At 67.8% G+C, this 56,845-nt stretch carries 45 protein-coding genes and 1 pseudogene; 28 read left to right on the top strand and 18 right to left on the bottom strand.

The window, feature by feature from the left end:
* Positions 1 to 76: 76 nt before the first annotated feature.
* Positions 77 to 2,365, bottom strand: a complete 2,289-nt coding sequence (locus P3W75_RS01185; protein WP_276225537.1) for a fatty acid cis/trans isomerase — start codon at positions 2,363 to 2,365, stop codon at positions 77 to 79.
* Positions 2,366 to 2,541: 176 nt separating this feature from the next.
* Here P3W75_RS01185 and metH point away from each other — a divergent pair, with 176 nt between their 5' ends.
* From metH to P3W75_RS01155, 6 genes are all read left to right on the top strand, one after another.
* Positions 2,542 to 6,234, top strand: coding sequence for a methionine synthase (gene metH / locus P3W75_RS01180; protein WP_276225536.1), 3,693 nt, complete (start codon positions 2,542 to 2,544; stop codon positions 6,232 to 6,234).
* A 22-nt stretch (positions 6,235 to 6,256) separates the two neighbouring features.
* Entirely contained in the window at positions 6,257 to 6,607 is a 351-nt protein-coding gene (locus P3W75_RS01175; RefSeq protein WP_276225535.1) for a 50S ribosome-binding protein YggL, read from the top strand.
* Positions 6,608 to 6,870: 263 nt separating this feature from the next.
* The gene (locus tag P3W75_RS01170) at positions 6,871 to 7,518 is read left to right on the top strand and encodes a peptidoglycan-binding domain-containing protein (RefSeq protein ID WP_276225534.1); all 648 of its coding nucleotides are present in this window, start codon (positions 6,871 to 6,873) and stop codon (positions 7,516 to 7,518) included.
* Positions 7,519 to 7,599: 81 nt separating this feature from the next.
* Positions 7,600 to 8,256, top strand: a complete 657-nt coding sequence (locus P3W75_RS01165; RefSeq protein ID WP_276225533.1) for a potassium channel family protein — start codon at positions 7,600 to 7,602, stop codon at positions 8,254 to 8,256.
* 129 nt (positions 8,257 to 8,385) lie between these two features.
* Positions 8,386 to 9,711 carry an MATE family efflux transporter gene (locus P3W75_RS01160; protein ID WP_276225532.1) on the top strand — a complete coding sequence of 442 codons (1,326 nt, stop codon included), beginning with the start codon at positions 8,386 to 8,388 and terminating at the stop codon, positions 9,709 to 9,711.
* A gap of 37 nt (positions 9,712 to 9,748) precedes the next feature.
* Positions 9,749 to 9,967: a DUF2970 domain-containing protein gene (locus P3W75_RS01155; protein ID WP_276225531.1), complete on the top strand. Its 219-nt coding sequence runs from the start codon at positions 9,749 to 9,751 to the stop codon at positions 9,965 to 9,967.
* On the opposite strand, the gene P3W75_RS01150 is transcribed toward P3W75_RS01155, so the two are convergent.
* Positions 9,964 to 11,043, bottom strand: a complete 1,080-nt coding sequence (locus P3W75_RS01150) for an ABC transporter substrate-binding protein (RefSeq protein WP_276225530.1) — start codon at positions 11,041 to 11,043, stop codon at positions 9,964 to 9,966. The genes P3W75_RS01155 and P3W75_RS01150 overlap by 4 nt on opposite strands.
* A gap of 349 nt (positions 11,044 to 11,392) precedes the next feature.
* Between P3W75_RS01150 and P3W75_RS01145 the strand changes: the two genes are divergently transcribed.
* The 3 genes from P3W75_RS01145 to P3W75_RS01135 all read left to right on the top strand — a co-directional run bounded on the left by P3W75_RS01145 (position 11,393) and on the right by P3W75_RS01135 (position 14,368).
* Positions 11,393 to 11,887: a PaaI family thioesterase gene (locus P3W75_RS01145; protein ID WP_276225529.1), complete on the top strand. Its 495-nt coding sequence runs from the start codon at positions 11,393 to 11,395 to the stop codon at positions 11,885 to 11,887.
* Between the two features lie 335 nt (positions 11,888 to 12,222).
* Positions 12,223 to 13,881 (top strand): nitrite/sulfite reductase, encoded by a 1,659-nt coding sequence (locus P3W75_RS01140; protein ID WP_276225528.1) that lies wholly within the window; start codon positions 12,223 to 12,225, stop codon positions 13,879 to 13,881.
* Positions 13,865 to 14,368, top strand: a complete 504-nt coding sequence (locus P3W75_RS01135) for a DUF934 domain-containing protein (protein WP_276225527.1) — start codon at positions 13,865 to 13,867, stop codon at positions 14,366 to 14,368. The genes P3W75_RS01140 and P3W75_RS01135 overlap by 17 nt, the downstream gene beginning before the upstream one ends.
* A 118-nt stretch (positions 14,369 to 14,486) precedes the next feature.
* On the opposite strand, the gene P3W75_RS01130 is transcribed toward P3W75_RS01135, so the two are convergent.
* A complete protein-coding gene (locus P3W75_RS01130) occupies positions 14,487 to 15,065 on the bottom strand; it encodes a TetR/AcrR family transcriptional regulator (protein WP_276225526.1) in 579 nt (192 codons plus the stop codon).
* Positions 15,066 to 15,218: 153 nt separating this feature from the next.
* Here P3W75_RS01130 and P3W75_RS01125 point away from each other — a divergent pair, with 153 nt between their 5' ends.
* A complete protein-coding gene (locus P3W75_RS01125; protein ID WP_276225525.1) occupies positions 15,219 to 15,656 on the top strand; it encodes a hotdog fold domain-containing protein in 438 nt (145 codons plus the stop codon).
* A gap of 33 nt (positions 15,657 to 15,689) precedes the next feature.
* Complete coding sequence (locus P3W75_RS01120; RefSeq protein ID WP_276225524.1) at positions 15,690 to 16,541, top strand: alpha/beta hydrolase family protein; 852 nt, start codon at positions 15,690 to 15,692, stop codon at positions 16,539 to 16,541.
* A gap of 210 nt (positions 16,542 to 16,751) precedes the next feature.
* On the opposite strand, the gene P3W75_RS01115 is transcribed toward P3W75_RS01120, so the two are convergent.
* A complete protein-coding gene (locus P3W75_RS01115) occupies positions 16,752 to 17,744 on the bottom strand; it encodes a YhdH/YhfP family quinone oxidoreductase (protein ID WP_276225523.1) in 993 nt (330 codons plus the stop codon).
* Between the two features lie 56 nt (positions 17,745 to 17,800).
* Complete coding sequence (gene sohB / locus P3W75_RS01110) at positions 17,801 to 18,823, bottom strand: protease SohB (protein ID WP_276225522.1); 1,023 nt, start codon at positions 18,821 to 18,823, stop codon at positions 17,801 to 17,803.
* A 206-nt stretch (positions 18,824 to 19,029) separates the two neighbouring features.
* Between sohB and P3W75_RS01105 the strand changes: the two genes are divergently transcribed.
* The 4 genes from P3W75_RS01105 to P3W75_RS01090 all read left to right on the top strand — a co-directional run bounded on the left by P3W75_RS01105 (position 19,030) and on the right by P3W75_RS01090 (position 22,229).
* Complete coding sequence (locus P3W75_RS01105; protein ID WP_276225521.1) at positions 19,030 to 19,740, top strand: histidine phosphatase family protein; 711 nt, start codon at positions 19,030 to 19,032, stop codon at positions 19,738 to 19,740.
* A 58-nt stretch (positions 19,741 to 19,798) separates the two neighbouring features.
* Positions 19,799 to 20,110: an SCP2 sterol-binding domain-containing protein gene (locus P3W75_RS01100; RefSeq protein WP_009619228.1), complete on the top strand. Its 312-nt coding sequence runs from the start codon at positions 19,799 to 19,801 to the stop codon at positions 20,108 to 20,110.
* Between the two features lie 255 nt (positions 20,111 to 20,365).
* Positions 20,366 to 21,436 carry a phosphotransferase family protein gene (locus P3W75_RS01095; protein WP_276225520.1) on the top strand — a complete coding sequence of 357 codons (1,071 nt, stop codon included), beginning with the start codon at positions 20,366 to 20,368 and terminating at the stop codon, positions 21,434 to 21,436.
* 25 nt (positions 21,437 to 21,461) lie between these two features.
* Positions 21,462 to 22,229 (top strand): SDR family oxidoreductase, encoded by a 768-nt coding sequence (locus P3W75_RS01090; protein ID WP_276225519.1) that lies wholly within the window; start codon positions 21,462 to 21,464, stop codon positions 22,227 to 22,229.
* Positions 22,230 to 22,386: 157 nt separating this feature from the next.
* Here the strand turns inward: P3W75_RS01090 and P3W75_RS01085 are convergent, their stop codons facing one another.
* Positions 22,387 to 23,031 carry a hypothetical protein gene (locus P3W75_RS01085; protein ID WP_276225518.1) on the bottom strand — a complete coding sequence of 215 codons (645 nt, stop codon included), beginning with the start codon at positions 23,029 to 23,031 and terminating at the stop codon, positions 22,387 to 22,389.
* 111 nt (positions 23,032 to 23,142) lie between these two features.
* Between P3W75_RS01085 and P3W75_RS01080 the strand changes: the two genes are divergently transcribed.
* Entirely contained in the window at positions 23,143 to 23,922 is a 780-nt protein-coding gene (locus P3W75_RS01080; protein ID WP_276225517.1) for a TSUP family transporter, read from the top strand.
* 22 nt (positions 23,923 to 23,944) lie between these two features.
* Here the strand turns inward: P3W75_RS01080 and nudC are convergent, their stop codons facing one another.
* From nudC to P3W75_RS01040, 8 genes are all read right to left on the bottom strand, one after another.
* Positions 23,945 to 24,787: an NAD(+) diphosphatase gene (gene nudC / locus P3W75_RS01075; RefSeq protein WP_276225516.1), complete on the bottom strand. Its 843-nt coding sequence runs from the start codon at positions 24,785 to 24,787 to the stop codon at positions 23,945 to 23,947.
* Positions 24,787 to 26,469 (bottom strand): ferrous iron transporter B, encoded by a 1,683-nt coding sequence (locus P3W75_RS01070; protein ID WP_276225515.1) that lies wholly within the window; start codon positions 26,467 to 26,469, stop codon positions 24,787 to 24,789. Before P3W75_RS01070 ends, nudC begins: the two co-directional genes overlap by 1 nt.
* Positions 26,470 to 26,508: 39 nt before the next feature.
* Complete coding sequence (locus P3W75_RS01065) at positions 26,509 to 27,321, bottom strand: crotonase/enoyl-CoA hydratase family protein (protein ID WP_276225514.1); 813 nt, start codon at positions 27,319 to 27,321, stop codon at positions 26,509 to 26,511.
* 138 nt (positions 27,322 to 27,459) lie between these two features.
* Positions 27,460 to 28,812 carry an amino acid permease gene (locus P3W75_RS01060; RefSeq protein WP_276225513.1) on the bottom strand — a complete coding sequence of 451 codons (1,353 nt, stop codon included), beginning with the start codon at positions 28,810 to 28,812 and terminating at the stop codon, positions 27,460 to 27,462.
* A gap of 39 nt (positions 28,813 to 28,851) precedes the next feature.
* A complete protein-coding gene (locus tag P3W75_RS01055; protein WP_276225512.1) occupies positions 28,852 to 31,119 on the bottom strand; it encodes an Orn/Lys/Arg decarboxylase N-terminal domain-containing protein in 2,268 nt (755 codons plus the stop codon).
* A gap of 445 nt (positions 31,120 to 31,564) precedes the next feature.
* Entirely contained in the window at positions 31,565 to 32,308 is a 744-nt protein-coding gene (dnaQ, locus tag P3W75_RS01050; protein WP_276225511.1) for a DNA polymerase III subunit epsilon, read from the bottom strand.
* 86 nt (positions 32,309 to 32,394) lie between these two features.
* Positions 32,395 to 32,841, bottom strand: coding sequence for a ribonuclease HI (rnhA, locus tag P3W75_RS01045; RefSeq protein WP_276225510.1), 447 nt, complete (start codon positions 32,839 to 32,841; stop codon positions 32,395 to 32,397).
* A 62-nt stretch (positions 32,842 to 32,903) separates the two neighbouring features.
* Entirely contained in the window at positions 32,904 to 33,662 is a 759-nt protein-coding gene (locus tag P3W75_RS01040; protein ID WP_276225509.1) for a class I SAM-dependent methyltransferase, read from the bottom strand.
* Positions 33,663 to 33,762: 100 nt separating this feature from the next.
* Here P3W75_RS01040 and gloB point away from each other — a divergent pair, with 100 nt between their 5' ends.
* Both gloB and P3W75_RS01030 read left to right on the top strand, forming a co-directional pair.
* Positions 33,763 to 34,542, top strand: coding sequence for a hydroxyacylglutathione hydrolase (gene gloB, locus P3W75_RS01035; RefSeq protein WP_276225508.1), 780 nt, complete (start codon positions 33,763 to 33,765; stop codon positions 34,540 to 34,542).
* A 79-nt stretch (positions 34,543 to 34,621) separates the two neighbouring features.
* Complete coding sequence (locus P3W75_RS01030) at positions 34,622 to 36,229, top strand: LysM peptidoglycan-binding domain-containing protein (protein WP_276225507.1); 1,608 nt, start codon at positions 34,622 to 34,624, stop codon at positions 36,227 to 36,229.
* Between the two features lie 10 nt (positions 36,230 to 36,239).
* Here the strand turns inward: P3W75_RS01030 and P3W75_RS01025 are convergent, their stop codons facing one another.
* On the bottom strand, positions 36,240 to 37,676 hold the full coding sequence (locus P3W75_RS01025) for an HDOD domain-containing protein (protein ID WP_276225506.1): 1,437 nt from the start codon (positions 37,674 to 37,676) through the stop codon (positions 36,240 to 36,242).
* A gap of 340 nt (positions 37,677 to 38,016) precedes the next feature.
* On the opposite strand from P3W75_RS01025, the gene P3W75_RS01020 reads away from it, so the two are divergent.
* Genes P3W75_RS01020 through fabI form a run of 5 tightly spaced genes read left to right on the top strand, consistent with a single transcriptional unit; the run spans position 38,017 to position 44,387 of the window.
* On the top strand, positions 38,017 to 39,837 hold the full coding sequence (locus P3W75_RS01020; RefSeq protein ID WP_276225505.1) for an extracellular solute-binding protein: 1,821 nt from the start codon (positions 38,017 to 38,019) through the stop codon (positions 39,835 to 39,837).
* Positions 39,837 to 40,922: a microcin C ABC transporter permease YejB gene (locus P3W75_RS01015; RefSeq protein ID WP_276225504.1), complete on the top strand. Its 1,086-nt coding sequence runs from the start codon at positions 39,837 to 39,839 to the stop codon at positions 40,920 to 40,922. The genes P3W75_RS01020 and P3W75_RS01015 overlap by 1 nt, the downstream gene beginning before the upstream one ends.
* A 4-nt stretch (positions 40,923 to 40,926) precedes the next feature.
* Entirely contained in the window at positions 40,927 to 41,946 is a 1,020-nt protein-coding gene (locus P3W75_RS01010; RefSeq protein ID WP_276225503.1) for an ABC transporter permease, read from the top strand.
* Position 41,947: 1 nt separating this feature from the next.
* Positions 41,948 to 43,573, top strand: a complete 1,626-nt coding sequence (locus P3W75_RS01005) for an ABC transporter ATP-binding protein (protein WP_276225502.1) — start codon at positions 41,948 to 41,950, stop codon at positions 43,571 to 43,573.
* A 16-nt stretch (positions 43,574 to 43,589) separates the two neighbouring features.
* Positions 43,590 to 44,387, top strand: a complete 798-nt coding sequence (gene fabI, locus P3W75_RS01000) for an enoyl-ACP reductase FabI (RefSeq protein WP_276225501.1) — start codon at positions 43,590 to 43,592, stop codon at positions 44,385 to 44,387.
* Between the two features lie 197 nt (positions 44,388 to 44,584).
* On the opposite strand, the pseudogene P3W75_RS00995 reads toward fabI, so the two are convergent.
* Positions 44,585 to 46,326 (bottom strand): annotated as a pseudogene (locus P3W75_RS00995) (DEAD/DEAH box helicase).
* 303 nt (positions 46,327 to 46,629) lie between these two features.
* Here P3W75_RS00995 and P3W75_RS00990 point away from each other — a divergent pair.
* From P3W75_RS00990 to P3W75_RS00980, 3 genes are all read left to right on the top strand, one after another.
* Positions 46,630 to 47,421, top strand: coding sequence for a crotonase/enoyl-CoA hydratase family protein (locus P3W75_RS00990; RefSeq protein WP_276225500.1), 792 nt, complete (start codon positions 46,630 to 46,632; stop codon positions 47,419 to 47,421).
* A gap of 280 nt (positions 47,422 to 47,701) precedes the next feature.
* The gene (locus tag P3W75_RS00985) at positions 47,702 to 49,174 is read left to right on the top strand and encodes a collagen-like triple helix repeat-containing protein (protein WP_276225499.1); all 1,473 of its coding nucleotides are present in this window, start codon (positions 47,702 to 47,704) and stop codon (positions 49,172 to 49,174) included.
* Positions 49,175 to 49,257: 83 nt separating this feature from the next.
* Entirely contained in the window at positions 49,258 to 50,919 is a 1,662-nt protein-coding gene (locus P3W75_RS00980) for a ShlB/FhaC/HecB family hemolysin secretion/activation protein (protein ID WP_276225498.1), read from the top strand.
* 3 nt (positions 50,920 to 50,922) lie between these two features.
* On the opposite strand, the gene P3W75_RS00975 is transcribed toward P3W75_RS00980, so the two are convergent.
* On the bottom strand, positions 50,923 to 51,669 hold the full coding sequence (locus tag P3W75_RS00975) for a spermidine synthase (RefSeq protein ID WP_276225497.1): 747 nt from the start codon (positions 51,667 to 51,669) through the stop codon (positions 50,923 to 50,925).
* A 224-nt stretch (positions 51,670 to 51,893) separates the two neighbouring features.
* Here P3W75_RS00975 and P3W75_RS00970 point away from each other — a divergent pair, with 224 nt between their 5' ends.
* Complete coding sequence (locus tag P3W75_RS00970) at positions 51,894 to 53,240, top strand: class II 3-deoxy-7-phosphoheptulonate synthase (protein ID WP_276225496.1); 1,347 nt, start codon at positions 51,894 to 51,896, stop codon at positions 53,238 to 53,240.
* A gap of 36 nt (positions 53,241 to 53,276) precedes the next feature.
* On the opposite strand, the gene P3W75_RS00965 is transcribed toward P3W75_RS00970, so the two are convergent.
* Positions 53,277 to 53,753, bottom strand: coding sequence for a DUF1289 domain-containing protein (locus P3W75_RS00965; protein ID WP_276225495.1), 477 nt, complete (start codon positions 53,751 to 53,753; stop codon positions 53,277 to 53,279).
* A 391-nt stretch (positions 53,754 to 54,144) separates the two neighbouring features.
* Between P3W75_RS00965 and acnB the strand changes: the two genes are divergently transcribed.
* On the top strand, positions 54,145 to 56,754 hold the full coding sequence (gene acnB / locus P3W75_RS00960) for a bifunctional aconitate hydratase 2/2-methylisocitrate dehydratase (RefSeq protein WP_276225494.1): 2,610 nt from the start codon (positions 54,145 to 54,147) through the stop codon (positions 56,752 to 56,754).
* Positions 56,755 to 56,845: the final 91 nt, after the last annotated feature.

The following is a 56,845-nucleotide window of genomic DNA, read 5'->3' as shown; positions in this document are numbered from 1 at the left end:
GGTGCTGGGCGCACCCCGCAAGCCTCGGGGCGCCGGACCTGCCTACGCGCAACCCATCCTACGGAACCATTCTGCGTCAGAGGTTCTCGTAGCGGTTCATGTCGAGAATGCCCGCCTCCACCGGCTCGGTCTCGCGCAGGTAGGCGTCGAGGTCGTGGAAGTAGAACCAGAACTGCGGGTGGCTGCGGCGGATGCCCCAGCGCTCGACCACGCGGTCGAAGTCCGAGGGGCTCTGCACCTTCTCCAGCGCGCCGACGAAGTCGCCGGCCTCCTCCGCCTTCAGGTCGAACATGAAGTTCGGATAGCTGGAGAGCACGCCGGGGTAGATGGTCAGGGTGTCCAGCCCCGGCTGGTAGCGCAGCGATTCGCCGAGCATGAAGGCCACGTTGCTGTGCGCGCGGTTGCGCAGCACGGTGTAGATCTCGCGTTTGCCGTCGGCCAGCTCGACGCGCAGGATGGTGGCCTCGGGGAACTGCTCGATCACCTTGAGCCCCGCCGCCGGGCGGCTGACCAGGCGGCTGAAGGCCTGCTCGGCGTCCTGCAGCGGGCGCGCCACCTGGCGACGGTAGCAGGCGCCGTCCTGGCACAGGTTGATCGGGTCGGGCCGCGCGTTGAGCCCGGCGTAGCGGCTCAGCAACTGGCTGGCGAAGGCGCTCTTGGCGCCATGCTCGGGCAGGCCGAGGCCGCTGGGCGCGTCGTTGTCGAGGTTCTGGTAGTCCAGCCACATCTTCAGCTTGCCGCTGTTCTGGTACCAGTCGTCGAGCAGCTTGGGCCGCGCCGCCACCGGCATCAGGCGGAGGAAGTTCTGCTCGGCGCCGTTGCGGATCAGGTCGAAGTACAGGCGCGTCTGTGCCTGGTGCGAAACGTTGCCATAGACGTCGAAGTTCACCACCAGCTGGTAGTAGGTGCGTTCCAGCAGCGGGTAGTCCAGCCACCACAGGGTCTGCGGCACGCCGCCGATCAGGCCCTTGCGCACCGAGGCGCTGTCGTACTGGCGGAAGATGCTCAGCAGCGCGTTGTCGTTGCCGCTCCAGATGTCCGCCCAGGTCGGCGCCGGCGCGTCCTCGTAGGCTTCCAGGCGCAGTTCCTCGTACTGGTTGCGCTTGTCGCGGTAGCTGGTCCACTGCTGCAGCATCTGGCCCATGTCGTCGATCTGCCCGGGCAGGCCGAGCAACGGCGTGACCTTGGCGCGATAGGCCGGGTCGGTGAGGTAGAGGTCGTGGGCCGGGTCCTGGAACAGCGCCCAGAAGTTGTCGCGGATCACGTCGGTGGCGATCTGCCCGCGGCACACCGGGCCGCGGATGAAGGTGCGGACGAAGTACTCGGCGTTGTCCAGCATGAACTGGTAGCGCGCCTGCGCCGGGATCGCGGCGAAGGTCTCGAACGGGTTGGCGCGGTGCTGCAGGCCGTAGCCGGGCACCTTGTCGGCCTGCCAGGCAGTGCCGAAGAACTGCTCGCGGGTGCGTTCGAGCTTGGCCGGGCTGAGCGGATAGGTGATGTGGGTCTTGTGCACGATCACCCCCTGGATCGGCCACAGGCGGTAGTAGAACTCCGCGCCGGGGTCGTCGTTGGGGCGCCGCGTGGCGATCGGGTCGATCGGCCGGCCGCTCGGCGTACGCGAGCGCACCAGCTGGAAGAAGTGCCCCGCCGCGCCCTTGTCCTGGAAGTACAGGTGGGCGAGGAACAGGTGCTCGTAGAGCCAGCGCGACACCAGGGTCTCGCGCGCACCGCGCTGGTTCAGGAAGTTCTCCCACTCGGTGACCTGCCGCGCCTCGGCGGCGCTGGGCTGCCAGGCCTGCTCGTCGACCGGCGCGCCCTGCGCCAGCCACTGCTTCAGGGTGGCGTATTGCGTGTCGCTCAGGCCGGTGACGGCGAAGGGCATGCCGCTGCGCGGGTTCTTGGCGACGAAGTCGTCGATGCTGTCCGGCGTCGGGCACTGGTTGGCGCGGTTGATCGACAGGTCCAGGCCTTCGGGAATCTTCGCGTTGGGCACCAGCGGGTGCGCGTGGCCGAGGTCGAGCATGCGCGCCATCAGCGCCGCCTGGCCGCCGCGGGCGTCGAGCACCGACCAGAAGTCCTTGCGCCGCCAGGCGTCGGCGCCGTGGGCGTCGAGGAACAGCCGGGTGGTTTCCTGGGCCTTGGTGCGCGTGCCGTCGTACACCGGCAGCTTGTTGGCGCCGCGCTGGGCGCCCTCGGCGGCGCTCAGGTTGAGCTGGCACGGCGAGTCGTAGCAGGCGTGGCAGGCCACGCACTTCTCGGTGAAGATCGGCTGGATGTCCTTGCTGTAGGAAATGCCCGCCGCCTGGGCAACAGCGGAAAGCAGCATGAACGCAATGGTCAACGCAAAGGATGCGCGCAAGGACATTTAGGACTCCATACCTCGTGAATAGCCGGATTCTAGCGGTTCCGAGGGGCTTTGCGGCCAACCGAAGGCCGGATCAACATGAATCGCGCTCATGTAAAAGCCCGACCAGCTCAAATCCCCTGCAGGTTTGCTATTATCAGCGACCCTTTGTCACGCCCTTTTCCAGGTAGCTCCCAATGTCCGATCGTGCCGCCCGCCAGCAAGCCCTGCAGAAAGCCCTGAAGGATCGCATCCTGATCCTCGACGGCGGCATGGGCACCATGATCCAGAGCTACAAGCTGCAGGAAGAGGACTACCGTGGCGCGCGCTTCGCCGACTGGCCGAGCGACGTCAAGGGCAACAACGACCTGCTGCTGCTCAGCCGCCCGGACGTCATCCAGGCCATCGAGAAGGCCTACCTGGACGCCGGCGCCGACATCCTCGAGACCAACACCTTCAACGCCACCCAGGTGTCCCAGGCCGACTACGGCATGGAAGCGCTGGTCTACGAGCTGAACGTCGAGGGCGCGCGCCTGGCCCGCGAAGTGGCCGACGCCAAGACCGCCGAGACCCCGGACAAGCCGCGCTTCGTCGCCGGCGTGCTCGGCCCGACCAGCCGCACCTGCTCGATCTCCCCGGACGTCAACGACCCCGGTTTCCGCAACGTCACCTTCGACGAACTGGTGGAGAACTACAGCGAGGCCACCCGTGGCCTGATCGAGGGCGGCGCCGACCTGATCCTGATCGAGACCATCTTCGACACCCTCAACGCCAAGGCGGCGATCTTCGCCGTGCAGGGCGTCTACGAGGAACTCGGCTTCGAACTGCCGATCATGATCTCCGGAACCATCACCGACGCCTCCGGGCGCACCCTGTCCGGGCAGACCACCGAGGCCTTCTGGAACTCGGTGAGCCACGCCCGGCCGATTTCCGTGGGCCTGAACTGCGCCCTCGGCGCCAAGGAACTGCGCCCGTACCTGGAAGAGCTGGCGACCAAGGCCGACACCCACGTCTCGGCGCACCCCAACGCCGGCCTGCCGAACGCCTTCGGCGAATACGACGAGACCCCGGCGCAGATGGCCGAAGTGGTCGAGGAATTCGCCGCGTCGGGCTTCCTGAACATCATCGGCGGCTGCTGCGGCACCACGCCCGGGCACATCGAGGCGATCGCCAAGGCGGTGGCCAAGTACCCGCCGCGCGCCATCCCGGAGATTCCCAAGGCCTGCCGCCTGTCCGGCCTGGAGCCCTTCACCATCGACCGCAGCTCGCTGTTCGTGAACGTCGGCGAGCGCACCAACATCACCGGTTCGGCGAAGTTCGCCCGGCTGATCCGCGAGGAGAACTACGCCGAGGCCCTGGAAGTGGCCCAGCAGCAGGTCGAAGCCGGCGCCCAGGTGATCGACATCAACATGGACGAGGGCATGCTCGACTCCAAGGCGGCGATGGTGAAGTTCCTCAACCTGATCGCCTCCGAGCCGGACATCTCGCGCGTGCCGATCATGATCGACTCCTCCAAGTGGGAAGTGATCGAGGCCGGCCTGAAGTGCATCCAGGGCAAGGGCATCGTCAACTCCATCTCCATGAAGGAAGGCGTCGAGCAGTTCAAGCACCATGCCCGCCTGTGCAAACGCTACGGCGCCGCCGTGGTGGTGATGGCCTTCGACGAGACCGGCCAGGCCGACACCCAGGCGCGCAAGGAAGAAATCTGCCAGCGCTCCTACGACATCCTGGTCAACGAAGTCGGCTTCCCGCCGGAAGACATCATCTTCGACCCGAACATCTTCGCGGTGGCCACCGGCATCGAGGAACACAACAACTACGCGGTCGACTTCATCAACGCCTGCGCCTACATCCGCGACAACCTGCCCCACGCGCTGAGCTCGGGCGGGGTGTCCAACGTGTCCTTCTCGTTCCGCGGCAACAACCCGGTGCGCGAGGCCATCCACTCGGTGTTCCTCTACTACGCGATCCGCAACGGCCTGAGCATGGGCATCGTCAACGCCGGCCAGCTGGAAATCTACGACGAGATTCCCAAGGAGCTGCGCGACAAGGTCGAGGACGTGGTGCTCAACCGCAGCCCGGACGCCACCGAGGCGCTGCTGGCTATCGCGGACAACTACAAGGGCGGTGGCGCGACCAAGGAAGTCGAAGACGAGGAATGGCGCAGCCATAGCGTCGAGAAGCGCCTGGAGCACGCCCTGGTCAAGGGCATCACCACCTGGATCGTCGAAGACACCGAGGAGTGCCGGCAGAAGTGCGCGCGGCCGATCGAGGTCATCGAAGGCCCGCTGATGAACGGCATGAACGTGGTCGGCGACCTGTTCGGCGCCGGCAAGATGTTCCTCCCGCAGGTGGTCAAGTCCGCCCGCGTGATGAAGCAGGCGGTGGCCCACCTGATCCCCTTCATCGAAGCGGAAAAAGGCGACAAGCCCGAGGCCAAGGGCAAGATCCTCATGGCCACGGTGAAGGGCGACGTGCACGACATCGGCAAGAACATCGTCGGCGTGGTGCTGGGCTGCAACGGCTACGACATCGTCGACCTCGGCGTGATGGTGCCGGCGGAGAAGATCCTGCAGACCGCCCGCGAGCAGAAGTGCGACATCATCGGCCTGTCCGGCCTGATCACCCCGTCGCTGGACGAGATGGTCCACGTCGCCAAGGAAATGCAGCGGCAGAACTTCCACCTGCCGTTGCTGATCGGCGGCGCCACCACCTCCAAGGCGCACACCGCGGTGAAGATCGACCCGCAGTACAGCAACGACGCCGTGGTCTACGTCACCGACGCCTCGCGCGCGGTGGGCGTGGCCACCACCCTGCTGTCGAAGGAAATGAAGCCCGAGTACGCCCGCAAGCTGCGCGAGGAGTACGCCGAGGTCCGCGAGCGCACCGCCAACCGCAGCGCGCGCACCGAGCGCCTGAGCTATGAAGCGGCGATCGCCGCCAAGCCGCAGTTCGACTGGGCCGGCTACCAGCCGCCGGTGCCCTCCTTCACCGGCGTCAAGGTGCTGGAAGACATCGACCTGAACGTACTCGCCGAGTACATCGACTGGACGCCGTTCTTCATCTCCTGGGACCTGGCCGGCAAGTACCCGCGCATCCTCAGCGACGAAGTGGTCGGCGAAGCGGCCACCACCCTGTTCAACGACGCCCAGGCGATGCTGCGCAAGCTGATCGACGAAAAACTGATCAAGTCCCGCGCAGTCTTGGGCTTCTGGCCGGCCAACCAGGTCAACCACGACGACCTGGAGGTCTACGCCGAGGACGGCCACAAGCTGGCCACCCTGCACCATCTGCGCCAGCAGACCATCAAGCCCGACGGCAAGCCGAACTTCAGCCTGGCCGACTTCGTCGCGCCCAAGGACAGCGGCGTGAAAGACTACGTCGGCGGCTTCATCACCACCGCCGGCATCGGCGCCGAGGAAGTGGCCAAGGCCTACGAGGCCAAGGGCGACGACTACAACGCGATCATGGTCAAGGCCCTCGCCGACCGCCTCGCCGAAGCCTGCGCCGAGTGGCTGCACGAACGCGTGCGCAAGGAATACTGGGGCTACCAGCCGGACGAGCACCTGGACAACGAGGCGCTGATCAAGGAGCAGTACGTCGGCATCCGCCCGGCGCCCGGCTACCCGGCCTGCCCCGACCACACCGAGAAAGGCACGCTGTTCCAGCTGCTGGACGCCGAAGGCGCCTCCGGCGTGACCCTCACCGAACACTACGCGATGTTCCCGGCCGCTGCCGTCAGCGGCTGGTACTTCGCCCACCCGCAGGCGCAGTACTTCGCCGTTGGCAAGGTCGACAAGGACCAGATCGACCGCTACAGCGCGCGCAAGGGCCAGGACGTGGCGGTCAGCGAACGCTGGCTGTCGCCGAACCTGGGCTACGACGCCTGATCCGCCTTTCCAGGAGCGAAAGATGAAATACCTCACCCCCGAACAGATGGAAAAACCGCGCAACCGCCGCCTGCGCAAGAAACTGCGCCTGGCCGAGTTCAAGGAACTGGGCTTCAGCCTGGAAGTGAACTACAGCGGCGACCTGGATGACGTGCTCGACCAGTGGATCGCCTTCGTCGAATCCCAGGGCTGGCTGTTCGTCGGCGGCGCCACCGAAGACGGCGAGTTCACCGGCTACCTGTGCCTGAACGCCGTCGGCAGCCTCGACGAAGCCGACCGCGAGACCGTCCGCCAGTGGCTGCAGAGCCAGGCCTGGTGCAAATCGTCCGAGCTCGGCGAGCTCAGCGACTGCTGGCACGGCCTGCTGGACTGATCTGGCCCCGCCTCGGAAAAAGCCCGCGAAAGCGGGCTTTTTCGTTTCCGCCGCCCATCAATCAGCGAACGGATGTCAGACCGCTCATTTCCTTTGCAAATAGAACAGCTCCTCTTCGCCGTTTCGCCTCCGTCCATCGGGCTCGCCCAGCAATGCCACATCGCCACTACTAGCGTTCAGCTGCCATCGCCGATGGCTCCCGACAACGCTTGTAGTCGCATGAAGCGCTGCATCCACGAGGTTAAAACTGCAAGGAGCGAGAAATGGCTTTCGTACTCAAGCTGGGCATGAAAAACGCTTCCGTAAAGGTGCTGCAGGAAGCTCTGATCAACAGCGCCGACCTACCGGCAACGACCAACGGCCAAAGCAATGCAGACGGCATTTTCGGCAAGATCACCGAAGACGCCGTGAAGCGCTTCCAGCATAAGCATGGCCTGGTGGAAGACGGCTTGGTCGGGCCGCGCACCGCCGCCGCCCTGGAAATCCCGGCGCCGCAACCCGCTGCGGTGCCAGCCGCGAAGCCGGACCACGTGCTGACCGAGGCGCAGCTGAGAAAGCTGGCGGAAATCGTCGACGGGGCGATTCCCACCGGGATCGTCGACATCTTCGACGACTTCGCCATCAAGTGGCTGGTCGAACGTCTGGACGCGGTGCTCGCCGAACTGCTGCCGCCCAAGATCCTGCAATACGTCCAGGAGATCAGCCGGGGCGTGGAAAGCGGCGATTACGCCAACCTCAAGAAGCGCCTGGTGGAGGCCATCAACAAGCGTGTCGACGTGCCCTTGCTGAGTGAAGCGGTCGAGGCGCGCATCATCGCCTTCGTCATCGACTTCATCACCGACGCCCTGACCACCGGCCACAACTTCGACTCGGCCCTGGCCAGCAGCGCGAAGAAGACCTTCGCCGGCTGACGCCCTTTACCCCAGGCGGCCACCGCCTGGGGTTTCTCCCCCGCCTATAGTTCCAGCATCGCCCCTCGCCCCGAGCGCCCCATGCCCGCCCTCGCCCACCTCAAGCGCCACCCTTCCGCCGTCCTGCTGCTGGTGCAACTGCTCGGCGTGCTGCTCTACCCGTGGATGGAATCCACCGCGCTGGGCCGCGCGCTGTTCGGCGCCTTCGGCCTGCTGGTGCTCGGCCTGGCGCTGCGGGTGGTCAAGCGCAGCCCGGTGCAGACCTGGATCGCCGCCGTGCTGGCGCTGCTGGTGCTGGCCCTGAGCGCCCTCGACCTGTGGCTGGCGAGCCGCGCCCTGGAGCTGCTGATCCCGGTACTGGAGGCTGCCTTCTACTTCTACGCCACGCTCAGCCTGATCGCCTACATGAGCGCCGACCAGCGCGCCACCACCGACGAGCTGTACGCCGCCGGCGCCACCTTCACCCTGCTCGCCTGGGCCTTCGCGCACCTCTACAACTTCTGCCAGCAGCTGGCTCCCGGCAGCTTCAGCGCGGCCGTCGACGCCGAGGCCGTGCGCAGCTGGACCGAGCTGCTGTTCCTCAGTTTCACCACCCTCTCCGGCGTCGGCCTGGGCGACATAGTGCCGCTGACCCCGGTGGCCCGCTCGCTGGTGATGATCGAGGAATTCGCCGGAGTGATGTACCTCGCGCTGGTGGTTTCGCGCCTGATCGCAATGACCGTCAACAACCGCCGCTGAGCCTGGCCGGCGACGACCGCGCGGGCAGCGACGGCGCCGTTACGCTAGGCTTCTCCCCAGGGGCGCAGCGACCGGCCGGCTGCCGCCACCGACCAACAATCGCCGGATCAACCTGCTGTCAGAGACGCCATGCTAGAGCGCCAGCGCCTTCACAACATCCTCAGCCTGGGGCTGCCGATCATCGGCGGCATGCTCAGCCAGAGCCTGCTCAACCTGGTGGACGCCGCCATGGTCGGCCACCTCGGCGAGAAGTCCCTGGCCGGTGTGGGCATCGGCAGCTACGCCAACTTCGTCGCGATATCTCTGGTCATGGGCCTCGGTGCCGGGGTCCAGGCGCTGGTGGCGCGACGCCGCGGCGAGGGTCGCGACAGTGACCTGGCCGGCCCGCTGAACTGCGGCCTGCTGGTTTCGCTGGGCCTGGCCCTGCCGATCAGCCTGGTCTGCCTGCTGTTCGCCGAACCCATCGTCCGCCTGCTGTCCCACGACCCCGAGGTGCTGGCCATCGGCGTGCCCTACTTCGAGTGGCGCGCGCTCTCGGTGCTGGCGGTGGGCCTGAACTTCTCGTTCCGTGGCTACTGGAACGGCACCCGCCGCTCGGGCATGTACATGCGCACTCTGGTGGTCATGCACCTGGCCAACGCCGCCATCAGCTACAGCCTGATCCATGGTCTGTTCGGCCTGCCGAACATGGGCGCGGTGGGCAGCGGCCTGGGCACCACCCTGGCGCTCTACCTGGGCTCGGCGATCTACGCCTGGATCACCTGGCGCGACGCCCGCGGCCACGGCTTCCTCGCCCGCCTGCCGAGCGAACGGGAAATCCGCGTGATGCTGCGCCTGTCGCTGCCCAACTCGCTGCAGCAGTTCTTCTTCGCCGCCGGCATCACCCTGCTGTTCTGGATCATCGCCCAGGTCGGCACCCGCGAGCTGGCGGTGGCCCACGTGCTGATCAACCTGGCGCTGTTCCTGATCCTGCCGGGCATCGGCCTGGGCATGGCAGCCACCACCCTGGTCAGCCAGTGCATGGGCGAGCGCGATTTCGACAGCGCGCATCGCTGGGGCTGGGACGTGGTCAAGGTCGCCGCCTGCGGCCTGGCGCTGCTCGGCACGCCGTTCTGGATGTTCCCCGAGGCGATCCTGCGGTTGTTCGTCAGCGACCCGACGCTGATCGAACTGGGCCGCGTGCCGCTGACCCTCACCGGGCTGGGCATGGTGATCGACGCCACCGCCCTGGTGCTGACCCAGGCGCTGCTCGGCGCCGGCGCCACGCGCACGGTGATGGCGGTCAGCCTGGGCAACCAGTGGCTGTTCTTCCTGCCCCTGGCCTACCTGGTCGGCCCGGGGCTGGGCGGCGGCCTGCTGGCGATCTGGAGCATGCAGATCCTCCAGCGCGGCCTGGCCTCGGCGATCTTCGCGGTGATGTGGCAGAAACGCCAGTGGACGCAGATAGAACTCTGACCCGGGCTATGCTTGCCGGGAACCCCAGGAGGCTTCCATGAACGACGATTCGCAGAACCGCCCGCCGAGCTTCTGGCAGATGCTGCAAAGCGTGCTGGCCGCGGCCTTCGGCGTGCAGAGCGGGAAGAACCGCGCGCGCGACTTCACCTACGGCAAGCCCAGCCACTTCATCTTCCTCGGCATCGCCTTCACCCTGGTCTTCGTCCTCGTGCTCTATGCCCTGGTGCGCCTGATCCTGCACCTGGCCGGCGTCTAGTCCAGCAGCGGCTGCAGCGAGAAGCGGTAGGTCTTCTGCCGTGGATGCAGGGCCAGGCTGAAATCGCGGAAGTCCAGGCCGTAGCCGGGGCGCGCCAGGTGCTCGCGCAGACGCTCGGCGCGCTGGCGGTCCAGGCGCACGAACAGCGGCAGCTCGCGGTCCTTGCCGCCGTGGGCGGCGAAATCGACGCCGGCGGCGTAGTCGTAGAGCATCACCATCGCCCAGCCGCCGACCGTGAAGTGCCCGCTCATGGCCACGCTGATGCTGCCATCGGCCACCGCCGAGAGCAGCTCCGGGGAATTGTTCAGGCCGCTGAACAGGATGTCGCGCCCCGGCACCCGGCCCAGCTCACGCGCCGCCTGCATGGCGCCGAAGGCCATCTCGTCGTTGGCCGACCAGACCAGGGTCACCTGCGGATAGCGGCGCAGCAGCTGGCGCGCCTGTTCGTAGGCGCGCTCGCGGCTCCAGCCGCCGTACACCACCTGCAGCAACCGCGCGCGCGGGAAGTCGGCCAGGGCCTGGCGCATGCCCTCCTCGCGCTGCTCCGCCACGGGCGCCTGGGCGAGCCCGGAGAAGGCCAGCAGCTCCAGGTCGCGCCCGGCGTCCTTGCCAGCCTGCATCAGGTCGTGGGACATGGCGAAGCCGGCCTGCTCCTCATTCGCCACCAGGGTGCCGATCCAGTTGCGGTAGCGTTCGCGGCTCCCCCCGGTGATGCGCTGCTGGCCGGCGGTCAGGCCGTTGTTCACGGCGAACAGGCGCACCCCGGTGTTGGCGTACAGGCGCAGCAGTTCCGGGCCGATGTAGCCCTCGTTGGTGAACACCAGGAAGTCCGGTAGCTGGCCGCTGTGCAGCAGCTCGCGAGCCTGCTGCAGCGAGCGCTGTGGATCGCGCTCGGCGTAGAGCACGCGCAGCGGCATGCCCAGGTCGTCGGCGGCGGCCTGCATGAATTGCGCATAGCTGACCCAGTAGGGCTCGTCGGCCCGTCCCGGATTGAGGAACACCACCGACGCCGCCTGGCTGGCGAACGACAGCAGCAGACCGACGACCAGTACCCAGGACTTGCACGAAAAACTCACGAAACCACACCCCGCCAGCGAAAAGCCGGCGAAGTATAGCCATTTGCCTTCATTGCGGTCGCCCCGCCCCAGACGGGCGGAACGGGATTCACTGATGGCTGACCCAGAACACCGCCGTGGCCACCACCAGAAGGATCAGAATCAGCGCCGCGCGGGCGTCGATCACGCTGTCACGGTTCTCGTTGCGGGACTCTTCGCTCATGGCTCCCCCTTCTTATTGCTGTTTTCGGTAGACCCACCAGCAGTTAAGACCAGAGCGGCCGCAGCGACAAGGCGCGCACCCTTCATGGCGACGGTGAAAGCGGATAGGCTGGGCGGGCCTCCCCGCACACCAGAACAAGGCAGCACCATGCACACCCTTTCCCTGCAAGATCGCGCCGCCCCCGAAGGCATCTGCTACGGCTGCGGCGGCAGCAACCCCCACGGCCTGCACATCAAGAGCCGCTGGCACGAGGACGGCGTCCACGTGATGGCCGAGCACCTGCCCGAGGCCAAGTACACCGGCTGGCCGGAACTGGTCTACGGTGGCCTGATCGCCATGCTGGTGGACTGCCACTCGAACTGGACGGCGATGGCCTACCACTACCGCGCCGAAGGCCGCGAGCCGGGCAGCCTGCCGCGCCTGGACTGCGTCACCGGCCAGCTCGGGATCAAGTTCATCAAGCCGACCCCGATGGGTGTACCGCTGGTCCTCAAGGCCCACGTGGAAGGCGAGCTGGGGCGCAAGAGCCGGATCATCTGCGAGGTGTACGCCGGCGACGTGCTGACCGCCATCGGCGACTCGATTTTCGTCCGCGTCGACACCGCCCAGCTGGGAGCCCAGGCCCACGGCCGCGAAGGCTGAGAACCTGTCTACGATCTGCTGTGCGTCGGCATAACTGCGTTAAAAACAGGCGAGTGATGCTCATTTAGCGGACTAAACTCCGCTCCCTCGCCTGTTTTTTCCTTGTTCTGCTCTAGCTCGCGAGATCGTAAACAGGCTCTGGACCCGGCGGCGACACGCGCGGTTCGCACGGCGGGCCGCGCTTATATCGGAAAGTTCTCGCCATATACTCAAACTTCACTTTTACGCATATTCCCTAACTGGTATCGTGCGCGGCACTCCGCGTGGAGCGCGTTGCCGTGCGCGCCCGGAAGCGCAGTACGCCCGAGCGCTATAGCCTGACAGCAGGATTTTTCATGTACGTATATGACGAATACGATCAAAGGATCGTAGAGGATCGCGTCGAGCAGTTCCGCGATCAGACCCGCCGCTACCTGGCGGGCGAACTGACCGGCGAGGAATTCCGCCCGCTGCGTCTGCAGAACGGCCTGTACATCCAGCGTTACGCGCCCATGCTGCGCGTCGCCGTGCCCTACGGCCTGCTCTCCGCCAAGCAGGTGCGCAAGCTGGCGCAGATCGCCCGCGACTACGACAAGGGCTACGCGCACATCAGCACCCGCCAGAACGTCCAGTACAACTGGCCGGAACTGGAAGACGTGCCGGAAATCCTCGCCGAACTGGCCACCGTGCAGATGCACGCGATCCAGACCAGCGGCAACTGCATCCGCAACACCACCACCGACCAGTTCGCCGGCGTCGCCCGCGACGAGCTGGTGGACCCGCGCCCGTGGTGCGAGGTCATCCGCCAGTGGTCGACCTTCCACCCCGAGTTCGCCCACCTGCCGCGCAAGTTCAAGATCGCCGTCAACGGCGCCGTGAGCGACCGCGCCGCCATCGAGGTGCACGACATCGGCCTGGAAGCGGTGAGCAACGACGCCGGCGAGCTGGGCTTCCGCGTCTCGGTCGGCGGCGGCCTGGGCCGTACCCCGATCGTCGGCAGCTTCATCAATGAATTCCTGCCGTGGCAGCACCTGCTGTCGTACCTCGACGCCATCCTGCGCGTGTACAACCGCTACGGCCGTCGCGACAACAAGTACAAGGCGCGCATCAAGATCCTGGTCAAGGCGCTGACCCCGGAAGTCTTCGCCGAGAAGGTGAACGCCGAGTGGGCCCACCTGAAGGACGGTCCGAGCACCCTGACCGATGCCGAAGTGCAGCGCATCGCCGCGCATTTCGTCGACCCGGCCTACCGCGCCCTGGAAGACCAGGATGCCGCCCTCGCCCGGCTCGACGCCGAGAACCCCGGCTTCGCTCGCTGGCGCCAGCGCAACACCTTCGCCCACAAGAAGCCCGGCTACGTCGCCGTGACCCTGTCGCTCAAGCCCACCGGCGTGGCGCCGGGCGACGTCACCGACAAGCAGCTGGACGCCATCGCCGACCTGGCCGATCGCTACAGCTTCGGTGAAGTGCGCAACAGCCATAACCAGAACGTCATCCTCGCCGATGTCGAGCAGGCGCAGCTGTTCACCCTCTGGGGCGAACTGCGCGAGCAGGGCTTCGCCACCCCCAACGTGGGCCTGCTGACCGACATCATCTGCTGCCCCGGCGGCGACTTCTGCTCCCTGGCCAACGCCAAGTCGATCCCGGTGGCCGAAGCCATCCAGCGCCGCTTCGACGACCTCGACTACCTGTTCGACATCGGCGACCTGGACCTCAACATCTCCGGCTGCATGAACGCCTGCGGCCACCACCACGTGGGCCACATCGGCATCCTCGGGGTGGACAAGAAGGGCGAGGAGTTCTACCAGGTTTCCCTCGGCGGCAGCGCCAGCCGTGACGCCAGCCTCGCGCAGATCCTCGGCCCGTCGTTCGCCCAGGAGCAGATGGCCGACGTGATCGAGAAGCTGATCAAGGTCTATGTCGAGAACCGCACCGAGGAAGAGCGCTTCCTGGACACCTACCGCCGCATCGGCATCGACCCGTTCAAGGAGCGCGTATATGCAGCGAATCATTAAGCACCGCGAAGTGGTCGACGACCGCTGGCACCTGCTGCCCAAGGACGCCACCCTGGAAAGCGTGCCGAACAGCGACGACGTGATCATCCCGCTGGCGCTGTGGCTGGAACACGGCCCGGCCCTGCGCGGTCGCGACGGCGGCCTGGGCGTGTGGCTGGACGCCGACGAGGGCCCGGAAGCCATCGCCGACGACCTGGCCAGCTTCCAGGTGATCGCCGTGAACTTCCCGGCCTTCACCGACGGCCGTGGTTTCAGCACCGCGCGCCTGCTGCGTGAACGCTTCGGCTACAAGGGCGAAGTCCGCGCCATCGGCGACGTGCTGCGCGACCAGCTGTTCTTCATGCAGAGCTGCGGCTTCGACGCCTACGCCATCCGCGCCGACCGCGACCCGCAGGCCGCGCTGGCCGGGCTGGACGACTTCAGCGAGGTCTACCAGACCTCGGTGACCCAGCCGCAACCGCTGTTCCGCCGCCGCCAGCAGGCCTGACGGCCGCTTCGGCGATACGAAAAGCCCCGCCTCGGCGGGGCTTTTTCGTTGGCGCGGCCGAAGCCGCCCGTGACCGTAGGAGCGCGCCATGCGCGCGAATCGCGGGCATGGCCGGCTCCTACGCCCTCACGCTCTCCCAGGCCACCTGCGCCAGCAGGTCGCGGCAATCCACCAGCTCCACCCGCGTGCGCCCGGCCAGCCAGTTGCGCACGTAGTCGTGGGTCGGCCCGATCACCACCGAATTGAACAGCTCCACCGGCAACTGGCGGAACGCCCCAGCCTCGCGATGCACCGCGAGCAGCGCGGCGATGCGCCGGCCCTGCTGGCGGTTGGCCTCGCGCAGCTGATCGCCCATCTCCCCCGCCTCGACCCGGCCCCGGTTGTGCAGGATGAAGCGCGCCCAGTCAGGGTGCGCAGCCACCCAGTCGATGTAGCTGGTGACGAACAGCTTCACCGTGGCCTCGGCACTCATCCCCTCCTCCAGCCCGGCGTCGAGCAGCGCCGCGTACTGGCCGAGGCCCTCCAGGTAGAGCGCGCCGATGATCCGCTCGCGGTTGCCGAAGTGGTGGTAGAGGCTGCCGATGCTGGCCCCCGAACGGTCGCGGATCATCTCGATGGTGGTGGCGTCCACCCCGGACTCGCTGAAGCAGGCCAGCGCGGCCTGGAGGATGTCGTCTTTGCGGGAAGCTCGTGCCATGGGGTTCCTTGCGCAGAGCGCATCTGGAATGTGTGCGGAGCGCATCTTGAAGGTGCGCGGAGCGCTTCTAGAATATTTTTCTAGAATTAATTTCTAGTCTTCGTATACTGCCCTGGCGCGCATCCTCCTTCAATCCGAATCCACGGAGTCGTCATGAGTCAGATGATGCAGATGTACCGCCAGGCCGGCCCCGCGCAGTTCAGCGCTATGATCGGCCAGGTCGCCCCCTATTTCGCCAGCATCGCGCCGAGCTTCGTCGAGCTGCGTCCGGGCTACGCCGAGGTGACCTTCGCCAAGCGCCGCGAGGTGCTCAATCATATAGGCACCGTGCACGCCATTGCGCTGTGCAATGCCGCCGAACTGGCCGCCGGGACCATGACCGACGTATCCATCCCCGCCGGGCGCCGCTGGATTCCCCGCGGCATGAGCGTGGAATACCTGGCCAAGGCCGACGGCGACGTGCGCGCGGTGGCCGACGGCAGCGCGGTCGACTGGGACGCCACCGGCGACCTCAAGGTGCCGGTGCTGGCCTACGTCGGCGACAAGCCGGTGTTCCGCGCCGAGATCACCATGTACGTCAGCCAGGGCTGACCCTCCACCGAACGGACCTCGGAGCGAACCGCCATGCTCACACCGCAAGCGCGCGAAATCGACAACGGCCAGGGCCAGCGCCTGGCCAGCCACTGGTACCAGCCGCCGGGCGAGACACGCGGCGCGGCGCTGATCGTGCCGGCCATGGGCGTCGAGCAACGTTTCTACAGCGCCTTCGCCAACTGGCTGGCCGAGCGCGGCTACCTGGTCGTCACCTTCGACTACCAGGGCATGGGCCAGTCGCGCAGCGGCCCGCTGCGCGAGGTCAAAGCCAACGTGGTCGACTGGGGCCGCCACGACTGCAGCGCCATGCTCGCCGCCGTCGCCGAAGCCTGCGGCGACAAGCCGCTGTACTGGATCGGCCATAGCCTGGGTGGGCAGATCCTGCCCTTCGTCGCCGGCCGCGCGCGCATCACCCGCGCCTTCAGCATCGCCAGCGGCAGCGGCTACTGGCGCGACAACAGCGCCGGCCTGCGCGGCCGCGCCTGGCTGCTCTGGCACCTCATCGCGCCGGTGGTGACGCCGCTGGCGGGCTACTTCCCCGGGCGCCGCCTGGGCATCGTCGGCGACCTGCCGCGCGGGGTGATCGAACAGTGGCGGCGCTGGTGCCTGCACCCGCAGTACGCACTGGGCGAAGGCGAGCAGATGCGCATCCGCTACTCGGCGGTGCACACGCCCATCGTTTCGCTGTCGTTCACCGATGACGAGATGATGTCCCAGCGCAGCACCGAGGCGCTGCTGGGCTTCTACCAGAGCGCGCCCAAGGTCAGCCGGCGGATCGCCCCGGAGCAGCTGGGGGTGAAGCGCATCGGCCACTTCGGCTTCTTCCGGCCGCAGTTCGCCGAATCGCTGTGGGAGGGCTACCTGCTGCCGGAGCTGGGCTGAACGCCCGGTCCCGGCATAGTGCAGCTCGCTTGAAGCAGGAATGCCGTTTCTCACAACGGACATTCCAGTGCGCTCTACGGTCAATCTGGAACACCGTAGGGCGCATAACGCCCAAGGCGTTATCCGCCATCGTTCACGGGCTCCGGTGCATCGGTCAACGGCGGATAACCGCGAACGGTTATCCGCCCTACGTTCTGCAGGAGCTGGACTTCAGTCGAGGTTGACCAGCAGCCGGCCGACCAGCTTGCCGGCGAGGATCTGGTGGATGGCGGTGGGCAGGTCGTCCAGGCGAATCTCGCGCACCAGCTCCTCCAGGCGCGGCAGCTTCCACTGCAGCGAGAGCTTGTCCCACATCGACGCCTTGACCACCAGCGGCAGCTCCACCGAGTCCACGCCCAGCAGGTTGACCCCGCGCAGGATGAACGGCAGCACCGTGGCCTTGAACGCGGCGCCGGCGGTCAGCCCGCAGCAGGCCACGCTACCGCCGTACTGCAGCGACTTGACCACGTTGAACAGGATGTCACCGCCGACCGTGTCCACCGCGCCGGCCCACTGCTCCTTGAGCAGCGGCTTGTCGACGCCGTCGGCGACGGTGGCGCGGTCGATGATCTGCCGCGCGCCCAGGCCGTTGAGGAACTCGGCCTGCTCCAGCTTGCCGGTGGAGGCCGCCACGCTGTAGCCCAACTGCGCCAGCAACAGCACCGCGATGCTGCCCACGCCACCGCTGGCGCCGGTGACCAGCACCGGGCCGGAGGCCGGGGTCAGGCCGGCCTGCTCCAGCTTGTCGATGCACAGCGCGGCGGTCAGGCCGGCGGTGCCGAGGATCATCGCCTCGCGCAGGCTCAGGCCCTGCGGGCGCTTGATCACCCAGGCCGCCGGCACGCGGATGTACTGGCCGAAGCCGCCGCAGGTGTTCATGCCCAGGTCGTAGCCGGTGAGGATCACCTCGTCGCCGGCGGCGAACTCGGGTACCGAGGACTCCTCCACCACGCCCGCCGCGTCGATGCCGGGGGTGTGCGGATATTTGCGGGTCACGCCACGGTTGCCGCTGGCCGACAACGCGTCCTTGTAGTTCAGCGACGAATACCGCACCCGGATCAGCACCTCGCCGGCCGGCAACTGGCTGGTGTCGCGCTCGACCACCTGCTGCTCGAATACGCCGTGCGGGGTTTCGGTGACCCAGAGGGCCTTGAATGCACTCATCACGCTCTCCTTAGTTTCAACCCTTGCGCGCGGGCGCCGTGGCGCCCGCCCTGAATTCATTGCCAGTAACGGCTGCGTCCCAGGCGCTCCCACCAGCTCAGCAGCACGCGGTCGATCACCGCGCTGGCACCGACGCCCAGGCGTTCCTGGACGCTCTTCTTCTGCACGTACTGCAGATGATAGAGGTCCGCTTCGCGGGCGCGCTCGGCCAGGTACTCGTCGCTGGTCTTCAGCTCGTCCACCAGCTTGCGCCCCAGCGCCGCCTGGCCCAGCCAGACCTCGCCGGTGGCGATCTCGTCGATGGCCAGCTTCGGCCGGTAGTGGGCGACGAAGCCCTTGAACAGCTCGTGGGTGGACTCCAGGTCCTCCTGGAACTTTTCGCGGCCCTTCTCGGTGTTCTCGCCGAACACGGTCAGGGTGCGCTTGAACTCACCGGCGGTGAGCACCTCGAAATCGATGTCGTGCTTCTTCAGCAGGCGATGCACGTTGGGCAGCTGCGCCACCACGCCGATGGAACCGAGGATGGCGAAGGGCGCGGAGAGAATGCGCTCGCCGATGCAGGCCATCATGTAGCCGCCGCTGGCGGCGACCTTGTCGACGCACACCGTCAGCGGCACCCCGGCCTGGCGGATGCGCGCCAGCTGCGAGGCGGCCAGGCCGTAGCTGTGGACCATGCCGCCGCCGCTTTCCAGGCGCAGCACCACTTCGTCCTTCGGCGTGGCCAGGCTGAGCAGCGCGGTGATCTCGTTGCGCAGGTGCTCGGTGGCGGAGGCCTTGATGTCGCCGTCGAAGTCGAGGACGTAGACGCGGTTCTTCTGGCCGCCGGCCTTCTTCGCCTGCTTGGCGGCCTTCTGCTCGGACTTGCGCAGGGCCTTGAGCTTGTCCTTGTCCAGCACGCTGCCCTGCAGGCGCTCGCGCAGGTCCTTGTAGAAGTCGTTGAGCTTGCGCACTTCCAGGTGCCCGCCGGCGCGCCGGCCACGGCCGCGCAGGGCGGCTACCACCACCAGCACGACCAGCACCGCCACCAGCACGGTGAAGGTCCTGGCCAGAAAACCCGCGTAGTCCAGAAGAAACTCCACACATCCCCCTCATCAACCTTGCCCCGCCCGCCGACCGGGCCGGGGAATCCCGCAAGCATACCCAGCCCGCCGGGCCGCAGCCAGCGCCGGAGAGCGCCTTCATCACGCCCGGGAATGCCATTCAAACAAGCGTATGTTTTTTCGTTGACAGTCCGGGGCCTTCCCCCTACCCTCGCCGAAACCTTCACCCCTGCCGAGGTTCGTGCGTGGGCAGCATCTATCTGATTCGACATGGCCAGGCTTCGTTCGGTGCCGACGACTACGACGTGCTCTCGCCCACCGGCGTGCGCCAGGCGCAGATCCTCGGCGAACACCTGGCCGGCCTGGGCCTGCGCCTGGACCGCTGCCTCGCCGGCGACCTGCAGCGCCAGCGCCACACCGCCAACGAGGCCCTGGGCCGCATGCGCGAAGCCGGCCTGGATGTGCCGGAGCTGGAGATCGACGCGGCCTTCAACGAGTTCGAGGCCGACGCGGTGATCCGCGCCCACCTCGACGACCTGCTGCAGCACGAACCCCAGGCCCTGCACATCCTGCGCAACGCCGCGCAGCACCGCGGCGAGTTCCAGCGCCTGTTCTCCTACGTGATCGCCCGCTGGGTTTCCGGCGAGCACCACAAGGACGGCCTGGTCAGCTGGCAGGAATTCCTCGACACCGTGCACGACGGCCTGCAGCGCCTGCTGCGCCAGGCCAGCGGCAAGGACAACATCGCCGTGTTCACCTCCGGCGGCACCATCACCGCGGTGCTCCAGCAGATCGTCGGGATGCCGGCGCTCAAGGCCTTCGAGCTGAACTGGCAGATCGTCAACACTTCGCTGAACCGCCTGAAGTTCCGCGGCGACGAAGTGTCCCTGGCTTCCTTCAACAGTCACGTGCATCTGGAACTGTTGAAGGCGCCGGAGCTCATCACCTACCGCTGAGCCCGGCCCATTGCGCCCCACCGGGGCGCGCGAGAAAACCTAGAAAAGGGATAGAACCATGAGCGTTGCTGACATCGTCTCCACCATGAAGAGCAAATTCAACGCTGGCGCCGCCGCCGGCCTGGACCTGGTCTTCCAGTTCAACATCGAAGACGGCGACAACCACTACCTGGTGGTCAAGGACGGCACCTGCGAAGTCGTACAGGGCGACGCGCCGAACCCCAACGTCACCCTGATCATGGACAGCGAGACCCTGAAGGGCATCACCAGCGGCGAAACCGACGGCATGCAGGCCTTCATGGCCGGCAAGCTGCGCGCCGAAGGCGACATGATGCTGGCCATGAAGCTCGGCGAACTGTTCCCGGTCTGATCCCGGAACGCCGCCAGCCCTACGAAAAACCGGAGTCCTGGGCTCCGGTTTTTTTTCGCCCGCGCCGCCCCCGAAGGGGCGAATCAGGCAGCCTGATCGAGGTCCAACACGCTCGCCAATAACGCGCCCCAGCGCTTGTGGGGGCCCCGGACGAGCATTAGATTAGCCAATTATCTCGGGACACCATCATTGCCGCGCATGATGGAGCCTGGATGCCGCTGCCTCGGCAACCACCGACTACAAAAAGGGATAAGCATGTCGCTGACTGACCAGTCCACCCGCATCCGCCAAGGCGAAGAACTCGACGCCGCGGTTATCGATCCCTACCTGAAGGCGCACATTCCCGGCCTGCAGGGCGAGCCGAAGATCAGCCAGTTCCCTGGCGGCGCCTCCAACCTGACCTACCTGCTGGAATACCCCAGCCACGAGCTGGTGCTGCGTCGCCCGCCGTTCGGCCACAAGGCCAAGTCGGCCCACGACATGGGGCGCGAGTACCGCATCCTCAACCAGCTCAACGCCGGCTTCCCGTACTGCCCGAAAGCCTACGTGCACTGCACCGACGAGTCGGTGATCGGCGCCGAGTTCTACGTGATGGAGCGGGTCAACGGCATCATCCTGCGCGCCGACCTGCCGCCGGAGCTCACGCTCGACGAGCAGCAGGCCAACCAGCTGTGCAAGAACTTCGTCGACCGCATGGTCGAGCTGCACAACGTCGACTACAACGCCTGCGGCCTCGGCGACCTCGGCCGCCCCGAAGGCTACGTGCAGCGCCAGATCGCCGGCTGGAGCGACCGCTACGAGAAGGCCATCACTCCCGACGCGCCGAGCTGGGAAGCGGTCAAGACCTGGCTGCGCGACAAGATGCCGGCCGACCACCACAAGCCGGGCATCGTCCACAACGACTACCGCTTCGACAACGTCATCCTCGACCCCAAGGACCCGATGCGCATCATCGGCGTGCTGGACTGGGAGCTGACCACCATCGGCGACCCGCTGATGGACCTGGGCAACACCCTCGCCTACTGGATCGAAGCCGGCGACCCGGCCCCGGTGCAACTCATGCGCCGCCAGCCGAGCCACCTGCCGGGCATGCTGAGCCGCCAGCAGTTCGCCGACTACTACGCCGAGCGCGCCGGCCTGCCGCCGATCGACAACCTCGATTTCTACTACACCTACGGCCTGTTCCGCCTGGCCGGCATCGTGCAGCAGATCTACTACCGCTTCTTCCACGGTCAGACCCAGGACAAACGCTTCGCCCAGTTCATTCACATGAACAAGCTGCTGGAGCAGATGAGCCTGCAGGTCATCGCCAAGTCCCGCCTGTAACGACGATCACAACAAGGGGAACCCCATGTCCAAGACCAACCTGTTCGACCTCGACGGCAAGATCGCCTTCGTCTCCGGCGCCAGCCGCGGTATCGGCGAAGCCATCGCCAAGCTGCTGGCCCAGCAGGGCGCCCACGTGATCGTCTCGAGCCGCAAGATCGAAGGCTGCCAGGCCGTCGCCGACGCGATCATCGCCGAGGGTGGCAAAGCCACCGCCATCGCCTGCCACATCGGCGAGATGGAGCAGATCCAGAGCGTCTTCGCGCAGATCCGCGAGCAGTTCGGCCGCCTGGACATCCTGGTCAACAACGCCGCCACCAACCCGCAGTTCTGCAACGTGCTGGACACCGACCTGTCGGCCTTCCAGAAGACCGTCGACGTGAACATCCGCGGCTACTACTTCATGTCCATCGAAGGCGGCAAGCTGATGAAGCAGAACGGCGGCGGCAGCATCATCAACGTCGCCTCGATCAACGGCGTGAGCCCCGGCGAGTTCCAGGGCATCTACTCGGTGACCAAGGCCGCGGTGATCAGCATGACCAAGGTCTTCGCCAAGGAATGCGCGCAGTTCGGCATCCGCTGCAACGCCCTGCTGCCGGGCCTGACCGACACCAAGTTCGCCTCGGCGCTGGTGAAGAACGACGCCATCCTCAACACCGCCCTGCAGCGCATCCCGCTCAAGCGCGTGGCCGACCCGAGCGAGATGGCCGGCACCGTGCTGTACCTCGCCAGCGACGCGTCCAGCTACACCACTGGCGTAGCGCTGAACGTGGACGGCGGCTTCCTCGCCTGATCGCGACGCCGCAATGAAAAAGGGAGCCTTCGGGCTCCCTTTTTCATTGGGCATCCGATTGATGCCCGCCTTTGTGTAGGAGCGAGGCCGCAGGTTAGCTGTGCCCCTTCCCCGTCACTCCCGCGAACGCGGGAGCCCAGTGTCTTTCTGGCTCCGGCTAGCGCCAATCGCGCAGCGCCTGCTGCGCCGCGGCGTTCACCGCCTCGGCCTCGAGGCCGGCGGGACCGTAGCGCACGGCGTACACCGCCTGGTCGGCCATCGGCAGGAAGGTCACCCGCGCCGCCAGCGGGCGGAAGGTCAGCAGGTCGTGGGGGCCGTCGCGCAGCCAGCGCCAGAGGTCGAAGCCGAACGCGTCGCCGGCCAGCGCCTGCTTGCTCGCCTGGTCCCGCTGCTCGACCGCCAGGTAGCGGCCGCCGAGGCTCTGCAGGCGATAGCCGGGGTCCAGCCCGATCAGCGCCGCCAGGCCGCGCCACTGCATGACGCGCACATCCAGCTGCCAGAGGTCGCCGCCCAGCTCGACGCGGCGCTCGAGGTTGCCCTCGAGGATCTTCACCTCGTAGCGCTGGGGCGCCAGCCGATGGAAGCTCAGGGTCGCCAGCGGCCGCTCGGCGGGCAACGCGTCGTAACTGCGCAGGTCCCAGGCGGCCAGGGCCACCAGGGCGGCGAAGGCGACCACGGCCAGGCCGGCGCAGCCGCGCAGCCAGCCGAGGAACCAGTGGCGGTCGAAGAGGATGCGCGCGGCGACCAGCAGCGCCAACAGGGCGACCAGGGCGAACGTCCAGGCCAGGCCGTCGTACTGCATTGAATCAGTTCCTTGCGGGTAGAATTGCGGCATTATGCGCAGCCGTCGACGCGACGGCCAGCCGTGACGTCGCCGCCTTGAACCCAGGTCCCAGTTTCCATGCCCTTCTCCATGCCCCTTGAGCTCGCGGTCGACCCGTTGACCCTGCTGATCCTCGCCGTGGTCGCCTTCCTGGCCGGCTTCATCGACGCCATCGCCGGCGGCGGCGGCCTGCTGACCATCCCCGCCCTGCTCACCGCCGGCGTACCGCCACACCTGGCGCTGGGCACCAACAAGCTCAGCTCGACCTTCGGCTCGGCCACCGCCAGCTTCACCTTCTACCGGCGCAAGCTGTTCCACCCGGCGAAGTGGCGCAACGCCCTGGTCGCCACCGCCATAGGCGCCGCCGTCGGCGCCTGGGCCGCGCACCTGCTGCCGGCGGAGTGGTTGAACCGCATGCTGCCGGTGGTGGTGTTTTCCTGCGGGATCTACATGCTGTTCGGCGGCACGCCCAAGGCGCCGCTGGACGCCGACGCGCCGGTCGGGCGCAAGCGCCAGTGGCCGCAAGGCCTGGGCCTGGGTTTCTACGACGGCGTGGCCGGCCCTGGCACCGGCGCCTTCTGGACCGTCAGCAGCCTGCTGATGTACCCGCTGGACCTGGTGCGCGCCAGCGGCGTGGCGCGGACCATGAACTTCGTCAGCAACATAGTGGCGCTGGCGGTGTTCATCGCCTCCGGCCAGGTGGTCTGGCTGCTCGGGCTGTGCATGGGCAGTTCACTGATGGTCGGCGCCTACCTGGGCGCGCGCACCGCCATTGGCGGCGGGGCGAAATTCATTCGCCCGGTGTTCATCCTGGTGGTGCTCGCGCTGACCGCGCGCCTGGCCTGGCAGCACTGGTTCAGCGCGGTCTGAGGCGGGAAGGCCCCGCCGGGGGTCAGACGCCGCCGCCCGGCAGGATCGGCTCGGGGCGCCCGGTACGGCGCGCCAGCCAGGTGTCGATCAGGTAGCGGGCGATGGAGCGCCCGGCCGGCAGGCGCGGCAGCGATTCGAAGTGGAACCACTGGGCGTCCTCGATCTCGTCCGGCTGCGGGACGATCTCGCCGCTGACGTACTCGGCGTGGAAGCCGAGCATCAGTGAATGCGGGAACGGCCAGTTCTGGCTGCCCAGATAGCGGATATTGCCGATCTCCAGCCCGACTTCCTCGCGCACCTCGCGGGCCACGCAATGCTCCACCGACTCGCCCGGCTCGACGAAGCCGGCCAGGGTGCTGTACATGCCCGGCACGAAGCGCGGCGAGCGCGCCAGCAGCAACTCGTCGCCACGGGTCACCAGCACGATCATGCTCGGCGAGAGCAACGGGTAGCGCTGGATTTCGCAGGCGTCGCAGCGCACCGCGCGCTCGCCCGGCACCAGCCGGGTGGGCTGGCCGCAGCCGCCGCAGAAGCGGTGTTCGTGGGCCCAGGTGCCGACCTGGCTGGCGAAGCCGAGCATGGCGAACTGGTCGTCCTCGGCCTCCAGCATGGCGTGGCGCAGGCCGACCCAATGGCAGCCGTCCAGCGGCGCCGGGGCGTCCAGCTCCAGCAGGTAGACGGCGTCACCGTCGAAATGACCGATGCCCTGTTCGGCGATCACCGGCAGGTCCTGGCGCTTCAGCCAGTCGCGGGGGAACAGCAGGCCGTTGGCGTCGCCAAGGAACTGCTGGCGGTAGTGGGCCAAGGCCCAGCCACCCTTCTCCGCCGGATCGCCCCAGGCCGACTGCCAACGTCCGGTACGCATCAGGCGGCCACTTCCAGGCCGAGGGCGCGGACGCTCTCGCTGGCGACATCCAGCACATCGGGCTGGCCTTCGGGACGCAGCACGGCGCCTCCCTCCAGGTAGTATTCAAGGCCGGTCAGGGCATCGGCCAGGGTTTCCAGCATCTGCTCGGACGGCATCTGCGTGGTCTCGATCATCTGCCGCTGGATGTAGTCGGCGCAAGCCCCGACCAGCCCGGCGGCACGTTCCTGGCCGAGGAACCAGAGCCCGCCGCGCACCGCCTGCAGGCTGCCGGGGACGTTGGCCAGGTGCAGCTTGTCGCCGTTGGATTCCAGGTAAGCGGTGATCGCCCGCTTGGCCAGCGCCAGGCCACCCTGGGCCTCGTCGATGACCACGATGCGCGCTTCGGCCAGCTGGTGCACGGCGAAGGAATCGGCGGCCGGCTCGCCATCGTCGGTGTTGGCCGCGCGGCTCAGGCGCTCGCCGCGCTCCAGGCTGCCGACCTGGCTTTCCACGTACAGCAGCGCGTCGGCCAGGGCGTTCAGCGACGCCGGGGATTCCACCGCGCCACGGGCGACCCAGCCGCCCACGGCGGTGACCTGGGTCTGCAGGGCGATGGCGGCGGTATTCAGGCCGACCATGCCGAGGGTCTTGCCGAGCCGGCCGAGGTGGCCGTGGAGGATGCCCAGGGCGTCGGCCTGGGACACGCCGCGCTCGATCAGGTCGAGCTGGTCCTTGACCGTGGTCAGCTCCTCGCGAATCGCCGTCGACAGCGAGCGCATCACCGCCTGGCCGGGGCCCGACAGGCGCTGCGACTCGTCTTCCAGCAACTGGTCGGTGAACGGCAGCGAGGCCAGGCCGAACACCTCGCGCAGCTCGCTGGCGCGCGGCCCGCGGCTGTCCGCCAGGGCGGTCAGGTAGAGCAGCTCCTTGAGCAGCTGGCGCGGCGCTTCGTAGCCGGGGTTGGCGAGCAGCGGTTTGAGCTCGCGATCCAGGCGGGCGAACAGCTGCTTGCGGGTCTTGCGCGGCAGCATCTGCGCGTCCACCAGCGCTTCCAGGGCGCCAGCGCCGACCCAGCACAGGCGGCTGCGCGGGCTGTAGCCGAGCAGCGCGTCGAGGCGCGCCAGGGCGCGGCCCATCAGTTTCAGGCCGGGGTACAGGTCGCGCTCGCGCATCAGCGCCAGCAGGCCCACCTGGTACATCTGGCGCAGGCGGCGGATTTCGTGGGCCGGGTCGGGCACCACCAGCGCCGCCTGGGTCACCGGCGGGCGCGGCAGGTCCAGGCGCGCGCTGAAGAAGAAGCTCTCCGGCAGCATCGGTTGGCCGGCGGCCAGGCGCACGTCGTTGATCGCCGGCAGCAGCAGCTCGGGGATTTCCTGGCGGTGCGTCTCGAGGTTCTCGAGGTAGCGGCGCAGCACGTAGAGCGCATTGCCCAGCGCGGCCAGTTGGCCATCGCGTTCCTCACCGACGCCGGTGGGGATGTCGGTGGCCAGGTCCAGGGCTTCCTGGGCCAGCAGCTCGGCGCCGGCCAGTTCGATCAGCTTGAGGGTGCCGCGAATCTGCGTCAGGCACTCGACCGCGTGTTGCAGAAGGCTGCCGTTCTGGCGCTCGGCGATGAACTGCTCGAGGTTCTGCTCGGCCTGCTCCATGGTGGCGAACAGCTCGTCGCGCACCAGACTGAGGGAGGTGGCTCCAGTAACCATCGGGCTAGTGCGCCTCCTGCGCGGAGTAAGGGAAAGGCATCAGTCGGCGAACTCCGGCTGCTGCTTGCTCATGTGCGCGGCCATGGCCTTCTGCAGGTCGGCCGATTGCAGCATGGCGGCGTTCCAGGTGGCGATGTACTCCAGGCCGTCCTCGACGCTGTGGTCGCGAGCGTAGCGGATCATCTCCTTGGTGCCGCGAATGGCGATCGGCGACTTGCCGGCGATCTGCCGGGCCAGGTCGAGGACGCCGTCGAGCAGCGCCGCGTTGTCGGCGTAGCTGCGGTTGACCAGGCCGATGCGCACCGCTTCGGCGGCGTCGACCATGCGCCCGGTGTAGGCCAGCTCGCGCATGATGCCGTCGCCGATCAGCCGCGGCAGGCGCTGCAGGGTGCCGACGTCGGCGGCCATGCCCATGTCGATTTCCTTGATGGAGAACTGCGCGTCTTCGCTGCAGTAGCGCATGTCGCAGGCCGAGATCAGGTCGATGGCGCCGCCCAGGCAGTAGCCCTGCACGGCGGCGATCACCGGCTTGCTGCAGGCGTCGATGGCGTTGAACGAGGCCTGCAGTTCGAGAATCTTGCGGCGCAGCGCGCGGGCGTTGCGGCCGACGTCCTTGCCCAGCTGGCTGCCGGCCTGGGCCAGCAGCATCAGGTCGATGCCAGCGGAGAAGTGCTTGCCGGCGCCGGAAATCACCACCACGCGGACTTCGTCGTTGTCATCGGCCCACTGGAAGATTTCGACGATTTCGCGCCAGAAGTCCGCGTTCATCGCGTTGACTTTTTCCGGGCGGTTGATGATGACGTGGGCGACTTTATCGGCCAGTTCGACGCGGAATGCTTTGTACTCGGTCACGGAGGAAATCCTCGGAAATGCCCTGCTCTGCCGGGCGCGGCAGTTCTTATAGTGATGACGCGCCACTATAACAAGGCAGGAACAAAAGTCGATGTCGGTCACTGTGACGCACGGCACGCTCCCACCGTGCGCGACGGCCTAGTCGATCTGCGCGACCTTCAGACCCTGCTGACGGTTGCGCCACTGGCGCCAGGTGTACATCGGGATGCCCGCCATGAACACCAGGAAGCCCCAGAATATCGCCTGTTCTCCGGTGCCGTAGAGCGCCCACAGCGAGTAGAGGAAGCCCAGCGCGCCGACCGCCAGCAACTGCGGCCGCGAGCGTGGCGAGAACTCCTCGGTGCGCACCGCCAGCAGCTGCAGCAGGGCCGCGGTGCAGAAGGCGTAGGGCACCACGCCGGTCATGGTGCCGAGCAGGATGATGACGTTGAACACCTCCACCAGGTCGCCCTGCCCGTCCACCAGCACCAGCGCCGTCACCAGCAGGCCCGAGGCCCACAGGCCATTGGCCGGCGCGCCATGCTTGTTGAGCTTGCCGAGGGACTCCGGGAACAGCCCGTCGCGCGCCGGCGCCACCGGGATCTGCCCCTGCAGCAGGACCCAGCCGTTGAGCGCGCCCAGGCAGGCGACCACCGCGCCGCCGGCCACCAGGTAGTAGCCCCACTCGCCGAGCAGGATGCGCGCGGCGTCGGCGAACGGCGAGGTCGACTTGGCCAGCACTTCCGGCGGCATCAGGCCCTGCACCGAGGTGATCGAAAGGATGTACACCGCCGCCGCCGTGAGGGTGCCGAACAGCGTGGCGCGCGGGATGGTGCGCTTGGGATCGCGCACGTCGTCGGCCGGCACCGTCGCCGACTCCAGGCCGATGAACGACCACAGGGTCAGCGCCGCGGTGGTGGCGATGGCCTGGGCGTAGCCCATGTTGGGCAGTTGCTCGCGGGCGGGAATGGCCAGGTATTCAGGGTTGAAATGCAGCCAGCCGAGGAAGCCCACCAACAGCAGCGGGATCAGCTTGAGCGCGGTGAGCAGGTTCTGCACCAGGGCGAAGGCGGCGATGCCGCGCAGGTTGATCAGGGTGCACAGCCAGATGCAGCCGATGGCGGTGGCGACCATCAGTATCGGGTCGGCCAGCGCCGGGATGAACACCCGCAGGTAGCCCACCAGAGTCACGGCGATGGCGGCGTTGCCGATCCACGCGGCTTTCCAGTAGGTCCAGGCGCACAGGTAGCCGGCGAAACTGCCGAAGCCGTCGCGGGTGTAGGCGTAGGGGCCGCCGGCGCCGGGGTTGAGCCGCGCCAGGCGGGCGAAGGTGAAGGCCAACAGCACCGCGCCGGTGCTCGACACCGCCCAGCCGAGCAGGCTCAGGCCACCGAAGGCGGCGAGGCTGGAGGGCAGCAGGAAGACCCCCGAGCCGACCATGTTGCCCACCACCAGGGCGGTACAGCTCCAGAACCCCATGCTGCCCTTCTTGGCAGCCACTCCCCCGCTCATTCTCACTCCTTAGGTCGCGTCTGCGCGTGGCTGACGGACTCAGCTGTCGGCATTTTCCACGATGCACTCCACTGTATAGCAGCGCCGGCCCTCCACGTCCTGCACCTGCAACCCGTGGACATCCGAATCGAAGCCGGGGAAGTCGCGTTCGAAGGTCTGCGCGAAGCCCAGGTAGTCGAGGATCGAACGGGTCGCCTCGGTGAAGCGCTCGCCCGGCATGATCAGCGGGATGCCCGGTGGGTAAGGCACCAGCATGACCGCGGCGACGCGCCCTTGCAGGTGCTCGATGGGCACCGCCTCGACCTCGCCGCGCACCAGTTGCGCGTAGGCGTCGGCCGGGCGCAGCGCCAGTTCCGGCAGGGTGGTGTACATGCGCCGCATGGCCTTTGCGGTGGCGTGCTGGCGGTAGCAGCCGTGCAACTGGTCGCAGAGGTCGCGCAGGCCCATGCCGGCGTAACGCGCCGGGCCGGCCTGGAGCACGCTGGGCAGCGCCTCGGCCAGGGGCGCGTTGCTGTCGTAGCTGCGCTTGAACTCCAGCAGCTCGGTGACCAGGGTGCTCCACTTGCCCTTGGTCACACCCATCGAGAACAGCACCAGGAACGAGTAGAGGCCGGTCTTCTCCACCACCAGCCCGCGCTCCCAGAGGAAGCGGCTGACCACCGCCGCCGGGATGCCATGCTCTTCGAGGCGCCCGGCGGCGTTCAGCCCCGGGGTGGCCAGGGTGACCTTGATCGGGTCGAGCAGCACGTAGTCGTCTTCCACCTCGCCGAAGCCGTGCCACTCGGCGTTCGGCGCCAGCAGCCAGTCGCGGGTGCGCACCTCGTCGGTGCCCTCCACGCCCGGCGGCTGCCACACGCAGAACCACCAGTCGCCGGCCACCAGGTTCTGCTGCACGTTGGCCAGGGCGCGGCGGAAGCTCAGGGCCTCGTCGAAGGTTTCCTGGATCAGCGAACGCCCGGCCGGGCCCTCCATCATCGCCGAGGCCACATCCAGCGAGGCGATGATGCCGTACTGCGGCGACGTGGAGATGTGCATCATGAAGGCTTCGTTGAAGCGCGCGCGGTCCAGGCGCCGCTTGCCGCCGTCCTGCACGTGGATCATCGAGGCCTGGCTGAAGGCCGCCAGCATCTTGTGCGTGGAATGCGTGGTGAACACCAGCGGGCCGTCCTCGCCACGGCTGGTGGCCATGCCGTAGCGGCGGTCGTAGAACTCGTGGAAGGCTGCGTAGGCGTACCAGGCCTCGTCGAAGTGCAGCACCTCGACGCTGCCGTCGAGGGCCTGCTTGATCAGCTCGGCGTTGTAGCACAGGCCGTCGTAGGTGGAGTTGGTCACCACCGCCAGCCGCACCTTCGGCGCGCGGCCCCGGGCCAGCGGGTTGGCGGCGATCTTCGCGGCGATCGACTCGCGGCTGAACTCGCTCAGCGGGATCGGCCCGATGATGCCCAGCTCGTTGCGTTCCGGGCACAGGTAGAGCGGGATGGCGCCGGTCATGATGATCGCGTGCAGCACCGACTTGTGGCAGTTGCGGTCGACCAGCACCAGGTCGTCGCGGCAGACCATCGAGTGCCAGACGATCTTGTTCGCCGTCGAGGTGCCGTTGATCACGAAGAACGTATGGTCCGCACCGAAGTTGCGCGCCGCGCGCGCCTCGGCCTCGGCCAGCGGCCCGGTGTGGTCGAGCAGCGAGCCCAGTTCGGGCACCGAGACCGACAGGTCCGAGCGCAGCGTGTTCTCCCCGAAGAACTGGTGGAAGGCCTGCCCCACCGGGCTCTTGCGGTAGGCCACGCCACCGCCGTGGCCGGGCGTGTGCCAGGAATAGTTGGACTGTGCGGTGTGCTCCACCAGGGCGCGGAAGAACGGTGGCAGCAGGCCCTCCAGGTACTTCCGCGCGGCGCGCGAGACCTGGCGGGCGAGGAACGGCACGGTGTCCTCGAACAGGTAGAGCAGACCGCGCAGTTGGTGCAGGTCGCCCATGGACTCGGCCGGCGCGTTCTCGATGGTCATCTGTTCGCCGAGGGCGAAGATCGGCAGCTGCGGCGCGCGCACCCGCGCCACGCGGATCAGCTCGACCACGTCCTGGAGTAGACGCTGGTTATCCCCAGCCCCCTCGGCGGCGACCAGGATGCAGGCCAGCCCGTGGTGGGTCGAGGCGACGATGCGGCCTTCGGTGGAGCTGGCGGTGGAGAGGATGCTGAAGCCGTCCTGCTCGAGCTCCCGGGCGATACCACGGACGCGGTCGCCGGCGACGGTGTCGGCCTTGATGTCGCGGTGGACGATGAGGATGGGGAATTTCAGGTCTTTGTACATTGTGAGCCCCGAATGCTGACGGAGGCTTTCCGTCGATCCCATCCAGAGTATGGACTCACAATTCGTGGGGGAATATGCCCGGCTGCAAGCTGTACGAAAAGGTCGCACGGCTGACAGGACGGGAGTTTCCAGCCCCAATATGTAGGAGCGCGCCATGCACGCGATCGCGGGCATGGCCCGCTCCTACGGGGAATACCTGCGCGCGATGGCGGGCGATTCCCGCCGTCAGTCCCGTAGGGCGCATAACCGTTCGCGGTTATCCGCCGATGAGCCTGGCGCGGAGACCGACGGCGGATAACGCCTGGGGCGTTATGCGCCCTACGACAGTCATTCCCACTCCATTCCCATTTAGGAGCGAGCTTGCTCGCGAATGGCGTTTCCCGGCGGCGTCGGCGTATCGGGTTAACGCCATGCTCGCGATGGCGGGCGATGCCCGCCAACAGGCTTATTCCTGGGTAGCGGGGGCTTCCAGCTGCGCCCACAGCGACGGGCCGCCGGCGGATTTCTCCACCGCGGCGAGGCGCGCGACGTGGGCCGCCAGCTCTTCGTCGCTGGCGCGGATCACCCGGGTCAGCCCGCGCCCAGCCGCCAGGCGGCGGATGGCGCTGGCCTGGACGCGGCCGCTGCCGTCGCCATCGGCGCCCTGGCCGGCCAGCGACAGGCTGGTCTGGCCACCGGTCATCGCCAGGTAGACGTCGGCGAGAATCTCGGCGTCGAGCAGTGCGCCGTGCAGGTCGCGGCCGGAGTTGTCCACGCCGTAGCGCTTGCACAGGGCGTCGAGGTTGTTGCGCTGCCCCGGATGGCGTTCGCGAGCCATCATCAGGGTGTCGAGCACCGAGCAGTAGTCGCCGACCTCGGCGCGCTCGCTCTGCCCAAGCAGGGCGAACTCGTTGTTGATGAAGCCGATGTCGAACGCCGCGTTGTGGATGATCAACTGGGCGCCGCTGATGAACTCGAAGAACTCGTCGGCCACTTCGCGGAAGCGCGGCTTGTCCTTCAGGAAGTCGGCGGTGATGCCGTGGACGGCGATGGCGCCTTCGTCGATCTCGCGATCGGGCTGCAGGTAGACGTGGAAGTGGCGACCGGTCAGGCGCCGGCCCTCCAGCTCGACGCAGCCGATCTCGATGATCCGGTGACCATCGCTGACCGGCATGCCGGTGGTTTCGGTGTCCAGTACGACGCTGCGCATGTTCAGAACCTTGTTGCGGTAACCAGGGGGACGCCCGTGGGCATCCATTTCACTGTTCGGGGTAAGGGTGACTCAGCCGGCGAAGATCAGCGCGACAGCTCGGCGACGCCGCGGTTGGCGAGCATGTCGGCGCGCTCGTTGCCGGGGTGGCCGGTGTGCCCGCGCACCCACTGCCACTCGACATTATGCCGGTTGACCTGCTCGTCCAGCGCCTGCCACAGGTCGGCGTTCTTCACCGGCTGCTTGGCGGCGGTCTTCCAGCCACGCTTCTTCCAGTTCGGCAGCCACTCCTTGATGCCCTTCATCACGTACTCGGAATCGGTGACCAGGCGGATGTCGCAATGCCGCTTGAGCGCCGCCAGGGCCTGGATGGCCGCCATCAGCTCCATGCGGTTGTTGGTGGTCTCCGGGTCGCCGCCCCAGAGCTCGCGTTCGGCGCCCTTGTAGAACAGCACCGCGCCCCAGCCGCCACGGCCGGGATTGCCCTTGCAGGCGCCGTCGGTATAGATGACGACCGTCTCTTCTTCGCTCATATCACCTTCAGTACGGCCCCGCGCGTCCCGGCCCGGGTAAGGAAGGACGGCGGAGGCTGTCGCTAGACTTCGGAATCGCGCCGGCTGACCTTGGCCACCGGCAGCGGCACCAGTTGGCCGCGCGCCTCGCGGCGGGCCTGGCGCAGGGGGCGCAGGCCGACCACCAGCTTGCGCGCCACCAGCAGGTAGAAGCCGGCGCCGGAACCCTTGAGGCCGCGGCCCCAGTGCTCCATGCGCGCCAGGCGCGTCTGCCAGACCGCCGAGGCGAGCGGCGGACGATAGCACCCGAAGCGACGTTTCTCCAGCGCGAAGCCCAGCAGGTTGAGCCAGTCGCAGACCCGTCCGGGGGAAATGCAGCGCGCCCGGCGCAGGCCGTCGCGAGCGAAGTAGTGGCGCAGGCCCCAGGCGCTGCGCGGGTTGACCCCGATCACCAGCAGGTGGCCACCGGGGCGCACGCTGCGCGCCGCTTCGCGCAGCAGGCGGTGCGGCGACAGGCAGAAGTCCAGGCCGTGCTGCAGCAGCACCACGTCGGCGGCATGCTCGCCCAACGGCCAGGCGCATTCGTCACAGGCGATCTCCACTCCCGGCAGCGGCGGCCCCAGGCGCACGCCGCGCTGGATGTTGCCGGTGCTTTCCGGCAATTCGGCGCGCGGGCCGTAGTGCACCAGGTAGCCGCCGAAGTAACGCTGCAGCTCGTCAGTGAGCAGGCGCTGTTCCTCGGCGAGCATCATTCCGCCCACCGGCCCGGCCAGCCATTCGCGCGCCTCGGCGATCAACTCCAGCCAGTCGGCGTCGGCCTGGGCGAAGGGTTCTCGTTCCATTTCTGCACCCCCTGCACGGGTTGGCGGCGCCCGCAACGAACACGGGACGGCGTAATCGAACTACTATGCGCCAACCTACCCCGCTTAGCGACATCCGGCCATGATACAGATCGACGCCCTTCCCGCCTTTTCCGACAACTACATCTGGCTGTTGCAGGATGTGACCACGCAGCGCTGCGCCGTGGTCGACCCGGGCGACGCCGCGCCCGTGGAAGCCTGGCTGGCCGCCCATCCGGGCTGGCAACTGGCCGACATCCTGGTCACCCACCACCACCAGGACCACGTCGGCGGCGTCGCGCGCCTGAAGGAAGCCACCGGTGCCCGCGTGCTCGGCCCGGCCGGCGAGCGCATTCCGGCCATCGACCAGGCGCTGCAGGATGGCGAGCGCGTCGAGGTGCTCGGGCTCGGCTTCGAGGTGTTCCACGTGCCCGGCCACACCCTCGGGCACATCGCCTACTACCACGCGGACGCGCAGGCCCCGCTGCTGTTCTGCGGCGACACCCTGTTCGCCGGCGGCTGCGGGCGCCTGTTCGAAGGCACCCCGGCGCAGATGCACGCGTCGCTCGAGCGTCTCGCCGCGCTGCCGGGCCCCACGCGGGTGTACTGCACCCACGAGTACACCCTGAGCAACCTGCGCTTCGCCCGTGCGGTCGAGCCGGACAACGCCGAGCTGGCCGCGCGCTTCGCCGAGGTCAGTGCCTGGCGTGAGCAGGGCCGCATCAGTCTGCCGTCGACCATCGCCCTGGAACGCGCCACCAACCCCTTCTTGCGCTCGTCGGAAACTTCCGTGAAAAAAGTCGCCGACGAGCGGAATGGCGAGCCGATTCGCAGTCCCGAAGGGGTTTTTGCGGTGATTCGGCAATGGAAGGACAAATTCTGAGGTCTGGCGAAATCTTGACCAACCCCCGGCAGGTTTCTAGAATCCCGGAAATTTTTGCCCCGGACACAGTCAACCGCCAATGCCGCCAAAGACCAGTAAGACCAGCGATCTAGACGCATTGGCTCGTGCCATACGAGTCTCCATTCTGCTTGGCGCCGGCGCCCTCGCCGGCTGCCAGACCAGCCAGCACGGCCCCGCCGACCAGGACGTGACCTACCGCCCCGCCTCGCGCGCGGTGGACGTGCAGTTCACCCCGGCCTACACCGACAGCGATATCTGGCAGCGCATGCGCCACGGCTTCCAGCTGCAGGCCGGCGCCACCGATACCAACCCGCGCATCGAACGCCAGCGCCTGTGGTACGTCAGCAATCAGGCCTTCATCGAGCAGGCCTCCGAGCGCGGCAGCCCCTACATGCACTATGTGGTGGAGCGCCTGGAAGAGCGCCAGATGCCGCTGGAGCTGGCGCTGCTGCCGATGATCGAGAGCGCCTACAACCCGTTCGCGGTGTCCCGTTCGCAGGCCGTGGGCCTGTGGCAGTTCATCCCGACCACCGGCACCCACTTCAACCTGCGCCAGACCAGCTGGTACGACGGCCGCCGCGACATCAAGGCCTCGACCAACGCCGCGCTGACCTACCTGAACCGCCTGCACGACATGTTCAACGGCGACTGGCTGCTCGCCCTGGCCGCCTACAACGCCGGCGAAGGCACGGTCAGCCGGGCCATCGAGCGCAACCAGAAACTCGGCCTGCCGACCGACTACTGGAACCTGCCGCTGCCCCAGGAAACCCAGGAATACGTACCCAAGCTGCTGGCCCTGTCGCAGCTGGTGATGTCACCGGAAGCCTACGGCATCAGCCTCAACCCGATCGCCAACGAGTCCTACTTCACCGCGGTGAAGATCAAGCCGGGCCTCGACCTGTCGCGCGTCGCCGCGCTGGCCGAGCTGGACGAGGACGAGCTGTACCAGCTGAACCCGGCGTTCACCCGCCGCGTGGCCCTCGACGGCCCGCAGCAGGTGCTGGTGCCCAAAGCCAAGGTCGCCGCGCTCAAGGCCGGCCTGGCCTCGCTGGGCCCGCAGGACATGGTCAGCTGGAAGCAGTACAAGGTGCGTCGCGGCGACAGCCTGCGCAGCATCGCCGCCCAGCACGGCATCAGCGTCGCCGAACTCAAGAGCAGCAACCGCATCAGTGGCAACCGCCTGCGCAATGGCCAGTCCCTGATGATCCCGGGCAAGGGTGGCCGCCTGGCCGCGCCGGAAGACACCCGCCAGTTGGCCAAGGCCGACGCGCCCAAGGCGCCGAGCCTGACCAACGCCACCCGCAGCTACAAGGTCCGGAACGGCGACAACCTCTGGCAGATCGCCCGCACCACCGGCACCAGCGTCGACGACATCAAACGCTGGAACGGCCTCGACAGCCACGGCGTCAAGCCCGGCCAGGTCCTCAAGTTGCAGGGCGCCACCCAACTGGCGGCGCGCGGCAGCGTCAGCGGCAAGACCAAGCAGCAGCTACAGCAGGACGCGGCGACCTACTACAAGGTCAAGCAAGGCGACTCCATGTACCTGATCGCCAAGCGCTTCAACGTCGAGATGCAGCACATCAAGCGCTGGAACCCGCGCAGCAGCGCCCATGCGCTCAAGCCGGGGCAGACCCTGACTCTCTATCTCGACACCGCCAGCCGCTGATCGCAGGCCCTCAGCGCTGGCTGAGGGCCTGCAGGCAACGCCCCACCGCCTGGGTGAAATGCTGGAAGGACACGAACTGCTCGCGCCGTAGCGCCCTGCCCGAGGGGCGGCTGTCGGCGTAGAGCACGCCCAGCGGGCGCTTGCCGGCCAGCAGCGGGGCCACGAAGCACATCCCCGGCCCCAGGTGCCGGCGCAGTTCGGGGGTGATCAGGTCGTTCAGCTGATAGCTGGCCGGAACCCCCATCCACAGGCATTCGCGACCACGGATCACGTAGTCGAACAGGTGCGCCTGGCTGCCCTCTCCCACCGCCAGCTCGAAACCCGCCAGCCAGGGCGCGCTGCCCTCGCCCACCGCGCGACGCACGCGGTAGCGGCTCTGCTTGTCGGCGAGCACCGCGACCATCACCCGCTCCAGCCCCGCGCCCCGATGCAGGCCCTCGACCAGGCTGTCCAGCGCCGCCTCGATATCCGTGGGTGTCCCGCCCAGCTGCTGCAGGCAGCGGCTCATCAGCGCCAGGTCGGGCTGCAGCAGCGCCGCGCGGCGGCGCTCCTGCTGCAGGCGCACCTGCTGCGGGTCGGTCTGCGGAATCAGGTGGCACAGGCGGCTGGCGCCGAAGGTGGCGGCGACCTTCACCGCTTCCTCGGCGCTGGCCAGCAGCAACGGCAACACTTCCTCGCGGGGCAGCTGGGTGAAGCTGGCGACCTGGCCGATCAGCGCCTCCATCTCGTCGCAATCCCAACCGCCCAGGGCGGCCTCGCTGATCCGCACGCCCAGGCTCACGGCGCGCGCCGCCGGGTCCTTCTGCGCGCTCGCGGCCGGCGCCTGGCCGACGTGCTCGCCCAGCCCCCAGCTGCGCGCCAGGCCCAGGGTCAACTGGCGGAAACCCACGCCCAGCACCTGCCGCGCGGCGGCCTCGGCCTCCTGCCCCGGCTGTTGCAGCAGCGCCGACAGCTCATCGGCCGCATCCCCGCCGGCGCCCCAGAAGGCCAGTTCGCCGACGTTGTACAGCAGCGCCGCGATGAACACTTCCTCCTGCTGCCGGGACAACACGAAGCCAGCCAGGTTGCGCGCCTGCACCGCGGCGTGGAAGGCCCGCGCCAGCAGCTCCAGCAGTTGTTCGCGCGGTGCCTTGCCGAGCAGTTGGTCGATCAGGCTGACCGACAGGCCGATCAGCCGCACGTTGTCGAAGCCGATCAGCACGATGGCCCGGGAAATGGTGCGGATGCTTTCCTGCGACGGGTTGTAGTAGACGCTGTTGGCCACCCGCAGCACCTGGGAGGTCAGGCTGGCGTCGCGCAGCAGCACGTCGGCCAGCTGCCGGACGGACGATTGCTGCTGCTCGCCGGCGAGCTGCTGCAGGTCCTGCACCACCGCCGCCAGCGCGGGCAGTTCGGCCTCGCCGAGGCGTGCGACCCAGTATTCCAGACCCCGTTTGCCCTCGACCAAGGCTCAACCCTCGACGTGCCGTCAGAACGGTGCCATCGCAGTAATGGCACTTTGCCTTTTGAGCATATCCTTTTTCCTGTAGATACAAGCTGTTACTGTAGAAATCTCCCGCCGAACGGCATGCCTCGCCGCCGAACGGGAAACCTTCGCCGTCGCCTGCCTGTCAGAACTGCGCGTAGCCGCCACCTTGCGCAGGATGGACCGGACCCAGTACAAACAACGCCAGCCCGAATCGACCCGACGACCGCATGATGCCCAGAACCCCGCTCCCGACGTCCGAATCCAGCCAATGGCCATTCCCTTCCGCCAACGGCGACGCGACGGCGCGGGGGATCCGAGCATGAAGCCTGGCTTCCTCGCCGCCCTGCTGCTGTCGTTCAGCGCCGCCACGCTGGCCGCCCCGCAACATGCGATCACCCTCTACGACGAGGCGCCGAAGTACCCGGCCAACTACCGCCACTTCGACTTCGTCAACGCCGACGCCCCCAAGGGCGGCACCCTGCGGCTCTCCGACTACGGCGGTTTCGACAGCCTCAACCCGTTCATTCCCAAGGGCAACCCGGCCTCACAGATCAACCTGATCTACGACACCCTGACCTTCCACGCCCTGGACGAACCCTTCACCGAATACGGCCTGCTCGCCGAGAAGATCGAGAAGGACCCGGAGCAGCGCTTCGTGCGCTTCTATCTGCGGCCCCAGGCGCGCTTCAACGACGGCACCCCGGTCACCGCCGAGGACGTGGTGTTCACCTTCGAGACCCTGATGAAGCAGGGCGACCCGATGTACCGCAACTACTACGCGGACGTCGACAAGGTGGTGGCCGAGGACAAGCTGCGCGTGCGCTTCGACTTCAAGCGCGCGGGCAACCGCGAGCTGCCGCTGATCCTCGGCCAGTTGGCGATCCTGCCCAAGCACTACTGGGCCAGCCGCGACTTCTCCCGCACCGGCCTGGAACCGCCGCTGGGCAGCGGCCCCTATCGCATCGCCAAGGTCGACGCCGGCCGCTCGATCCGCTACGAGCGGGTCAAGGACTACTGGGGCAAGGACCTGGCGGTGAACCGCGGCTTCAACAACTTCGACGCCGTGGTGGTGGACTCCTACCGCGACCTGACTGTCGCCCTGGAAGCCTTCAAGGCCGGGCAGTTCGACTTCAACGAAGAGCGCATCGCGAAGAACTGGGCCACCGCCTATGACTCGCCGGCGGTGCGCGACGGCCGCATCGTTCGCCAGGAGCTGCACAACGACAACCCCTGGGGCATGCAGGGCTTCGCCTTCAACATCCGCCGCCCGGTGTTCCAGGACGTGCGCGTGCGCGAGGCGATCAGCCTGCTGTTCGACTTCGAGTGGACCAACAAGCAGCTGTTCTTCGGCTCCTACAAGCGCGACACCAGCTACTTCGAGAACTCCGAGATGGCCGCGCACCAGTTGCCCGACGCCGACGAGCTGAAGATTCTCGAACCGCTGCGCGACAAGCTGCCGCCGCAGGTCTTCGACAGCGTCTACCAGCCGCCGGTGAGCGACGGCAGCGGGATCATCCGCGAGCAGAAGCGCAAGGCCTACAAGCTGCTGCTCGACGCCGGCTACAAGATCGTCGACGACCGCATGGTCGGCCCCGACGGCAAGCCGCTGAGCTTCGAGTTCATGCTCGCCCAGGCCGACTTCCTGCGCGTGCTGCTGCCGTTCAAGCGCAACCTCTCGGAGCTGGGCATCGACCTGCAGATCCGCCTGGTGGACGTGTCCCAGTACATCAACCGCCTGCGCTCGCGGGACTTCGACATGATGGTCGCCAGCTGGCCGCAGTCCAACTCGCCGGGCAACGAACAGCGCGAATTCTGGCACTCCAGCAGCGCCGACAAGCCCGGCAGCCGCAACTTCATCGGCCTGCGCGACGCGGGCATCGACGCCCTGGTGGAAGGCCTGATCGCCGCCGACTCGCGGGATTCCCTGGTGCGCCACGCCCGCGCCCTCGACCGCGCGCTGCAGTGGGGCCACTACGTGGTGCCGAACTGGTACCTCGACACCTGGCGCCTGGCCTACTGGAACCGCATCGCCCACCCCGAGAAGCTGCCGCCCTATAGCTACGCCCTGATGACCTGGTGGCAGGCCCGCGACAAGGCCGAGCCGACCCAGACCAGCACCCAGGCGCCGGAGACTCCCTGATGCTCGCGTACATCCTGCGCCGCCTGCTGCTGATCGTGCCGACCCTGTTCGGCATCCTGCTGATCAACTTCATCATCATCCAGGCCGCCCCCGGTGGGCCGGTCGACCAGATGATCGCCAAGCTCGAAGGCGTCAACGCGGCCGCCGGCGGCGCCACCGGGCGCATCGCAGGCTCGGGCGGCGAACTGGCCTCCTCCGGCGGCTCGCACTATCGCGGCGGCCAGGGCCTGGACCCGGAGCTGGTGAAGGAAATCGAGCGCATGTACGGCTTCGACAAGCCGGCCCCCGAGCGCTTCTGGATCATGCTGAAGAACTACCTGCACCTGGACTTCGGCACCAGCTTCTTCCGCGACGCCAAGGTCACCGACCTGATCGTCGAGAAACTCCCGGTGTCGATCTCCCTGGGCCTGTGGAGCACCCTGATCATGTACCTGGTGTCGATCCCGCTGGGCATCGCCAAGGCGGTGCGCAACGGCAGCCAGTTCGACATCTGGACCAGCTCGGCGATCATCGTCGGCTACGCCATCCCGGCCTTCCTGTTCGCCATCCTGCTGGTGGTGCTGTTCGCCGGCGGCAGCTACTGGGACTGGTTCCCGCTACGCGGGCTGACTTCCAACGACTTCGACCAGCTCAGCGCCTGGGGCAAGGTCAAGGACTACTTCTGGCACCTGGCCCTGCCGATCACCGCGCTGGTCATCGGCAACTTCGCCACCATCACCCTGCTGACCAAGAACAGCTTCCTCGACGAGATCGGCAAGCAGTACGTGGTCACCGCCCGCGCCAAGGGCCTGACCGAACGCCAGGTGCTCTACGGCCACGTGTTCCGCAACGCCATGCTGCTGATCATCGCCGGCCTGCCCTCGGCGCTGCTGGGGGTGTTCTTCACCGGCTCGCTGCTGATCGAGGTGATCTTCTCGCTCGACGGCCTCGGCCTGCTCAGCTTCGAGTCGGCGCTGAACCGCGACTACCCGGTGGTGTTCGGCACCCTGTTCATCTTCACGCTGTTCGGCCTGGTCATGAAGCTGGTCAGCGACGTCCTCTATACCCTCGTCGATCCGCGCATCGACTTCGAGAACCGGGAGTGATCCGATGCGCCTGTCCCCGATGAACCAGCGCCGCTGGGCGCGCTTCAAGGCCAACAAGCGCGGCTGGTGGTCGCTGTGGCTGTTCCTGGTGCTGTTCGTGCTCAGCCTGGGCGCCGAGCTGATCGCCAACGACAAGCCGCTGGCGGTGCGCTATGACGGCCAGTGGTACTTCCCGGTGCTCAAGCGCTACCCGGAAACCGTGTTCGGCGGCGAGTTCCCCCTGGAGGGCAACTACAAGGCGCCGTACATGCGCCAGCAGTTCGCCGAGAAGAACGCCTGGGTGCTCTGGCCGCCGATCACCTACAGCTACGACACCATCAACTACGACCTGCGCGTGCCGGTGCCCTCGGCGCCGACCCGGGAGAACCTGCTGGGCACCGACGACCAGGCCCGCGACGTGTTCGCCCGGGTCATCTACGGCTTCCGCGTCTCGGTGCTGTTCGCCCTGGTGCTGACCGTGCTGAGTTCGCTGATCGGCGTGCTGGTTGGCGCCCTGCAGGGCTTCTACGGCGGCTGGGTCGACCTGTTCGGCCAGCGCTTCCTGGAAATCTGGTCGGGCCTGCCGGTGCTCTACCTGCTGATCATCCTCGCCAGCTTCGTGCAGCCGAATTTCTGGTGGCTGCTGGGCATCATGCTGCTGTTCTCCTGGATGAGCCTGGTGGACGTGGTGCGCGCCGAGTTCCTCCGCGGGCGCAACCTGGAATACGTGCGCGCCGCCCGCGCGCTGGGCATGAAGAACGGCAAGATCATGTTCCGCCACATCCTGCCCAACGCGATGATCTCGACCCTGACCTTCATGCCGTTCATCCTCACCGGCGCCATCGCCACCCTGACCTCCCTGGACTTCCTCGGCTTCGGCCTGCCGGCCGGCTCGCCGTCCCTCGGCGAACTGGTCGCCCAGGGCAAGTCCAACCTGCAGGCGCCGTGGCTGGGGATCAGCGCCTTCGCCGTGCTGGCGCTGATGCTCAGCCTGCTGGTGTTCATCGGCGAAGCCGCCCGCGACGCCTTCGACCCGAGGAAGTGAGATGAGCCACAACGCCAGCGACAACCTCGTCGAAGTCCGCGACCTCTCGGTGGACTTCGCCTGCGGCGACGAATGCGTCCACGCGGTGGACAAGGTCAGCTTCGACATCCGCCGTGGCGAGACCCTCGCCCTGGTCGGCGAGAGCGGCTCGGGCAAGTCGGTGACCGCCCACTCGATCCTGCGCCTGCTGCCCTACCCCAGCGCCAGCCACCCCAGCGGCAGCGTGCACTACGCCGGCCTCGACCTGCTGAAAGCGCCGGAGCGCAAGCTGCGCGGCATCCGCGGCAACCGCATCGCCATGGTCTTCCAGGAGCCGATGACCTCGCTGAACCCGCTGCACACCGTGGAGAAGCAGATCGGCGAAGTGCTCGCCCTGCACAAGGGCCTGCAAGGCCAGGCGGCGCAAGCGCGCATCCTCGAACTGCTCGACCTGGTGGGCATCCCCGACCCGGCCACGCGCCTGAAGTCGTACCCTCACGAGCTGTCCGGCGGCCAGCGCCAGCGGGTGATGATCGCCATGGCCCTGGCCAACGAGCCGGAACTGCTGATCGCCGACGAACCGACCACCGCGCTCGACGTCACCGTGCAGCTGAAGATCCTCGACCTGCTGCGCGACCTGCAGGCGCGCCTGGGCATGGCCCTGCTGCTGATCACCCACGACCTCAACCTGGTGCGGCGCATCGCCCACCGGGTGTGCGTGATGCAGAAGGGCCGGATCGTCGAGCAGGCCGACTGCGAGCAACTGTTCCACGCCCCGCAGCACCCCTACACCCGCGAACTGCTCGACGCCGAGCCCAGCGGCGCGCCGGCGGCCAACCCGCCCGGCGAGGAACTGCTGCGGGTCGACGACCTGCGCGTGTGGTTCCCGATCAAGAAAGGTGTGTTCCGCCGCACCGTCGACCACATCAAGGCGGTGGACGGCATCGACTTCAGCCTGCCGCGCGGGCAGACCCTGGGCATTGTCGGCGAGAGCGGCTCGGGCAAGTCCACCCTCGGCCTGGCCATCCTGCGGCTGATCGAAAGCCGCGGCGGCATCCGCTTCGAAGGCAACGCCCTGGACACCATGAACCAGGCCCTGGTACGCCCGCTGCGGCGCGAGATGCAGGTGGTGTTCCAGGACCCCTACGGCAGCCTCAGCCCGCGCCTGTCGGTGGCCGAGATCGTCGGCGAGGGCCTGGAGATCCACGGCCTGTGCGACGAGAAGCAGCGGGAGCTGCGGATCATCGAGGCGCTGCGCGAAGTCGGCCTCGACCCCGAGACCCGCCACCGCTACCCCCACGAATTCTCCGGCGGCCAGCGCCAGCGCATCGCCATCGCTCGCGCCCTGGTGCTGAAGCCGGCGCTGATCCTGCTCGACGAACCGACCTCGGCGCTGGACCGCTCGGTGCAGCGCCAGGTGGTGGAGCTGCTGCGCCACCTGCAGGCCAAGTACAACCTGACCTACCTGTTCATCAGCCACGACCTGGCGGTGGTCAGGGCGCTCAGCCACCAGTTGATGGTGATCCGCCAGGGCAAGGTGGTGGAACAGGGCGCGGCCGACGACATCTTCGCCGCCCCCGGCCACCCCTACACGCAACAGCTGCTGGAAGCCGCCTTCATGGTCCCGGCGGCCACCCGCGAAGCCTGACGGGAGACGCTGCACCATGGGTTTTCTCACCGGCAAGCGCGCGCTGATCGTCGGCGTCGCCAGCAAGCTGTCCATCGCCTCGGGCATCGCCGCGGCGATGCACCGCGAAGGCGCCGAACTGGCCTTCACCTACCAGAGCGAAAAACTCCGCGAGCGGGTCGAGGCGTTCGCCGCCGGCTGGGGCTCCCGCGCCGAGCTGTGCTTCCCCTGCGACGTCGGCCGCGACGAGGACATCGACGCGGTGTTCCACGCCCTGGGCGAGCACTGGGACGGCCTGGACATCATCGTCCATTCGGTGGGCTTCGCCCCGAGCGACCAGCTCGACGGCGACTTCACCACGGTCACCCACCGCGACGGCTTCCGCATCGCCCACGACATCAGTGCCTACAGCTTCGTGGCCCTGGCCAAGGCCGGCCGCGAGCTGATGCAGGGCCGCAATGGCGCCCTGCTCACCCTTTCCTACCTGGGCGCCGAACGCAGCCTGCCCAACTACAACGTGATGGGCATGGCCAAGGCCAGCCTGGAAGCCGGCGTGCGCTACCTGGCCGCCAGCCTGGGGCCGGAGGGCACGCGGGTCAACGCGGTGTCCGCCGGGCCGATCCGCACCCTGGCCGCCTCCGGGGTCAAGAGCTTCCGCCGCATGCTCGCCGCCAGCGAACGGCAGACTCCGCTGCGGCGCAACGTGACCATCGAAGAAGTCGGCAACGCCGCGGCCTTCCTCTGCTCGGACCTGGCCAGCGGCATCAGCGGCGAAATCCTCTACGTCGACGGCGGCTTCAACACCACCGCGATGGGCCCGCTGGAAGACCGCTGAACAGGGCTTCGTAGGGCGCATAACGCCTCCGGCGTTATCCGCCACCGAGCTTCAGCGCCAGGCCCTCGGCGGATAACCGCGAACGGTTATGCGCCCTACGGTTTCAGGGACGCGCCCCTACGGCGCACAAAGAAAAACGCCGCACCCGGTTGCCCGGATGCGGCGTTTTCATGCGATCGCTACGCGTGGCGCGCGGATCAATCCTCGCGGTAGCGGCGCAGGCGCAGGGCCTTGCCGGCGACGCGGGTGTCCTTGAGCTTGCCGAGCAGGCGGTCGAGGCCGTCTTCCGGCAGCTCGATCAGGCTGAAGGTCTCGCGGATCTGGATGCGGCCGATGGCCTCGCGGGACAGGCCGCCCTCGTTGAGGATGGCGCCCAGCAGGTTCTTCGCCGCCACGCCGTCGCGCGCGCCCAGGGCGGTGCGGCAGCGCGCCTTGCCTTCAGCCGGAGCGGCCATCGGGCGGCGCTCGGAGGAGGAAGAACGCTCGCCGCGCTCGCCACCGCGGTCGGGACGCTCGGAACGCTCGCCACGCTCGTAACGTTCGCTGCGCTCACGCGGGGCGGCCGGGGTCAGCGGCTGCTCGCGGCGCACCGACTCCAGGTCCAGGGCCTTGCCTTCGGTGAGCTTGGCCAGCAGCACGGCGGACAGGGTCTCGGCGTCGGTACCCAGGCGGCGGCACAGCTCGTCGCGCACGGCGCCACGATTGGCGACGGCGGTTTCCAGCAGCGGCTGCAGGCTGGAAGCCAGGCGCGACAGGCGCGCTTCCAGCACGGTGTCGGCATCCGGCAGGCGCACTTCGCCGACCTTCTGCCCGGTGACACGCTCGATCACCTGCAGCATGCGGCGCTCGCGCGGGGTGACCAGCAGCAGCGCGCGGCCTTCGCGGCCGGCACGGCCGGTACGGCCGATACGGTGCACGTAGGACTCGGGGTCGTACGGCATGTCGATGTTCAGCACGTGGGTGATACGCGCCACGTCCAGGCCGCGGGCGGCCACGTCGGTGGCGATGACGATATCCAGCGAACCGTCCTTCAGCGACTCGATGACGCGCTCGCGCTGCGCCTGCGGGATGTCACCGTTCAGCGCGGCGGCGCGGTAGCCCTGGCGCTCGAGCAGCTCGGCGATGTCCAGGGTGGCCTGCTTGGTGCGCACGAAACCGATCAGCGCGTCGAACTGCTCGACTTCCAGCAGGCGCAGGATGGAGGCGGCCTTCTGGTCGGCGTGGACCATCAGGTGGGCCTGCTCGATGCGCGCCACGGTCTGGGTCTTGGCGGCGATGCGGACGTGCTTGGGCTCTTTCAGGTGGCGTTCGGCGATGCTGCGGATCGAGGCCGGCAGGGTCGCGGAGAACAGCACGGTCTGGCGGGTCGCCGGCATGGCTTCGAAGATCACTTCGAGGTCGTCCATGAAGCCGAGCTTGAGCATCTCGTCGGCTTCGTCGAGGACCAGGCGGCCAACGGTGCTCAGCAGGTTCTCGTCGCGGCGCAGGTGGTCGCACAGGCGGCCGGGAGTAGCCACCAGGACCTGGGCGCCCTGGCGCAGGGCCTTGAGCTGCGGGCCCATGGGCGCGCCGCCGTAGACGGCGACGACGCCGACGCCGGGCATCTGCTTGGAATAGGTTTCGCAGGCGGTGGCCACCTGCAGCGCCAGCTCGCGGGTCGGCACCAGGATCAGTACCTGGGGCTCGCGGCGAGTCGGCTCGATCTTCGACAGCAGCGGCAGGGCGAAGGCGGCGGTCTTGCCGGTGCCGGTCTGGGCCTGGCCGATCATGTCGTGGCCTTCGAGGATCACCGGGATCGACTGGGCCTGGATCGGCGACGGCTCTTCATAGCCGACGGCGGCGATGGCCGCGAGAATACTGGGATGAATGCCGAGCGCGGCGAAGCCGCCGGTTTCCTGGGTCATGGGTTTTGCCTCTAAAGACATCTGCAAAGACCCAATGGCCGAGCTGCGCATGCCCTGTACGACAGTGAAGTCACCCAGGCAGCTGGAAGCGGGGATTTGCGATGTGTGCTATTGGAAGAATACGTCAAGGAGGCCCGCAAGGGCGGGCACACAGCCGAAGCGCCAAGGCTCCGAAAGATCGTGTCGCGAAGGGCGCCGTGAAAGGCCGGCGCGCATGATAGCGGAAAACGCCGAGGATGTGTGGCTTTTCCGCTGCGACAGGGCGAACGGTCAAGACTTGCACAATCGCCGCTCCGCCGTCTATACCCAGCAGGGCACATCCGCCAGGAGCGCGCGCCATGAACCCCGCCAGCGTCCCCCGCGTCACCCTCGAACGTCATGGCCACCTCCTGCTGCTGGGGCTGAACCGGCCGGACAAGCGCAACGCCTTCGACCAGCGCATGCTCGATGAACTGGTGCTGGCCCTGGGCGAGTTCGAGCGCGATGACCAGCTGCGCTGCGCTCTGATCGTAGCCCACGGCGAGCACTTCAGCGCGGGGCTGGACCTGGCCGACGTCGGCGAACGCCTGCGCGCCGGCTGGAAACTGCCGGACGGCGCCATCGACCCCTGGGGCACCTTCGGCGGCCCGCGGCTGAGCAAGCCGCTGATCGTCGCCGTACACGGCTACTGCTACACCATAGGCCTGGAGCTGATGCTGGCGGCGGACATCTGCGTGTGCGCGAGCAACGCCCGCTTCGCCCACATGGAAGTGCGCCGCGGCCTGCTCCCGCTCGGCGGCGCCACCCTGCGCCTGCCGCAGATCGCCGGCTGGGGCAACGCCATGCGCTGGCTGCTCAGCGGCGACGAATTCGACGCCCACGAGGCCTGCCGCCTGGGGCTGGTGCAGGAAATCCACCCGCCGGAGGAGCTGCTGCCCGAGGCCCTGAAGCTGGCCGCACGGATCGCCCGGCGGGCGCCGCTGGCGGTGCGCGCCACCCTCGCCTCGGCGCGCCGCGCACTGGAACAGGGGCACCTGGCGGCAACCCGGGAACTGCCACGGCAACTGCAGGCGCTGCTGGCCAGCGACGACGCCCGCGAGGGCCTGCAATCCCTGCTGGAAAAACGCGAAGGCAACTTCACCGGCAACTGAAGTTGCGCGGTTATTCTTTGCGCGCACTCGGGCCAGCACTTCCGCACGCGGCGAAAAGCGCTATATCGAATGTATTAAAGTTCCGGAAAAGTGCCGCCAAGTTATAAGTAAAACACGGGAAATCAACGGGATAAAAACAACAAAACGACTATATACAAGTTCCAATTTCGCGCCCTCCGACAAAGCACTAAAACTGAGCCTGCAGTCAGTGGAAGTGCGCTCCGGAACGCTGGACCGAAGCTTCCCCTGAATACCAGAGCCCTTCAGGGAGGAGCCCGAAATGTCTGGTCCGATCCGCGTCTTCGCACTGTCTCTTCTGGTCGTTGCCTTGTCGCTGCAAGGGTGCAGCAGCAAGGGTGGTCATCACAGCAGTTCCGCGAGCGGAAGCAGTGATTCCGCCAGCGCTTCGGGCGACGGCGGTGGCGGCAGCACCGGCACCGGCGGTACCGACGGCACGGGCGGCACCGCGGGAACCGGAGGTACGGGCGGTACGGGCGGTACTGGCGGCACCGACGGTACGGGAGGCACTGGTGGCACCGGCGGTACAGGTGGCACCGATGGCGGCACCGGCGGAACCGGCGGCACCACCACCCCGAGCACCACCAGCACCATCCTCAGCAACACCGGCGAGACGGTCAGCGCCCTCGGCGGCACCGTCAGCAACCTCGGCAGCGCGGTGAAGAGTGTCAGCCTGCCTGTGGTCGGCAGCGCCGTGACCGACGGCGCCGGCAACGTCATCCAGGATGTCGGCCAGGGCGTCAACAGCCTCGGCGCCGGCGTCACCAACGGCCTCGGCCAGCTCGGCAGCAACCCCAACGCGGTGGGCACCACCGTGGCCGGCGCCACCGGCGCGGTGAGCAGCGTCGGCGACGCGGTCAGCGACCTGGGCGGCACCGTCGCCGCGGTGGGCGCGAACACCCCGCTGAAACCGGTCACCAATACCCTGGGCAAGGTGGTGGACGGCGTCGGCGACAACATCAGCATGCTCGGCGACTCGCTCAGCGGCGCCGTCACCAACGGCCCGCTGACCCCACTGACCAGGCAGCTCAGCAGCACCACCGCCGGTGTCGCCGGCGGCGTCGAGAGCCTGACCCAGAAGGTCGGCAGCACCACCGGCCTGGGCGCGCCGGTGAACAACCTGGTGAGCACCGTCGGCAACCTGGTCGACACCACCGGCGGCAAGCTCGGCGACAGCAGCCCCACCCTCGCCCCGCTCGGCAGCGCCGTCAGCAACCTCGGCCAGGCCGTCGCCGCGGCCGGGGGCCTGGTCAAGGCGCCCGACGGCAGTGGCAGCGGTAGCGGCAGTGGCGGCAGCAATCCGGTCGGCGGCCTGATCGCTGGCGTGACCAATGCCCTGGGCGGCGCCGGCAGCGGCGGCAACCCGGTCGGCGGGCTGGTCTCCAGCGTCACCGGCGCCCTGGGTGGCAGCAGCGGTGGCAGCAACCCGGTCGGCGGCCTGCTCAACGGCGTCGGCAGCGCCCTGGGCGGCGCCACCGGCGGGCTCACCGCCGGCGTGGGTGCCGGGGTCGGCGCGGGCGGCACCGGCGTGGGCGCCGGGGCCGGAGTCAGCGCCGGCAGCAACGGGGTCAGCGCCGGGGCGGGCGTGGCCGCCGGCAGCACCAGCGGCGGCGCCGCCGGCGGGCTGGTCGGCGGCACCCTGAACGCGGTGGGCGGCCTGATCGGCGGGGTGACCAACGGGCTCGGCGGCGGCCTCGGCGCAGGCCTGGGGCTGGGCAGCAAGGCCGGGCACTGAGGCGAAGTTCCGCCTAGGCTGTATGGCGAGGGGCCAGCATCTGGCCCCTCGCTCATATAAGAACGGTTTCAGGGAGGAGCCAGATGCGCAAGCTAGCCGTAGTAACGCTGTTGTTAGCCAGCCCCATGGCCTGGGCAGACCGACCGATCCAGCTGCCCGGTTCCGACATCGAACAGAGCCTGCCCAAACCCAACCTGCCCGGTGGCGACGTCCGCCCACAGGCGCCGCGAGTCACCACTCCGGAAGCCAGCCGCCAGCCGCAACAGTTCCTCCAGCAACGCGTGCGCCTGCGGCGCATCGAGGTCGCCGGCGGCGGACACTACCCGCTGAGCACCTGGAAGCCGCTGCTGGAACCGCTGACCCGCCGCGACATCCAGATCGGCGAACTGGTGGCGGCGGCCAAGGCCATCACCCAGCGCTACCAGGACGACGGCTACGTCATCTCCTTCGCCTACGTGCCCAACCAGGACTTCAGCGCCGGCGTTGGCCGCATCATGCTGATCGAGGGGCATATCCGCGAGGTGCGCAGCGCCGGCAACTTCGGCGCGCACCAGGCGCGGGTGGACCGCTGGATCGAACGCCTGAAGGCCGAGAAGCCGCTGACCCGCGCCAGCTTCGAGCGCTTCAGCGTGCTGATGAGCCGCGTCCCCGGCCTGCAGATGAAAATGATCCTCAACCCGCCGACCACCACCGACGGCGGCGCCGTGCTGGAAATGCTCGGCAAGCGCGAGATCGTCACCACCGGGGTCGACTTCGATTCGCGGCGCGGCAACCAGCGCGGGCTGTTCAACACCACCCTGGCGTCGCTGCTCGGCTGGGGCGAGCAACTGCAGTTCAGCTACCTCTACCCACCCGGCGACGACAAGGAGTACTACCGCGCCTGGAACTACAGCCAACTGCTCGGCGACAACGGCCTGCAGGTCATGGCCGGCTACAGCCACTACAACTCCAGCCCGGAAGACCGCGTGGTGCTCGGCCCGCTGCAGTACGCGCGCAAGCGCGAGAACGAACGGGTCAGCGCCGGCCTGGGGATTCCCGTGCTGCTGCGCCGCGACCTGACCTGGGACGTCAACCTGCGCGCCTACACGGTCGACGACACCAGCCGCTACGACCTGGTGGTGCCGAACATCCCCTACAGCGTGAAACTGCGCAGCAAGCTGCGGGTGGTCGGCGTCGACACCCTGGTCCAGCAGTTCGCCGAGAAGCAGGTGCGCGCCGGCAGCCTGGCCCTGTACAAGGGCCTGAACGCCTTCGACGCGCAGAGCACGGCGCCGGCGAAGCGGGACTTCACCCGCGTACTGGGCTTCGGCGCCCAGCAGAACCAGTTCAGCGAGCGCGTCCAGGGGGTGGCCAACGTCAGCTTCCAGTGGGCCCACGACGTGCTGCCGGACTCCGAGCAGATCACCTACGGCGGCGCCAACTTCGGCCGTGGCTACCCGGACGACCAGGCCACCGGCGACAAGGGCTGGGGTGCCTCCTACGAAGCGAACTACTCGTTCCTCTGGCAGAACAGGTGGATGAACCAGCTACAGCCCTACTTCGTGGTCGACGGCGCGCGCACCTGGTACAACGCCGACGGCCTGCCCGGCGCCAAGCTCGGCTCGGCGGCGCTCGGCGTGCGCTTCTCGAACCGCAAGCAGTACGTGCTGGGGGTGGAGGTGGCCAAGCCGTTCGGCGACCGCGCCATCGACAACAACGAACGCAGCCCGCGCCTGAACCTGACGCTCAGCTACCAGATTCCCTGAGCGTCACTGCGCGGGGCGCAACGCCTCGGCGTAGACCCCCAGGTCGTAGCCGAGGTCGCCCTGCAGAGCCTTGGCGCGCCTCTTCAGGCCGCGCGGCTCCAGGCTCTGCTCGAGGTCGGCGGGCACGAAGACGATCACGTTGCCCTCCGGCACCGGGCATTCCAGGTAGTGACGATGGAAGCGCCCGCGCAGCAGGGCCGCACCCAGCGGGCGGCCGTCGTCGGTGCTCCACTGGTTGATGATCAGCCAGCCGCCGGGGCGCAGCTTGTCGCGGCAGGCGCCGAGGAAATCCCAACCCAGGTGCGCCGGCGCCGGGCCGGTGTCGGTATAGAGGTCGAGGAAGATCAGGTCGGCCGGCTCGCAACCGGCCAGTTCCTCCACCGCGTCGCCGATGCGCAGCCGCAGGCGCGGCTCGTCCACCAGGCCCAGGTGCTCGCGGGCCAGGCGCGGGATCGACGGGCGCAGCTCGATGGCCTCGGCCTCGTCCAGCGGCAGGTACTTCAGGCAGGCCTGGGTCAGGCTGCCGGCGCCGAAACCGAGGAACAGCGCGCGGCGCGGCGCCGGGTGGCAGAGCGCGCCGAACAGCATGGCGCGGGAGTAGTCGTACTCCAGCCAGGCCGGGTCGCCGATGCGCACGCAGCTCTGCTCCACTTCCTCGCCGAACTCCAGGTAGCGGTAGCCGCCCTGCTCCACCACGCGGATCACCCCGTAGGCGTCGCGCTCCTCGACGATCAGCAGGTCCTCGCTCATGCCGCCGCCCCCCGGCCACGACGACGGGCGCCGGCGCACGGCTGGCGATACGGACGGATACTCGAAGGCGGGTTCTGGCGCACGGGTGCTTCTCTGCTCGGCAAGTGCGGCGGCGGCCGCGGGCTCATGGAAGGCGAAGGATACCAGCCCCGGCCCCGCTGAAGGTGGCCGCGCCCGGTGATACCATGGGTGGATACCCGTCATTGCCCCCCCGCGAGCCACCGATGAGCCAGACCTGGAGCCCCGAAAGCTGGAGAAGTCGCCCCATCCAGCAGCAACCCGCCTACCCCGACGCCGCCCGCGTGCAAGACGTCGAGCGGACCCTGGCCGGCTACCCGCCGCTGGTGTTCGCCGGCGAGGCCCGCGAGCTGCGCCGGCAGTTCGCCGAGGTCACCGCCGGGCGCGCCTTCCTGCTGCAGGGCGGCGACTGCGCCGAGAGCTTCGCCGAGTTCTCCGCGGCGAAGATCCGCGACACCTTCAAGGTGCTGCTGCAGATGGCGGTGGTCATGACCTTCGCCGCCGGCTGCCCAGTGGTCAAGGTCGGGCGCATGGCCGGGCAGTTCGCCAAGCCGCGCTCCTCCGGCGACGAGACAGTGAGCGGCGTGACCCTCCCCGCCTACCGTGGCGACATCGTCAACGGCATCGGCTTCGACGAGAAGAACCGCGTGCCGGACCCGGAACGCCTGCTGCAGGCCTACCACCAGTCCACCGCCACCCTCAACCTGCTGCGCGCCTTCGCCCAGGGCGGCTTCGCCGACCTCCACGAAGTGCACAAGTGGAACCTCGACTTCATCGCCAACTCGGCGCTGGCGGAGAAATACAGCCAGCTCGCCGGCCGCATCGACGAAACCCTCGCCTTCATGCGCGCCTGCGGCCTGGACAGCGCCCCGCAGCTGCGCGAAGTGAGCTTCTTCACCGCCCACGAGGCGCTGCTGCTGAACTACGAGGAAGCCTTCATTCGCCGCGACAGCCTCACCGGCGGCTGGTACGACTGCTCGGCGCACATGCTCTGGATCGGCGACCGCACCCGCCAGCTGGACGGTGCCCACGTCGAGATGCTGCGCGGGGTCGGCAACCCCATCGGGGTCAAGGTCGGGCCGAGCATGGGCGACGAGGAACTGCTGCGCCTGATCGACATCCTCAACCCGGACAACGACCCCGGCCGCCTCAACCTGATCGTGCGCATGGGCGCCGACAAGGTCGGCGACGGCCTGCCCCGGCTGATCCGCACCGTGCAGCGCGAAGGCCGCCAGGTGCTGTGGAGCAGCGACCCGATGCACGGCAACACCATCAAGGCCTCCAGCGGCTACAAGACCCGCGACTTCGCCAGCATCCTCGCCGAGGTGCGGCAGTTCTTCGAGGTGCACAAGGCCGAGGGCAGCCACGCCGGCGGCATCCACATCGAGATGACCGGGCAGAACGTCACCGAGTGCATCGGCGGCGCCCGGCCGATCACCGAGGCCGGGCTCAGCGACCGCTACCACACCCACTGCGACCCGCGGCTGAATGCCGACCAGTCGCTGGAGCTGGCCTTCCTCATCGCCGAGACGCTGAAGCAGGCGCGGCGCTGAGCCGACGAACGGCGCCCGCGCGCGGCTGGCGCCCGGTCAGACGCGCAGGTCCATGCCTTCGCTGAGGAAACGCGGCGCTATATAGCGGTCGTAATGGGCTTCGGAAAGCAGGAAGAACTCGCGGTCGATGGCGTCGCGCAGCTCCGGCAGGCCCCAGCCGCGGAACTCCGGCAGCAGCGCCACGCCGTAGGCCTCGATGTTCTGGATCAGCCGCGAACCGCGGGCGATCAGCTGGTAGGCCCAGCAATACGGCGACTGCTCGGGAACGAAGCGGATCTGCCGCTGCTCCAGCTGGGCGCGCAGGCGCGGCGCGTCGAACACCTCCAGCTTGGCCACCATCACCTGCACCAGCAGCACCTCCAGGCGCTTCCAGACGGCGCGCTTCTCGTCGTCGCCATACAGGTTCCAGTTCACCACCTCGTGGTGGAAACGCTTGCAGCCACGGCACACGAGGTCGCCGTAGACCGTGGAACAGAGGCCGACACAGGGGGTCTTGATGCGCTGGGAGGACATGGGCGAAACGGTTTCTGGCGCTTGGGGCGAGACGGCATCTTAGCCCTTTGTCTAGGCAATATCACCCTGCAGGCAAGCGTATTGCCGCTTACTTTCGGCCAGGAATTCCAGTAGAATCGGCCCGCCTTTCACAAGGCGCAATGCCCGTTCGAAGCTGTTTTCAAAGCGTCACGAAGCACAGATTCCGGCGGCCTCGCGGTCTGGGCGCCCCCCTCAAGCGTCCAGCCCCTCTCGCCCCAGGCCCTCCGGCGTAAAACTTTGAAAACAGCTTCTGTCTGGAGGCTGCCGGTGCCGTCGTAGGTCCGTGGATTACCGTCCACCATGCCTGACGAATGGATCGGACAGCCCTCCTGGATGAGCGTCCCACGGGACCACTGATGAGGGAAATACTGTGCTTGAAGCCTACCGCAAACACGTAGAAGAGCGTGCCGCCCAGGGTATCGTGCCCCAGCCGCTGAACGCCGAGCAGACCGCAGGTCTGGTCGAACTCCTGAAAAACCCGCCGGCCGGCGAAGAAGAATTCCTCCTCGACCTGATCACCAACCGCGTCCCGCCGGGTGTCGACGAAGCCGCCTACGTCAAGGCCGGCTACCTGTCCGCCGTCGTCAAGGGTGAAGCCGCTTCGCCGCTGATCGACCGCAAGCGCGCCCTCGAGCTGCTCGGCACCATGCAGGGCGGCTACAACATCGCCACCCTGGTCGAAGCCCTCGACAACGCCGAACTGGCCGAAGTCGCCGCTGCGCAACTGAAGCACACCCTGCTGATGTTCGACGCCTTCCATGACGTTTCCGAACGCGCCAAGAAAGGCAACGCCGCCGCCAAGGCCGTGCTGCAATCCTGGGCCGACGGCGAGTGGTTCCAGGCCCGCCCGGCGCTCGCCGAGAAGATCACCCTGACCGTGTTCAAGGTGCCCGGCGAAACCAACACCGACGACCTGTCCCCGGCGCCCGACGCCTGGTCGCGTCCGGACATCCCGCTGCACGCCCTGGCCATGCTGAAGATGGCCCGCGACGGCATCGAGCCGGTCCAGCCGGGCTCCGTCGGCCCGCTGAAGCAGATCGAAGCGGTCAAGGCCAAGGGCTTCCCGGTCGCCTACGTCGGCGACGTGGTCGGCACCGGTTCCTCGCGTAAATCCGCCACCAACTCGGTGCTGTGGTTCTTCGGCGACGACATCCCCTACGTGCCGAACAAGCGCGCTGGCGGCTTCTGCTTCGGCACCAAGATCGCCCCGATCTTCTACAACACCATGGAAGACGCCGGCGCCCTGCCGATCGAGTTCGACTGCACCAACCTGGCCATGGGCGACGTCATCGACGTGTACCCGTACGAAGGCAAGGTCACCCGTCACGACAGCGGCGAAGTGGTCACCACCTTCGAGCTGAAGACCCCGGTTCTGCTGGACGAAGTCCGCGCCGGCGGCCGTATCCCGCTGATCGTCGGCCGCGGCCTGACCGAGAAGGCGCGCGCCGAACTGGGCCTGGCCCCGTCCGACCTGTTCAAGAAGCCGGAATCCCCCGCCGACACCGGCAAGGGCTTCACCCTGGCGCAGAAGATGGTCGGTCGCGCCTGCGGCCTGCCGGAAGGCAAGGGCGTGCGTCCGGGCACCTACTGCGAACCGAAGATGACCACCGTCGGTTCCCAGGACACCACCGGCCCGATGACCCGCGACGAGCTGAAGGACCTGGCTTGCCTGGGCTTCTCCGCCGACCTGGTGATGCAGTCCTTCTGCCACACCGCGGCCTATCCGAAGCCGATCGACGTCAAGACCCACCACACCCTGCCTGACTTCATCATGACCCGTGGCGGCGTGTCCCTGCGTCCGGGCGACGGCATCATCCACAGCTGGCTGAACCGCATGCTGCTGCCCGACACCGTCGGCACCGGCGGCGACTCGCACACCCGCTTCCCGATCGGCATCAGCTTCCCGGCCGGCTCCGGCCTGGTAGCCTTCGCCGCCGCCACCGGCGTCATGCCGCTGGACATGCCGGAATCGGTCCTGGTGCGCTTCAAGGGCAAGCTGCAACCGGGCATCACCCTGCGTGACCTGGTCCATGCGATCCCCTACTACGCCATCCAGGCCGGCCTGCTGACCGTCGAGAAGAAAGGCAAGAAGAACATCTTCTCCGGCCGCATCCTCGAGATCGAAGGCCTGAACGACCTGACCGTCGAACAAGCCTTCGAGCTGTCCGACGCCTCGGCCGAACGCTCCGCCGCCGGTTGCACCATCAAGCTGCCGGAAGAGGCCATCGCCGAATACCTGAAGTCGAACATCACCCTGCTGCGCTGGATGATCGGCGAAGGCTACGGCGACGCCCGCACCCTGGAGCGCCGCGCGAAAGCGATGGAAGCCTGGCTGGCCAACCCGCAACTGCTGGAAGCCGACAAGGACGCCGAATACGCTGCGGTCATCGAGATCGACCTGGCCGATGTCAAGGAGCCGGTACTCTGCGCTCCGAACGACCCGGACGACGCCCGCCTGCTGTCCAGCGTGCAAGGCCGCAAGATCGACGAGGTGTTCATCGGCTCGTGCATGACCAACATCGGTCACTTCCGCGCTGCCGGCAAGCTGCTGGACAAGGTCAAGGGTGGCATTCCGACCCGTCTGTGGCTGGCCCCGCCGACCAAGATGGACGCCCACCAGCTGACCGAGGAAGGCTACTACGGCATCTACGGCAAGGCTGGCGCGCGCATGGAAATGCCGGGCTGCTCGCTGTGCATGGGTAACCAGGCTCGCGTACAGACCGGTTCCACCGTGGTCTCGACCTCGACCCGTAACTTCCCGAACCGCCTGGGCGATTCCACCGACGTGTTCCTGGCGTCGGCGGAGCTGGCCGCTGTGGCTTCGATCATCGGCAAGCTGCCGACCATCGAGGAGTACATGGCCTACGCGAAGGACATCGACAGCATGTCTGCCGATATCTACCGCTACCTGAGCTTCGACCAGATCGCCGAGTTCAAGGAAGCCGCTGCGAAGGCCAAGATTCCGGTCGTCCAAGCCTAAGCCTTTCGGCATCAGGAAAAGCCCCGCCAAGTGCGGGGCTTTTTTTCGGCCGTCATTTCGCTTTGGTGGCGCTCGGTACGCCCGGATGTGT

It is taken from the genome of Pseudomonas citronellolis, assembly GCF_029335315.1.
GTDB classification, from domain to species: Bacteria; Pseudomonadota; Gammaproteobacteria; order Pseudomonadales; family Pseudomonadaceae; genus Pseudomonas; species Pseudomonas citronellolis_A.
Note: the sequence above shows the minus strand (reverse complement) of the source record. Positions and strands in the feature narration are given on the sequence as shown.

Bases quoted from the DNA above. Each gene is read 5' to 3' on its own strand.
- P3W75_RS01185 (WP_276225537.1), bottom strand. From the start codon at position 2,365: ATGTCCTTGCGCGCATCCTTTGCGTTGACCATTGCGTTCATGCTGCTT.
- metH (WP_276225536.1), top strand. From the start codon at position 2,542: ATGTCCGATCGTGCCGCCCGCCAGCAAGCCCTGCAGAAAGCCCTGAAG.
- P3W75_RS01175 (WP_276225535.1), top strand. From the start codon at position 6,257: ATGAAATACCTCACCCCCGAACAGATGGAAAAACCGCGCAACCGCCGC.
- P3W75_RS01170 (WP_276225534.1), top strand. From the start codon at position 6,871: ATGGCTTTCGTACTCAAGCTGGGCATGAAAAACGCTTCCGTAAAGGTG.
- P3W75_RS01165 (WP_276225533.1), top strand. From the start codon at position 7,600: ATGCCCGCCCTCGCCCACCTCAAGCGCCACCCTTCCGCCGTCCTGCTG.
- P3W75_RS01160 (WP_276225532.1), top strand. From the start codon at position 8,386: ATGCTAGAGCGCCAGCGCCTTCACAACATCCTCAGCCTGGGGCTGCCG.
- P3W75_RS01155 (WP_276225531.1), top strand. From the start codon at position 9,749: ATGAACGACGATTCGCAGAACCGCCCGCCGAGCTTCTGGCAGATGCTG.
- P3W75_RS01145 (WP_276225529.1), top strand. From the start codon at position 11,393: ATGCACACCCTTTCCCTGCAAGATCGCGCCGCCCCCGAAGGCATCTGC.
- P3W75_RS01140 (WP_276225528.1), top strand. From the start codon at position 12,223: ATGTACGTATATGACGAATACGATCAAAGGATCGTAGAGGATCGCGTC.
- P3W75_RS01135 (WP_276225527.1), top strand. From the start codon at position 13,865: ATGCAGCGAATCATTAAGCACCGCGAAGTGGTCGACGACCGCTGGCAC.
- P3W75_RS01130 (WP_276225526.1), bottom strand. From the start codon at position 15,065: ATGGCACGAGCTTCCCGCAAAGACGACATCCTCCAGGCCGCGCTGGCC.
- P3W75_RS01125 (WP_276225525.1), top strand. From the start codon at position 15,219: ATGAGTCAGATGATGCAGATGTACCGCCAGGCCGGCCCCGCGCAGTTC.
- P3W75_RS01120 (WP_276225524.1), top strand. From the start codon at position 15,690: ATGCTCACACCGCAAGCGCGCGAAATCGACAACGGCCAGGGCCAGCGC.
- P3W75_RS01115 (WP_276225523.1), bottom strand. From the start codon at position 17,744: ATGAGTGCATTCAAGGCCCTCTGGGTCACCGAAACCCCGCACGGCGTA.
- P3W75_RS01100 (WP_009619228.1), top strand. From the start codon at position 19,799: ATGAGCGTTGCTGACATCGTCTCCACCATGAAGAGCAAATTCAACGCT.
- P3W75_RS01095 (WP_276225520.1), top strand. From the start codon at position 20,366: ATGTCGCTGACTGACCAGTCCACCCGCATCCGCCAAGGCGAAGAACTC.
- P3W75_RS01090 (WP_276225519.1), top strand. From the start codon at position 21,462: ATGTCCAAGACCAACCTGTTCGACCTCGACGGCAAGATCGCCTTCGTC.
- P3W75_RS01085 (WP_276225518.1), bottom strand. From the start codon at position 23,031: ATGCAGTACGACGGCCTGGCCTGGACGTTCGCCCTGGTCGCCCTGTTG.
- P3W75_RS01080 (WP_276225517.1), top strand. From the start codon at position 23,143: ATGCCCCTTGAGCTCGCGGTCGACCCGTTGACCCTGCTGATCCTCGCC.
- nudC (WP_276225516.1), bottom strand. From the start codon at position 24,787: ATGCGTACCGGACGTTGGCAGTCGGCCTGGGGCGATCCGGCGGAGAAG.
- P3W75_RS01070 (WP_276225515.1), bottom strand. From the start codon at position 26,469: ATGGTTACTGGAGCCACCTCCCTCAGTCTGGTGCGCGACGAGCTGTTC.
- P3W75_RS01060 (WP_276225513.1), bottom strand. From the start codon at position 28,812: ATGAGCGGGGGAGTGGCTGCCAAGAAGGGCAGCATGGGGTTCTGGAGC.
- P3W75_RS01055 (WP_276225512.1), bottom strand. From the start codon at position 31,119: ATGTACAAAGACCTGAAATTCCCCATCCTCATCGTCCACCGCGACATC.
- dnaQ (WP_276225511.1), bottom strand. From the start codon at position 32,308: ATGCGCAGCGTCGTACTGGACACCGAAACCACCGGCATGCCGGTCAGC.
- rnhA (WP_276225510.1), bottom strand. From the start codon at position 32,841: ATGAGCGAAGAAGAGACGGTCGTCATCTATACCGACGGCGCCTGCAAG.
- P3W75_RS01040 (WP_276225509.1), bottom strand. From the start codon at position 33,662: ATGGAACGAGAACCCTTCGCCCAGGCCGACGCCGACTGGCTGGAGTTG.
- gloB (WP_276225508.1), top strand. From the start codon at position 33,763: ATGATACAGATCGACGCCCTTCCCGCCTTTTCCGACAACTACATCTGG.
- P3W75_RS01030 (WP_276225507.1), top strand. From the start codon at position 34,622: ATGCCGCCAAAGACCAGTAAGACCAGCGATCTAGACGCATTGGCTCGT.
- P3W75_RS01020 (WP_276225505.1), top strand. From the start codon at position 38,017: ATGAAGCCTGGCTTCCTCGCCGCCCTGCTGCTGTCGTTCAGCGCCGCC.
- P3W75_RS01015 (WP_276225504.1), top strand. From the start codon at position 39,837: ATGCTCGCGTACATCCTGCGCCGCCTGCTGCTGATCGTGCCGACCCTG.
- P3W75_RS01010 (WP_276225503.1), top strand. From the start codon at position 40,927: ATGCGCCTGTCCCCGATGAACCAGCGCCGCTGGGCGCGCTTCAAGGCC.
- P3W75_RS01005 (WP_276225502.1), top strand. From the start codon at position 41,948: ATGAGCCACAACGCCAGCGACAACCTCGTCGAAGTCCGCGACCTCTCG.
- fabI (WP_276225501.1), top strand. From the start codon at position 43,590: ATGGGTTTTCTCACCGGCAAGCGCGCGCTGATCGTCGGCGTCGCCAGC.
- P3W75_RS00990 (WP_276225500.1), top strand. From the start codon at position 46,630: ATGAACCCCGCCAGCGTCCCCCGCGTCACCCTCGAACGTCATGGCCAC.
- P3W75_RS00985 (WP_276225499.1), top strand. From the start codon at position 47,702: ATGTCTGGTCCGATCCGCGTCTTCGCACTGTCTCTTCTGGTCGTTGCC.
- P3W75_RS00980 (WP_276225498.1), top strand. From the start codon at position 49,258: ATGCGCAAGCTAGCCGTAGTAACGCTGTTGTTAGCCAGCCCCATGGCC.
- P3W75_RS00975 (WP_276225497.1), bottom strand. From the start codon at position 51,669: ATGAGCGAGGACCTGCTGATCGTCGAGGAGCGCGACGCCTACGGGGTG.
- P3W75_RS00970 (WP_276225496.1), top strand. From the start codon at position 51,894: ATGAGCCAGACCTGGAGCCCCGAAAGCTGGAGAAGTCGCCCCATCCAG.
- P3W75_RS00965 (WP_276225495.1), bottom strand. From the start codon at position 53,753: ATGTCCTCCCAGCGCATCAAGACCCCCTGTGTCGGCCTCTGTTCCACG.